40 protein-coding genes and 2 pseudogenes are annotated in these 44,869 nt (G+C 72.2%); 27 read left to right on the top strand and 15 right to left on the bottom strand.

Features of this window, described 5'->3' with window-relative positions; all coding sequences use genetic code 11:
• Positions 1–86 precede the first annotated feature (86 nt).
• From zwf to tkt, 3 genes are all read right to left on the bottom strand, one after another.
• A complete protein-coding gene (zwf, locus tag BLW04_RS10085) occupies positions 87–1,604 on the bottom strand; it encodes a glucose-6-phosphate dehydrogenase (RefSeq protein WP_091539630.1) in 1,518 nt (505 codons plus the stop codon).
• 105 nt (positions 1,605–1,709) lie between these two features.
• On the bottom strand, positions 1,710–2,816 hold the full coding sequence (gene tal, locus BLW04_RS10090; protein WP_091539635.1) for a transaldolase: 1,107 nt from the start codon (positions 2,814–2,816) through the stop codon (positions 1,710–1,712).
• An 89-nt stretch (positions 2,817–2,905) separates the two neighbouring features.
• Positions 2,906–5,131, bottom strand: a complete 2,226-nt coding sequence (gene tkt / locus BLW04_RS10095; RefSeq protein ID WP_091539639.1) for a transketolase — start codon at positions 5,129–5,131, stop codon at positions 2,906–2,908.
• Positions 5,132–5,461: 330 nt separating this feature from the next.
• Between tkt and BLW04_RS10100 the strand changes: the two genes are divergently transcribed.
• Entirely contained in the window at positions 5,462–6,394 is a 933-nt protein-coding gene (locus BLW04_RS10100; RefSeq protein WP_091539643.1) for a heme o synthase, read from the top strand.
• Positions 6,395–6,720: 326 nt separating this feature from the next.
• Here BLW04_RS10100 and BLW04_RS10105 read toward each other — a convergent pair whose 3' ends face one another.
• Positions 6,721–7,650 (bottom strand): COX15/CtaA family protein, encoded by a 930-nt coding sequence (locus BLW04_RS10105; RefSeq protein WP_091539646.1) that lies wholly within the window; start codon positions 7,648–7,650, stop codon positions 6,721–6,723.
• Positions 7,651–7,822: 172 nt separating this feature from the next.
• On the opposite strand from BLW04_RS10105, the gene BLW04_RS10110 reads away from it, so the two are divergent.
• From BLW04_RS10110 to BLW04_RS10155, 10 genes are all read left to right on the top strand, one after another.
• Positions 7,823–10,387 (top strand): ATP-dependent Clp protease ATP-binding subunit, encoded by a 2,565-nt coding sequence (locus BLW04_RS10110; RefSeq protein ID WP_091539650.1) that lies wholly within the window; start codon positions 7,823–7,825, stop codon positions 10,385–10,387.
• 137 nt (positions 10,388–10,524) lie between these two features.
• Positions 10,525–11,274, top strand: a complete 750-nt coding sequence (locus tag BLW04_RS10115; protein ID WP_254781242.1) for a helix-turn-helix transcriptional regulator — start codon at positions 10,525–10,527, stop codon at positions 11,272–11,274.
• Positions 11,271–12,728: a Fe-S cluster assembly protein SufB gene (sufB, locus tag BLW04_RS10120; RefSeq protein ID WP_091539658.1), complete on the top strand. Its 1,458-nt coding sequence runs from the start codon at positions 11,271–11,273 to the stop codon at positions 12,726–12,728. The genes BLW04_RS10115 and sufB overlap by 4 nt, the downstream gene beginning before the upstream one ends.
• Positions 12,728–14,083 carry a Fe-S cluster assembly protein SufD gene (gene sufD / locus BLW04_RS10125; RefSeq protein WP_091539661.1) on the top strand — a complete coding sequence of 452 codons (1,356 nt, stop codon included), beginning with the start codon at positions 12,728–12,730 and terminating at the stop codon, positions 14,081–14,083. Before sufB ends, sufD begins: the two co-directional genes overlap by 1 nt.
• A 3-nt stretch (positions 14,084–14,086) precedes the next feature.
• Positions 14,087–14,431, top strand: coding sequence for a Rieske (2Fe-2S) protein (locus BLW04_RS10130; RefSeq protein ID WP_091539664.1), 345 nt, complete (start codon positions 14,087–14,089; stop codon positions 14,429–14,431).
• A 14-nt stretch (positions 14,432–14,445) separates the two neighbouring features.
• Positions 14,446–15,279, top strand: a complete 834-nt coding sequence (gene sufC, locus BLW04_RS10135) for a Fe-S cluster assembly ATPase SufC (protein ID WP_091539668.1) — start codon at positions 14,446–14,448, stop codon at positions 15,277–15,279.
• Positions 15,276–16,616: a cysteine desulfurase gene (locus tag BLW04_RS10140; protein WP_091539671.1), complete on the top strand. Its 1,341-nt coding sequence runs from the start codon at positions 15,276–15,278 to the stop codon at positions 16,614–16,616. Before sufC ends, BLW04_RS10140 begins: the two co-directional genes overlap by 4 nt.
• Positions 16,616–17,098: a Fe-S cluster assembly sulfur transfer protein SufU gene (gene sufU, locus BLW04_RS10145; RefSeq protein WP_091539675.1), complete on the top strand. Its 483-nt coding sequence runs from the start codon at positions 16,616–16,618 to the stop codon at positions 17,096–17,098. Before BLW04_RS10140 ends, sufU begins: the two co-directional genes overlap by 1 nt.
• Positions 17,095–17,472: a metal-sulfur cluster assembly factor gene (locus BLW04_RS10150; RefSeq protein ID WP_091539679.1), complete on the top strand. Its 378-nt coding sequence runs from the start codon at positions 17,095–17,097 to the stop codon at positions 17,470–17,472. Before sufU ends, BLW04_RS10150 begins: the two co-directional genes overlap by 4 nt.
• 185 nt (positions 17,473–17,657) lie before the next feature.
• Positions 17,658–18,230, top strand: coding sequence for a hypothetical protein (locus BLW04_RS10155; RefSeq protein WP_217630967.1), 573 nt, complete (start codon positions 17,658–17,660; stop codon positions 18,228–18,230).
• 25 nt (positions 18,231–18,255) lie between these two features.
• Here the strand turns inward: BLW04_RS10155 and BLW04_RS10160 are convergent, their stop codons facing one another.
• Positions 18,256–20,085, bottom strand: coding sequence for an SCO7613 C-terminal domain-containing membrane protein (locus BLW04_RS10160; protein WP_091539682.1), 1,830 nt, complete (start codon positions 20,083–20,085; stop codon positions 18,256–18,258).
• Positions 20,086–20,209: 124 nt separating this feature from the next.
• Between BLW04_RS10160 and BLW04_RS10165 the strand changes: the two genes are divergently transcribed.
• The 6 genes from BLW04_RS10165 (at position 20,210) to BLW04_RS29595 (ending at position 25,961) form a co-directional block, all read left to right on the top strand.
• Entirely contained in the window at positions 20,210–21,811 is a 1,602-nt protein-coding gene (locus BLW04_RS10165; protein WP_091539685.1) for an ABC-F family ATP-binding cassette domain-containing protein, read from the top strand.
• Between the two features lie 195 nt (positions 21,812–22,006).
• A complete protein-coding gene (locus tag BLW04_RS10170) occupies positions 22,007–22,237 on the top strand; it encodes a helix-turn-helix domain-containing protein (RefSeq protein WP_091539688.1) in 231 nt (76 codons plus the stop codon).
• Positions 22,234–23,010: an enoyl-CoA hydratase/isomerase family protein gene (locus BLW04_RS10175; protein ID WP_254781243.1), complete on the top strand. Its 777-nt coding sequence runs from the start codon at positions 22,234–22,236 to the stop codon at positions 23,008–23,010. Before BLW04_RS10170 ends, BLW04_RS10175 begins: the two co-directional genes overlap by 4 nt.
• An 88-nt stretch (positions 23,011–23,098) precedes the next feature.
• Positions 23,099–24,994: an ABC transporter ATP-binding protein gene (locus BLW04_RS10180; protein WP_371327785.1), complete on the top strand. Its 1,896-nt coding sequence runs from the start codon at positions 23,099–23,101 to the stop codon at positions 24,992–24,994.
• A gap of 58 nt (positions 24,995–25,052) precedes the next feature.
• Positions 25,053–25,505, top strand: a complete 453-nt coding sequence (locus tag BLW04_RS10185; protein ID WP_091539691.1) for an SgcJ/EcaC family oxidoreductase — start codon at positions 25,053–25,055, stop codon at positions 25,503–25,505.
• A gap of 18 nt (positions 25,506–25,523) precedes the next feature.
• Complete coding sequence (locus BLW04_RS29595) at positions 25,524–25,961, top strand: phosphotransferase-like protein (protein ID WP_091539697.1); 438 nt, start codon at positions 25,524–25,526, stop codon at positions 25,959–25,961.
• 17 nt (positions 25,962–25,978) lie between these two features.
• On the opposite strand, the gene BLW04_RS10195 is transcribed toward BLW04_RS29595, so the two are convergent.
• The 4 genes and pseudogenes from BLW04_RS10195 to BLW04_RS10210 all read right to left on the bottom strand — a co-directional run bounded on the left by BLW04_RS10195 (position 25,979) and on the right by BLW04_RS10210 (position 30,555).
• Positions 25,979–26,467, bottom strand: coding sequence for a hypothetical protein (locus BLW04_RS10195; RefSeq protein WP_091539700.1), 489 nt, complete (start codon positions 26,465–26,467; stop codon positions 25,979–25,981).
• A 115-nt stretch (positions 26,468–26,582) separates the two neighbouring features.
• Complete coding sequence (locus BLW04_RS10200) at positions 26,583–27,368, bottom strand: sirohydrochlorin chelatase (protein WP_254781246.1); 786 nt, start codon at positions 27,366–27,368, stop codon at positions 26,583–26,585.
• Positions 27,369–27,405: 37 nt separating this feature from the next.
• Positions 27,406–27,639 (bottom strand): annotated as a pseudogene (locus tag BLW04_RS10205) (SDR family oxidoreductase); the annotation flags it as partial.
• 57 nt (positions 27,640–27,696) lie between these two features.
• Positions 27,697–30,555: an aconitate hydratase gene (locus BLW04_RS10210; protein ID WP_091539713.1), complete on the bottom strand. Its 2,859-nt coding sequence runs from the start codon at positions 30,553–30,555 to the stop codon at positions 27,697–27,699.
• 200 nt (positions 30,556–30,755) lie between these two features.
• On the opposite strand from BLW04_RS10210, the gene BLW04_RS10215 reads away from it, so the two are divergent.
• The 5 genes and pseudogenes from BLW04_RS10215 to BLW04_RS10235 all read left to right on the top strand — a co-directional run bounded on the left by BLW04_RS10215 (position 30,756) and on the right by BLW04_RS10235 (position 37,366).
• The gene (locus BLW04_RS10215) at positions 30,756–32,282 is read left to right on the top strand and encodes an AMP-binding protein (RefSeq protein WP_091539715.1); all 1,527 of its coding nucleotides are present in this window, start codon (positions 30,756–30,758) and stop codon (positions 32,280–32,282) included.
• Positions 32,283–32,464: 182 nt separating this feature from the next.
• Entirely contained in the window at positions 32,465–33,922 is a 1,458-nt protein-coding gene (locus BLW04_RS10220; RefSeq protein ID WP_254781249.1) for a C40 family peptidase, read from the top strand.
• Between the two features lie 201 nt (positions 33,923–34,123).
• Positions 34,124–35,134 (top strand): annotated as a pseudogene (locus tag BLW04_RS10225) (AAA family ATPase); the annotation flags it as partial.
• Between the two features lie 301 nt (positions 35,135–35,435).
• Positions 35,436–36,413, top strand: a complete 978-nt coding sequence (locus BLW04_RS10230; protein WP_091539718.1) for a DUF58 domain-containing protein — start codon at positions 35,436–35,438, stop codon at positions 36,411–36,413.
• A complete protein-coding gene (locus BLW04_RS10235; protein ID WP_091539721.1) occupies positions 36,410–37,366 on the top strand; it encodes a VWA domain-containing protein in 957 nt (318 codons plus the stop codon). Before BLW04_RS10230 ends, BLW04_RS10235 begins: the two co-directional genes overlap by 4 nt.
• 81 nt (positions 37,367–37,447) lie before the next feature.
• On the opposite strand, the gene BLW04_RS10240 is transcribed toward BLW04_RS10235, so the two are convergent.
• Complete coding sequence (locus tag BLW04_RS10240) at positions 37,448–38,419, bottom strand: quinone oxidoreductase family protein (protein ID WP_091539726.1); 972 nt, start codon at positions 38,417–38,419, stop codon at positions 37,448–37,450.
• A 522-nt stretch (positions 38,420–38,941) separates the two neighbouring features.
• Here BLW04_RS10240 and BLW04_RS10245 point away from each other — a divergent pair.
• From BLW04_RS10245 to BLW04_RS10255, 3 genes are read left to right on the top strand one after another with little or no spacing between them, the layout of a single operon-like run.
• Positions 38,942–39,283, top strand: a complete 342-nt coding sequence (locus BLW04_RS10245) for an ArsR/SmtB family transcription factor (protein ID WP_091539794.1) — start codon at positions 38,942–38,944, stop codon at positions 39,281–39,283.
• Between the two features lie 3 nt (positions 39,284–39,286).
• Entirely contained in the window at positions 39,287–39,793 is a 507-nt protein-coding gene (locus BLW04_RS10250; RefSeq protein WP_091539729.1) for an SRPBCC family protein, read from the top strand.
• On the top strand, positions 39,793–40,458 hold the full coding sequence (locus BLW04_RS10255) for a dihydrofolate reductase family protein (protein ID WP_091539732.1): 666 nt from the start codon (positions 39,793–39,795) through the stop codon (positions 40,456–40,458). The genes BLW04_RS10250 and BLW04_RS10255 overlap by 1 nt, the downstream gene beginning before the upstream one ends.
• A gap of 631 nt (positions 40,459–41,089) precedes the next feature.
• Here BLW04_RS10255 and BLW04_RS10265 read toward each other — a convergent pair.
• Complete coding sequence (locus tag BLW04_RS10265; protein ID WP_091539798.1) at positions 41,090–41,302, bottom strand: ArsR family transcriptional regulator; 213 nt, start codon at positions 41,300–41,302, stop codon at positions 41,090–41,092.
• Between the two features lie 31 nt (positions 41,303–41,333).
• Between BLW04_RS10265 and BLW04_RS10270 the strand changes: the two genes are divergently transcribed.
• The gene (locus BLW04_RS10270; RefSeq protein WP_217630969.1) at positions 41,334–41,693 is read left to right on the top strand and encodes a DUF2254 family protein; all 360 of its coding nucleotides are present in this window, start codon (positions 41,334–41,336) and stop codon (positions 41,691–41,693) included.
• 21 nt (positions 41,694–41,714) lie between these two features.
• A complete protein-coding gene (locus tag BLW04_RS10275) occupies positions 41,715–41,906 on the top strand; it encodes a hypothetical protein (protein ID WP_139306800.1) in 192 nt (63 codons plus the stop codon).
• Positions 41,907–41,917: 11 nt separating this feature from the next.
• On the opposite strand, the gene BLW04_RS26640 is transcribed toward BLW04_RS10275, so the two are convergent.
• The 4 genes from BLW04_RS26640 to BLW04_RS26645 form a co-directional block, all read right to left on the bottom strand.
• Positions 41,918–42,079, bottom strand: coding sequence for a hypothetical protein (locus BLW04_RS26640; protein ID WP_175483986.1), 162 nt, complete (start codon positions 42,077–42,079; stop codon positions 41,918–41,920).
• A 97-nt stretch (positions 42,080–42,176) separates the two neighbouring features.
• Positions 42,177–42,509, bottom strand: a complete 333-nt coding sequence (locus BLW04_RS10280) for a hypothetical protein (protein WP_091539741.1) — start codon at positions 42,507–42,509, stop codon at positions 42,177–42,179.
• 3 nt (positions 42,510–42,512) lie between these two features.
• A complete protein-coding gene (locus tag BLW04_RS10285) occupies positions 42,513–43,718 on the bottom strand; it encodes a cation:proton antiporter domain-containing protein (protein WP_091539745.1) in 1,206 nt (401 codons plus the stop codon).
• A 58-nt stretch (positions 43,719–43,776) separates the two neighbouring features.
• Positions 43,777–44,184, bottom strand: coding sequence for a copper chaperone PCu(A)C domain-containing protein (locus tag BLW04_RS26645; protein WP_175483987.1), 408 nt, complete (start codon positions 44,182–44,184; stop codon positions 43,777–43,779).
• Positions 44,185–44,869 lie beyond the last annotated feature (685 nt).

A 44,869-nucleotide genomic window follows, 5' to 3' on the forward strand; every position in this document is an offset into this window, starting at 1 on the left:
CCGACGGTGCTCTGTTCTCGCGCGACCTCGCAAGCTCGGTCACGAGCGAGCCTTCCTGAGGTTGGCGGGCCGGGCGGCGGGCCGGGTCACGGCCGGCGCCATGCGCGGCCCTCGGCGGCGAGCATGTCCTCGGCCGCACGGGGTCCCCACTCGCCCGCACGGTACGGATACGGCTCGGTGGTGGCCCAGTACTCCTCCAACGGATCGATGACCGCCCAGGAGGCCTCCACCTCGGCGTTGCGCGGGAACAGCGTTGCGTCGCCGAGGAGCACGTCGAGCAGCAGCCGCTCGTAGGCCTCGGGGCTGGCCTCGGTGAACTGCTCGCCGTAGAGGAAGTCCATGGCCACGTCGCGCACCTCCATGACACTGCCGGGCACCTTCGACCCGAACTTCAGCGTCACGCCCTCGTCGGGCTGCACCCGGACCACCAGCTGGTTGTGTCCCAGCTCCTCGGTGTCGGTCTCGGCGAAGGGCAGGTGCGGGGCGCGGCGGAAGGACAGCGCGATCTCGGTGACCCGGCGGGGGAGCCGCTTGCCGGTGCGCAGGTAGAACGGCACGCCGGCCCAGCGGCGGGTCTCCACGCCCAGCCGGACGGCCGCGTAGGTCTCGGTGGTGGAGTCGAGGCTGACGCCCTTCTCCTGCCGGTATCCCTTGGCGCGCTGGCCGGCCAGCCAGCCCTGCTGGTACTGCCCCCGGACGGCGAAGGTCTTCATGTCCGCGGGGATCGAGACCGCGCGCAGCACCTTGAGCTTCTCGGTGCGGATCTCCTCGGCGGAGAACTCGACCGGCTCCTCCATCGCGGTGAGCGCCAGCAGCTGCAGCAGGTGGTTCTGCAGCACGTCGCGCGCGGCGCCGGTCTTCTCGTAGAATCCGGCGCGCCCGCCGATGCCGACGTCCTCGGCCATGGTGATCTGCACCGAGTCGACGTGGTGGCCGTTCCAGATGGGCTCGAACAGCGTGTTGGCGAACCGCAGCGCCAGCAGGTTCTGGACCGTCTCTTTGCCCAGGTAGTGGTCGATCCGGAAGACGTCGTCGGCGGTGAAGACCGAGTCGACCAGCTCGTTCAGCTCGCGGCTGGAGACCAGGTCGGTACCGAACGGCTTTTCCACGACCACCCGGCGCCAACGGTCCGGGGTGCTCTCGGCCATCCCGGTGCGCTGCATCTGCTTGAGCACGGTCGGGAACATGGCCGGCGGGATCGACAGGTAGAAGGCGGCGTTGCCGCCGATGCCGTGGCCGCCCTCCAGCTCGGCGAGGTTGCTGGCCAGCTCGTCGAAGGCGTTGTCGTCGTCGAAGGAGCCCTGGATGAAGCTGACGCTGGTGGCCAGCCGCTCCCAGACCTCCTCGCGCCACGGGGTACGGGCGTGCTCGCGGGCGGCGGAGCGGGCCAGCTCGGCGAACTCCACGTCGCCCCAGTCGCGGCGGGCGAAACCCAGCATCGCGAAGTTGGTCGGCAGCAGGCCCCGGTTGGCGAGGTCGTAGACGGCCGGCAGCAGCTTCTTGCGGGCCAGGTCCCCGGTGATTCCGAAGACGACCAGGGCGCACGGTTCCGGTACGCGCGGGAGCCGCCGGTCCCGCGGGTCACGCAGCGGGTTGGTGGGCATCGATTCCGTCCTTCGGGGGTTGGCAGGGGAGCCCGCCGTCCGGACGGCGAACCGGACGGCGGGCGGTCGTGCGAGGCGTGGCTCAGTCGGCAGCCGGGGATGCCGTCACTTCTTGTCCTCGAGCTGCTCCTTGACCGAGCCGGTCAGCTCGTCCCAGGCGTCGACGAACTTCTGCACGCCCTCCTCCTCGAGGACGCGGAAGACGTCGTCCAGGTCGACACCGGCGTCGCTGACCGACTGCAGGACCTTCTCGGCATCCGCGTAGGTGGACTGCACCGGGGTGCCGGCCCGCCCGTGGTCGGCGTAGGCCTGCATCGTCTTCTCCGGCATCGTGTTCACCGTGTCCGGCGCCGTGAGCTCGGAGATGTAGAGGGTGTCGGAGTACTCCGGGTTCTTGACCCCGGTCGACGCCCACAGCGGGCGCTGCGGCTTGGCGCCGTTCGCCTCCAGCGCCTTCCAGCGGTCGGAGGAGAACTCCTCCTCGTAGGCCTGGTACGCCAGCTGGGCGTTGGCGACGCCGGCCTTGCCCTGGAGCGAGGGGTCGGCCCCGGCGGCATCCAGGCGCTTGTCGATCTCGGTGTCCACCCGGGACACGAAGAACGACGCCACGGACTCGATGCCCTCGAAGGAGGCCGCCGGGTCCTCGGCCTGCCGCTGCTCGAGGCCTGCGATGTAGGCGTCTATGACCGCGCGGTAGCGCTCGAGGCTGAAGATAAGCGTGACGTTGACGCTGATGCCCGCCGCGATCGAACTGGTGATCGCGGGCAGCCCCTCGACGGTGGCCGGGATCTTGATGAACAGGTTCGGCCGGTCGACCAGCCACCACAGGTGCGCGGCCTCGGCGGCGGTGGCGTCGGTGTCGTTGGCCAGGCCGGGGGCCACCTCCAGCGACACCCGACCGTCCCGCCCGGTGCGGGCGGCGACGGGGGCCAGCAGGTCGCAGGCGTCGCGGACGTCGGCCGCGGTGATGGTCCGCAGCGCCTCCTCGACACTCACCCTGCGGACGGCCATGGCGTGCAGCTGGTCGTCGTAGGACTCCGACCCGCTGATCGCCGCGGCGAAGATCGACGGGTTGGTGGTGACCCCGACGACGCTGCGCTCATCGACCAGCGACTGCAGGTTGCCGCTGCGGATGCGGTCGCGGGACAGGTCGTCGAGCCAGACGGCGACCCCGGCCTTCGACAGCTGTGCCAGGTTCTCGTTCTGGGTCATGTCGTGCCCTTCTGTGAGTGGGGGACGGTGGCTCCGCTGTAGGGGCCCGCCGCGAGCTTGCGAGTGGTGGGGGACAGCGGGGTCCTTTCTCATCGGTCGCCGGTCGGGCTGTCCAGCCCGCCGCGGGACACGCCCGCGCCCGACGGTGCAGCGGGGGCCGAGGAGGCGGCCTGGAGGCTCTCCCGGGCGGCGGAGACCACGGCCTCGTCGGTGAGGCCGAACTCCTCGTAGAGCTTCGAGTAGGAAGCGCTGGCACCGAAGTGGTTGAGGCCGACGATCCGCCCGGCGTCGCCGACGAAGTCGCGCCAGCCCATCGGCACGCCGGCCTCGACGCTCACCCGGGCGCGCACGGTGGGCGGCAGGACCTCGTTGCGGTATGCCTCGTCCTGCTCGGTGAACCACTCCCAGCACGGCAGGGAGACCACGCGGGTCGGGACACCGTCGGCCTCCAGCCGCTCGCGGGCGGCGACAGCGATCTGCACCTCCGAGCCGGTGCCCATGAGGATGACCTCGGGAGTCCCGGTGGAGGCCTCGGCGAGGACGTACCCGCCGCGGGCGACGCCCTCGGCCGAGCCCATGACCGAGCGGTCGAAAGTGGGCAGGTTCTGCCGGGACAGCGCGAGGCCGGCCGGCCGGTCGTTGTTCTCCAGAATGGTGCGCCAGGCGACGACCGTTTCGTTGGCGTCGGCCGGGCGGACGAAGTCCAGGCCAGGCATGGCCCGCAGTGCGGCGAAGTGCTCGATCGGCTGGTGGGTCGGGCCGTCCTCGCCGAGGCCGATGGAGTCGTGGGTCCACACGTAGGTCACCGGCAGCTGCATGAGGGCGGCCAGCCGGACGGCGCCCCGCATGTAGTCGGAGAAGATGAGGAAGGTGCCGCCGTAGACGCGGGTGCCGCCGTGCAGCGCGATGCCGTTCATGATCGCGCCCATCGCGTGCTCCCGGACGCCGAAGTGCAGCGTGCGGCCGAAGGGCCCACCGGACCACATCTTGGTCTGCTGGCTGGCCGGCAGGAACGACGGTTCGCCCTTGACCGCGGTGTTGTTGCTCTCCGCCAGGTCGGCCGACCCGCCCCACAGCTCGGGGAGCTCCGGGTAGATCGCCGCGAGCACCTCACCGGACGCCTTGCGGGTGGCCACGCCCTTGGCGTCGGCCGGGAAGCTGGGCAGCGCGTCGGCCCAGCCGGTGGGCAGCTCGCGCACCTTCATCCGCTCCAGCAGAGCGGCCTGCTGGGGGTTGGACTCTTCCCAGGCGGTGAAGCGCTCGGTCCAGGCAGCGTGGTCGGCCCGGCCCCGCTGGACCACCTCCCGGGTGTGCGCGATGACATCGGGCGCCACGTCGAAAGACTTCTCCGGGTCGAAGCCCAGGATTTCCTTGGTGGCCTTCACCTCGTCGTCGCCCAGCGCCGAGCCGTGCGCGGCACCGGTGTTCTGCTTGTTCGGCGCCGGCCACCCGATGATGGTCCGCAGCACGATGATCGAGGGGCGGCTGGTCTCGGTCTTGGCGGCGGCGAACGCGCCGTCCAGGGTGGCGAGGTCCTCCCCGTCGTCCACGTGCTGCACGTGCCAGCCGTAGGCGGCGAAGCGGGCGCCGACGTCCTCGGTGAAGGCGACGTCCGTGTCGTCCTCGATGGAGATCTGGTTGTCGTCGTAGACCAGCACCAGGTTGCCCAGCTGCTGGGTGCCGGCGAGGGACGCGGCCTCGCCGCTGATCCCCTCCTCCATGTCGCCGTCGGAGGCGAAGCACCAGACGGTGTGGTCGAACAGGCTCTCGCCCTCGCCGGCCTCCGGGTCGAGCAGGCCGTGCTCACGACGGGCCGCCATGGCCATCCCGACCGCGTTGCCGACGCCCTGGCCCAGCGGGCCGGTCGTGGTCTCCACGCCGGGGGTGTGGTTGACCTCCGGGTGCCCGGGGGTCAGCGAGCCCCACGTCCGCAGCGCCTCCAGGTCGGCCAGCTCCAGGCCGTAGCCGGCCAGGTAGAGCTGCACGTAGAGGGTCAGGCTCGAGTGCCCCATGGACAGCACGAACCGGTCACGGGCGATCCACTTCGGGTCGCTGGGATCGTGCCGGAGCCACTTCTGGAACAGCAGGTAGGCGACCGGGGCCATGCTCATCGCGGTGCCCGGGTGGCCGTTGCCTACCTTCTGGACGGCGTCCATCGCCAGCACGCGGGCGGTGTCGATGGCCGTACGGTCCAGGTCGCCGAAGCCCTCAGGCAGCGTCGGGTGCGGCTGGCGCGGCGAGCCGGTGGGCGTGTCGCTGGCGGCCTCGGCGGGCGCCTCGGACGCAGTGCTCTGGGTCCCACTGTCAGTGGTCATGTGGCGATCGGTGCTCCCTCGGGGGTCGGTCGGTGCCGAACCCGCCCGGGGGCGCGGTGGACCACCCACCCCGGGCGGGACGACGGTGCGCGTCTCGGTCGCCCGGGGGTCGGGCGGGGCCGGGCGAGCGAGGGGCGCACCGTCGTCGTCGACGTCGGCCCTACCCGCTGCGCGCGCAGCATCAACGTGATCAACCCTAGTGATGCCCGGCCATTCCCGGACGGGGGCGGGGGAGGGCGCCGGGCTACAGTGGGCCGGCAATCCATCCCCGGCAGAGAAGGACCCCGTGGTGCCCCGCTGCCCGCGCGTTCTCGCGCTCCCGGGCCCCCGGTGACGGCGATCGTCGAGCGTCCCTTCGTCCGGGCTCGTGCCGTTCGGGAGCGGACGCTGTCCACCGTGCGGGCCTACGTCGCGCTGACCAAGCCGCGGATCATCGAGCTGCTGCTGGTCACCACGTTGCCGACGATGCTGCTGGCGGCCGGCGGCTGGCCCTCGACGGGGCTGGTCGTGGCCACCCTGGTCGGCGGCACGCTCGCCGCCGGCGCGGCCAACGTCTTCAACTGCTACGTGGACCGCGACATCGATCAGCTGATGCACCGCACCGAGAACCGGCCGTTGCCGACCGGGGCGCTCACCCCGCGCGCGGCGCTGGTCTTCGGCATCGTGCTGACCGTCGTGTCGATCACACTGCTGGCGCTGACCACGACGCCGCTGGCGGCCGCGCTGGCCGCCGCGGCGATCTTCTACTACGCCGTGCTCTACACGATGGTGTTCAAGCGGCGCACCCGGCGCAGCACCGAATTCGGAGGCGTCCCCGGTGCCGCGCCGGTGCTCATCGGGTGGGCCGCGGTGACCGGCTCGCTGGCCTGGCCGGCCGTCGTCTTCTTCGGCGTCGTCTTCTGCTGGCAGATGCCGCACTTCTGGGCGCTGGCGATGCGGTTCCGCGACGACTACGCGCGGGCCGACGTGCCGATGCTGCCGGTGGTCACCAGCGCCCGCAGCGTCGGCCGGCAGTCCGTGGCCTGGGCCTGGGCGACCGTGGCGGTCTCGCTGCTGCTGTGGCCGGTGGCCGCCGACCACGGCATCGGCTGGATCTACACCGTCGCCGCAGTCCTGCTCGGGGGCTGGTTCGCCCTGGAGGCCCACAAGCTGCTGGGCCGGATTCGCCACGAGGCCGAGACCAGGCCGATGCAGCTGTTCCACGTCTCGATCTACTACATGGCGGCGCTGTCGCTGGCGATCGTGGTCGACGTCCTCGTCTGAGGCGTTGGAGCCGACCCCGAGCGGGACCCCGGAGGATCGCCCCTCGCGGTGGCCGTCCCTCATGCAGCGCGAGGACGGGGCGCGCGGTGGGCCGGGCGCCGGGAGGCGACGACAGCGCGGATCCGGGTGGAACTGATCGCCGACCTCACCGCGAGGTGGCCGGGCTCGGGCTACAGCGCGAGGACGGCGACACGGCCGCGAGCCCGGCGATCATGAAGCGGAGACGTTGTCCCGCTGCCGCCACTCCGGTGGGCGGAATGGCGCCTCGGGGGACAACGCTCGCACCAGGGCGCCGGCGATCACCGGGGACGGGCCGCCCCGGGAGATCAGCGGCTGGCGGCGGAGGAGACCGGAGCCGCGGCGTCGACCGGCAGCTCGGAGGCGGGGCCGCGCGTCGCCCACACCAGCCGGGCCGCGTACACGGTGATCAGCACCGCGCCGGCCATGTGTGCCAGCACCAGCAGCGCGGGCAGGTGCGTGAAGTACTGCACGTAACCGATGACGCCCTGGGCCAGCTCCACGACCAGCAGGTCGCGGGCGGCGCGGCGGGCGCGGCCGGGGGAGTCCGTGGCGTGCAGCGCCACCAGCAGCGCTACCGTCAGCCCGACGAGCAGGAAGACGAGGTCGGCGTGCAGTTGGCTCACCAGCTGCGGGTCGAAGCCCGTGCGCCCGGCGCCCGGGTCGCCGCTGTGCGGACCGCTGCCGGTGACCACCGTGCCGAGCACCTCGACGGCGGCCACGGTCGCGGCGATGCCGGTGACCAGCGCGGCCAGCGGACGGCGGACGATCAGCTGCCCCACCCCCGGCTCGCGGGAGCGCAGCCACAGCACCGTGGCCACCGCCACCAGCACCATCGACAGCAGGAAGTGCGCGGCCACGGTCCACGGGTTGAGCCCGGTGAGCACCGTCACCCCGCCGAGCAGCGCCTGCGCGGGGATGCCGAGCAGGCTGAGCACCGCCAGCCGCCGCAGGTCACGGCGCACGGACAGGAACACCGCCGCCACCGTGGCGACCGCCACCCCGACGAGGGCGAAGGTCAGCATCCGGTTGCCGAACTCGATCAGCCCGTGGCCGGCGAGCTCCGGCGTCGGGGTGATGCTGCCGTCGGTGCACCGGGGCCACGTGGGGCAACCCAGGCCCGACCCGGTGAGCCGGACGGCGCCCCCGGTCACCACGATCAGGCCGTTGGCGACGACGTTGAGCAGCGCGATGCGCGCGACGACGGAGGGTCGGACCACCCCGGGAAGAACCGGCACCCCGCCGATGCTACTTACCGCGAGTGCCCCCGCGGCCCGGCGGAGAACCAGCCGGACGGCGACCCACCCGACACGCGCAGACCCGGCGGATCGAACTGCCGCTGACCCGGTGCGCGGCGTCCCGGTGGGTTGGTGAGCACCGGACCCCCGAACAGATGAGGAGCGGCATCCCATGACCAGCGGATTCCCGGGCGAGCCCTACGGGGCCAGCCCGTTCGACGACTTCTTCCAGGCCTTTCTGGGCCCCGGCGCCCGCCGGGGCATGCAGCGGGTGGACATCACCCAGCTGCTCAGCGACCACGCCAAGCAGGTGGTGGCCTCCGCCGCCCAGCAGGCTACCGAGTGGGGCAGCACCGACCTCGACTGCGAGCACCTGCTCTGGGCGCTGGCCGGCCACGAGCCGACCCGCACGCTGCTGGCCCGCGCCGGCGCCGACCCCGACCAGCTCCGCACCCAGCTCGAGGGCGGCCTGCGACGCGGAGCGCCCACCGGGCAGCCGCCGGCGCTGACCCCGGCGGCCAAGCGTGCGCTGCTGGACGCCCACCAGGTGTCCCGGGCCAGTGGCTCCACCTACATCGGCCCCGAGCACCTGCTGTTCGCCCTCTCCCTCAACCCGGAGTCCGGGGCCGGCCGGGCATTGCACGGTGCCCGGGTGACCCCCGAGGCGCTGCAGCGCGCCGCGGCCGGTGGCCCCGCGCCCCGCGGGGCGGCTCCGGGCGGCGGCGGGCCGGCCGGCGGCCAGCCCCCGTCGCCCACGCCGACCCTCGACGAGTTCGGCCGCGACCTGACCCAGCTCGCCCGCGACGGCAAGATCGACCCGGTCATCGGCCGCGCGCAGGAGATCGAGCAGACCATCGAGGTGCTGTCCCGGCGCAACAAGAACAACCCGGTGCTCATCGGCGAGGCCGGCGTCGGCAAGACCGCGATCGTCGAGGGCATCGCCGCGCAGATCGTGGCCGGAGACGTCCCCGAGCAGCTGCGCGGACGGCGGCTGGTCGAGCTGGACCTCACCGGCCTGGTCGCCGGCACCCGCTACCGCGGCGACTTCGAGGAGCGCCTGAAGAAGGTCATCGACGAGATCCGCGAGCACAGCGACTCGGTGCTCGTGTTCATCGACGAGCTGCACACCGTGGTCAACGCCGGTGGCTCGGAGGGCTCGGCAGGGGCGGGCAACATGCTCAAGCCGGCGCTGGCCCGCGGCGAGCTGCACGTCATCGGGGCCACCACGCTCGACGAGTACCGCACCACCATCGAGAAGGACCCGGCGCTGGAACGGCGCTTCCAGCCCATCCTGGTGCCCGAGCCCAGCGTGCTGGACACCATCGAGATCCTGCGCGGGCTGCGCGACCGCTACGAGGCGCACCACCAGGTGCGGTTCACCGACGAGGCCCTGGTCGCGGCGGCGGAGCTGTCCGACCGCTACATCGCCGACCGGCACCTCCCGGACAAGGCGATCGACCTGATCGACCAGGCCGGTGCCCGGGTGCGGCTGCGGGTCAAGACGCCCACGACCGACCTCCGGTCGCTGGAGCAGGAGGTCGATCGGCTGCAGCGGGAGAAGGACCAGGCCGTCGCCGCCGAGCAGTACGAGCGTGCCTCGACGCTGCGCGACGAGCTCACGACCGCCCAGGCCTCGCTGGAGCAGGCCCGGTCCGGGGGGAACGCGGGCATCCCCGAGGTGGGGACGACGGAGATCGCCGAGGTGGTCTCCCGGTCCACCGGCATCCCGGTCGCCCAGCTGACCGAGGAGGAGCGCGACCGGCTGCTGCGGCTGGAGGACGTGCTGCACGCCCGGGTCGTCGGCCAGGAGGAGGCGGTCGAGGTCGTCTCCGAGGCGATCCGCCGCTCGCGGGCCGGACTCGGTGACCCGGACCGGCCGATCGGCAGCTTCCTGTTCCTCGGACCAACCGGCGTCGGCAAGACCGAGCTGGCCCGGGCACTGGCCGAGGCGCTGTTCGGCGACTCCGACCGGATGGTGCGACTGGACATGAGCGAGTTCCAGGAGCGGCACACGGTCAGCCGGCTGGTCGGCTCGCCCCCCGGATACGTCGGCTACGAGGACGCCGGGCAGCTGACCGAGGCGGTACGGCGCAACCCGTACTCCGTGGTGCTGCTCGACGAGATCGAGAAGGCCCACCCGGACGTCCTTAACACGCTGCTGCAGCTGCTGGACGACGGCCGGCTCACCGACTCTCAGGGCCGCACGGTCTCCTTCGCCAACACCGTGGTGGTCATGACCAGCAACCTGGGGTCGGAGGCGATCGTCAACGCCGCCCGGGGCCCGCTCGGCTTCACCGCCAACGGCAACGCCACCGGAGACCTGCGCGACGCGGTGATGCGCCGGCTGCGCGAGGCGTTCCGGCCGGAGTTCCTCAACCGGATCGACGAGATCGTCGTCTTCCGCCAGTTGGAGCCCGAGCAGCTGACGAGGATCACCGACCTGCTGCTGGACGACACCCGCCGCCGGCTGGCCGCCCAGGACATCACCCTGGACTTCAGCCCCGAGGCGGTGGCCTGGCTGGCCGAGCGGGGCCACGAGCCGGCCTTCGGTGCCCGTCCGCTGCGCCGGGCGATCCAGCGCGAGGTGGACAACCCGTTGTCCCGGCTGGTGCTCAGCAGCGGGCTGCACGCCGGCCAGCGGGCCACGGTCAGCGTCGCCGACGGAGCCCTGCGGTTCGACGTCGCGGACGCCGACCCGAACACCGTCGCGGCGGTCCCCGAGCCCGCGGACGTGTGACGCCGGCCTCGGGAGTCCGCAGTAAGGGCGACCTTGCTTGCGGACTTCCCGATTAAGCACACAATCGTGTTGTGGAAACCGTCGAAGCCGCCGTCCGGAGTCCTGCTCCGGTCGATGACGGGCGTACCCGTGACCGGGTGAGCGGCCTGCTCCTCGAGCACGGCGCGCAGACGGCCACCGAACTGGCCGCCCTGCTCGGCGTCTCCCCGGCGGCGGTCCGCCGGCACCTCGACGCCCTCGTCGCCGCCGGCCGGGTCGCCGAGCGGCAGGCGCAGGGTGCGGTCGCCGGCTCCCGCGGCCGCCCGGCCCGCCGCTTCACCCTCACCGACGCCGGGCGCTCGGCCTTTCCGCACGCCTATGACGACCTGGCGCTCACCGCGCTGCGGTTCGTGGCCACCCACGGCGGCCCGGACGCCGTCCGGTCGGTCGCCGAGCAGCAACTGGCCGGTCTCGAGCAGCGCTGCTCGACCGCGGTGGAGGGCGCGCAGGCCGCGGCCGGCTCCCACGGCGAGGCGGTCGACCGGGCGCACGTCCTGGCGCTTGCGCTGACCGCGGAGGGCTACGCGGCCACCGCCTCGGCCATCTCCAGCGGTGGCCAGCTGTGCCAGCATCACTGCCCGGTGGCACACGTCGCGGCCGAGTTCCCGCAGCTGTGCGAGGCTGAGACCGCGGTGATCGGCCGGCTGGTGGGCACGCACGTCCAGCGTCTGGCCACGATCGCCCACGGCGACGGCATCTGCACCACCCACATACCGGGCCGGCTCACCTCTCGCACGGGGAACAAAGCCGTTTCTGCAGGCCCTGTACCTGCTGGTCGCGCAAGGCCGGGAACGGCCGGCGCCAGCACTGCAACCCCCTCGATCGACCGGGAGAGGACCCCCGCATGACCAGCACCCAACAGCCCGTGGCAGCAACGACATTGACGAGCGCGCCGCTGACCCAGGACGAACAGATCGATGCGCTCGGCCGGTACAAGTTCGGCTGGGCGGACGACGACACCGCCGGCGCCTCGGCCACGCGTGGCCTGAGCGAGGCCGTCGTGCGGAACATCTCCGGCCTCAAGAGCGAGCCCGAGTGGATGCTGGAGCGCCGCCTGAAGGCCCTGAAGCTCTTCGGCAAGAAGCCGATGCCGGACTGGGGATCGGACCTGTCGGGCATCGACTTCCAGAACATCAAGTACTTCGTGCGCTCCACCGAGGCCCAGGCCGCCTCGTGGGAAGAGCTGCCCGAGGAGATCCGCAACACCTACGACCGGCTGGGCATCCCGGAGGCCGAGAAGCAGCGGCTGGTCTCCGGCGTCGCGGCGCAGTACGAGTCGGAGGTCGTCTACCACCAGATCCAGAAGGAGCTGGAGGACCAGGGCGTGATCTTCCTGGACACCGACTCCGCGCTCAAGGAGTACCCCGACCTGTTCCGCGAGTACTACGGCTCGGCGATCCCCGCCGGCGACAACAAGTTCGCCGCGTTGAACAGCGCGGTGTGGTCGGGTGGCTCGTTCATCTACGTCCCCAAGGGCGTGCACGTCGAGATCCCGCTGCAGGCCTACTTCCGGATCAACACCGAGAACATGGGCCAGTTCGAGCGGACGCTGATCATCGTCGACGAGGGCGCCTACGTGCACTATGTCGAGGGCTGCACCGCGCCGATTTACAAGAGCGACTCGCTGCACTCCGCGGTCGTCGAGATCATCGTCAAGAAGAACGCGCGCTGCCGGTACACGACCATCCAGAACTGGTCGAACAACGTCTACAACCTGGTTACCAAGCGGGCCATTGCCCACGAGGGCGCGACCATGGAGTGGGTCGACGGCAACATCGGCTCCAAGGTGACGATGAAGTACCCGGCCGTGTGGATGACCGGCGAGCACGCCAAGGGCGAGGTGCTCTCCATCGCCTTCGCCGGTGAGGGCCAGCACCAGGACGCCGGTGCCAAGATGGTGCACGCGGCGCCGCACACCTCCTCGAACATCATCAGCAAGTCGGTGGCCCGCGGCGGAGGCCGCACCAGCTACCGCGGGCTGGTCCAGATCGACGAGGGCGCCTACGGCTCCAAGTCCACGGTGAAGTGCGACGCGCTGCTGGTGGACACCATCAGCCGCTCGGACACCTATCCCTACGTCGACGTCCGCGAGGACGACGTGTCCATGGGCCACGAGGCGACCGTCTCCCGGGTCAGCGAGGACCAGCTCTTCTACCTGATGAGCCGGGGAATGTCCGAGGACGAGGCGATGGCGATGGTCGTGCGCGGCTTCGTCGAGCCGATCGCCCGGGAGCTCCCGATGGAGTACGCCCTCGAGCTCAACCGGCTGATCGAACTGCAGATGGAAGGTGCCGTCGGCTGATGTCGGCCCCACAGAATACAGGTACTGACGACCAGACCACCCTGACCACCGACTCAGCCGCCCTCGCCTCGGAGCTCTTCGCTCCCGGCGTGGGCGCGCAGGCCGGGCCCCCCACCACTCCGGCCGCCGGCACCGGCACCAGCGGCCAGGCGACCCCGGGCGCGCACTCGCACGGCGGCTCTGCTGCCAACGGCGGTGCGCCCACCGGCACGCCGGCGGAGCGGTTCACCTCCACCGACCCCGACGCCTTCGGCGCGCCGACCGGCCGTGAGGAGGAGTGGCGCTTCACGCCGATGCGCCGCATGCGCACGCTGCTGGACGGCGCGCCCTCCGACGTCCACCCGCAGTGGACGGCGGACCTGCCCGATGGTGTCGAGCTGACCTCCGTCGACGCCGACGAGCCGCTGCTCAAGGGGCTTCCCGAGCCCGTTGACCGGCTGGCCGCCCTCACCCGGCAGCGCGCCGGCGGGGCCGCCGTCGTCCGGATCGCCAAGGAGACCGTTCTCGACCGGCCGGTCACCCTGTCGCTGGTCGGCGCCGGCAGCCCCGGCGACGACATGGACGTCGTGTGGGGCCAGCTCGTCGTGGAGGTCGGGCAGAACGCCGCGGCCACCGTCGTGCTGGACCACACCGGCCTGGCCCGCTACTCCGGTGGCGTCGCCGTCCTGCTCGGCGACGGCGCGCAGCTCACCGTCATCTCGGTGCAGGACTGGGCGCCCGGCGCGGTACACGGCGGCCAGTACGACGCCGTCGTCGGCCGCGACGCGACCTTCAAGCAGGTGGTGGTCACCCTGGGGGGTGACCTGGTCCGGCTGGTCAGCAACGTGCAGTACGCCGGCCCCGGCGGACAAGCCGACCTGTTCGGCGTGTACTTCGCCGACGAGAGTCAGCACCAGGAGCACCGGCTCTGGGTCGACCACGGCACGCCCAACTGCCGCAGCAACGTCGTCTACAAGGGCGCGCTGCAGGGGGACAAGGCGCACACGGTGTGGATCGGTGACGTGCGGATCCGCCCGGCGGCCACCGGCACCGACACCTACGAGCTGAACCGGAACCTGGTGCTCACCGACGGCGCCCGTGCCGACTCGGTTCCGAACCTGGAGATCGAGACCGGCGAGATCGTCGGCGCCGGGCACGCCAGCGCGACCGGCCGGTTCGACGACGAGCAGCTGTTCTACCTCTGCTCGCGCGGCATCGACGCCGAGACCGCCCGCCGTCTGGTGGTGCGCGGCTTCTTCGCCGACGTTGTCCAGCACCTCGGGCTGCCTGAGCTGCAGGACCGGCTCATGCGCACCATCGAGGCCCGCCTCGGTGCACTGCCCGAGCTCGACGAGCAGCCCGTCGAGGTGGCCTGAGCCATGGCCTTCGAGCGGATGTGCGCGCTGTCCGAGGTGCCCGAGGACGGGTCGCTGCAGGTGCAACTGCCCGACATCGATGTCGCCGTCGTCCGGTTCGAGGGAGAGCTGTACGCCCTCGAGGACCGCTGCTCGCACGCCGACGTCCCGCTCACCGAGGGCGACGTCGACGAGGTCGACGGCGCCCCCACCATCGAGTGCGCACTGCACGGGTCGTGCTTCGACCTGCGCACCGGCGAGCCCACGAACCTCCCGGCCACCGAGCCGGTCCCCGTCTATCCGGTCCGGGTGGAGGGCGACGACGTCCTGGTCGACGTCGAGGCCCCCATCGCCGTGGCCAGCACCTGAGGAGCGAGAACCCCGTGACCAGCCCCACCGCCACCCCGACCGCCGCCGGTCCCAGCACCGGCAGCGTGCTGGAGATCCGCGACCTGCACGTCACCGTCGGCGAGGGTGATGACGCCAAGGAGATCCTCCGCGGCGTCGACCTGACCGTCCGCGGCGGCGAGACCCACGCGATCATGGGCCCGAACGGGTCCGGCAAGTCGACCCTGGCCTACTCGATCGCCGGCCACCCGAAGTACACGATCACCGGCGGCACCGTGACCCTCGACGGCGAGGACGTCCTCGCGATGACCGTGGACGAGCGCGCCCGGGCCGGCCTGTTCCTGGCCATGCAGTACCCGGTCGAGGTCCCCGGCGTCTCGGTCTCCAACTTCCTGCGCACCGCGGCCACCGCGGTGACCGGCCAGGCGCCGAAGCTGCGCACCTGGGTCAAGGACGTCAAGACCGAGATGGACGCCCTGGAGATGGACTCGGCCTTCGCCGAGCGCAACGTCAACGAGGGCTTCTCCGGCGGTGAGAAGAAGCGCCACGAGATCTTGCAGATGCGGCTGCTCAAGCCGAAGGTCGCCATCCTGGACGAGACCGACTCCGGCCTGGACGTCGACGCGCTGCGGATCGTCTCCGAGGGCGTCAACCGCGCCAAGGCCGACAGCCCGGTCGGCGTCCTGCTGATCACGCACTACACGCGGATCCTGCGCTACATCAAGCCCGACTTCGTGCATGTCTTCGTCGCCGGCCGGATCGTCGAGGAGGGTGGCTCCGAGCTCGCCGACAAGCTGGAGAACGAGGGCTACGCCGCCTACGTGAAGGACTCGGCCGAGCAGGCCGCTGCCGAGGCTGAGACGGCATGACCCAGACCGTCTCGCGTCCCGCTGCATCATCGGGTGAGGCGCGTGAGCCCACGCTCCCGCTGGACGTCGAGGCGATCCGGGCGGACTTCCCGATCCTCACCCGTACCGTCCGGGATGGCAAGCGGCTGGTCTACCTCGACTCCGGCGCGACGTCGCAGAAGCCGCGCAGCGTCCTGGACGCCGAGCGCTGGTTCTACGAGAACGTCAACGCTGCGCCGCACCGGGGGGCCCACCAGCTCGCCGAGGAGGCCACCGGCGCCTACGAGGCCGCGCGCGCCACGATCGGTGCGTTCATCGGAGCCCCGGAGAACGAGATCGTCTTCACCCGCAACAGCACCGAGTCGATCAACCTGGTCGCCTACGCGTTGTCCAACGCGGCGACGGCCAAGGAGCCGGAGTTCCGCCGGTACGCGGTGGGCCAGGGTGACGAGATCGTGGTCACCGAGATGGAGCACCACGCCAACCTGCTGCCCTGGCAGCAGCTGTGCGAGCGCACCGGGGCGACCCTGCGCTGGCTCGGCCTGACCGACGGCGGCCGGCTGGACCTCGCGGACCTGGCGACCGTGGTCAACGAGCGCACCAAGCTGGTCGCGGTCACCCAGCAGTCGAACATCCTGGGCACCATCAACCCGCTGGGCGAGATCATCGCCCGCGCCCACGGGGTCGGCGCCCTGGTGCTGGTCGACGGCGCGCAGTCGGTGCCGCACCAGCCGGTCGACGTGACCGAGCTGGGCGCGGACTTCCTGGTGTTCTCGGGGCACAAGATGCTCGGGCCCACCGGGGTCGGCGTGCTGTGGGGGCGCTACGACGTCCTCGACGCGCTGCCGCCGTTCCTGACCGGCGGCTCGATGATCGAGGTCGTCCGGATGGAGGGCAGCACCTTCGCCGCCCCGCCGCAGCGCTTCGAGGCCGGCGTACCGATGACCGCGCAGGTCATCGGACTGGCCGCCGCCGTCGAGTACCTCCAAGGCCTGGGCATGGACCGGGTCGAGGAGCACGAGAAGGTGCTCACCGGCTACGCGCTGGCGAAGCTGGCCGAGATCCCCGGCGTCACGGTCATCGGGCCGCCGGACACCGTCGCCCGCGGCGGAGCGATCAGCTTCACCGTCGAGGGCATCCACCCGCACGACGTCGGCCAGGTGCTCGACGACCTGGGCATCGCCGTCCGGGTGGGGCACCACTGCGCCTGGCCCGTCGTCCGCCGCTACGGCGTGCCGGCCACCACCCGGGCCACGTTCTACGTGCACACCGGGTACGACGACATCGACGCGCTCGTGGAAGGTGTGCGGGCGGCGCAGCGTTTCTTCGGTGTGACGCCCGAGGAGGCAACCGCCTGATGCAACTGCAGTCGATGTACCAGGACATCATCCTGGACCACTACCGCAACCCGCACGGCCGCGGGTTGCGCGAGCCGTTCGAGGCCGAGGTGCACCACGTCAACCCGACGTGCGGGGACGAGGTGACCCTGCGGGTGCACCTGGACGGCGACACCATCGCCGACGTCTCCTACGAGGGGATGGGTTGCTCGATCAGCCAGGCGTCGGTCTCGGCCATGTACGACCTGGTCATCGGCCAGTCCGTGGAGCAGGCGCTGGAGACCGGCGAGCACTTCATGACCCTGATGCAGAGCAAGGGTGACGCATCGGTGGCCGAGAAGCTCGAGGACGAACTGGAGGACGCGGTCGCCTTCGCCGGCGTCTCGAAGTACCCCGCGCGCGTCAAGTGCGCGCTGATGAGCTGGATGGCCCTCAAGGACGCCAGCGCACGAGCCCTGTCCTCCGCCCACCCCACCGCCCCGACTGGAGGAACGCTGTCATGAGCGAGATCACGGAGCCGACCGCTGAGCCGGCCATCTTCGGCGGCAAGTCCGCCCTGATCGAGGACCTCGAAGAGGCCATGCGCGACGTGGTCGACCCCGAGCTCGGCGTCAACGTCGTCGATCTGGGCCTGGTCTACGGCCTGGACGTCGACACCGAGGCCAACGTCGCGATCATCGACATGACCCTGACGTCGGCGGCCTGCCCGCTGACCGACGTGATCGAGGACCAGGCCCGCCAGGCGCTGACCGGCGGCCCCGGCCCCGGCCTGGTCGACGACATCCGGATCAACTGGGTCTGGATGCCGCCGTGGGGTCCGGACAAGATCACCGACGACGGGCGTGAGCAGCTGCGCGCCCTCGGCTTCCGGGTATGAACGACCGGCCTCTCTGGAGTGGCCCGCGCTGAATTGCGAGGCGCGGGGTGGCACGTGAAGGACTCCCCTGCCCCCACCGCTCGCACGCTCGCGGCGGGTCCCTGCCGGAAGGCCACCTGCTGGCCGGGTTGCTGGACCGGCTGGCCGCCGGGTACGTCCCGCCGGCCGATGCGAGCGTCGTATGCGTGCCCGCGCCCGTTGCTCCTCATGGACGACGGGCGCGGGCACTCGTCGTCGGGGGCAGTGCCTGGCACGTCGTGGCCGCCGACGTCGACCCGGCCTGGGTCGCCGGTCAGGTGGCCGACGACCCGATCGTGGCCCCGCTGAGCGCGCGCTTCCTGACCGCGCTGGCCGACCGGACCGGTGTCGAGCCGGGGGTGCTGGACGCCGTCCTGGTGGCACCGCCGGCACCCCGTGCGCCAGGTCTCGAGCTGCGCGAGGCGTCGTCGGGCGGCCATCCGCGGGTGGTGCGTGCGCTGGCCCACCGCGCGGGCGTGCGGGTGTGGACCACGCCGGACGCGTCCGCCCTGCTGACCCTGGGGCGTGGGGTCTGCGGTCGCTGGGAGGTCAGCCTGGAGGTCGAACCGGCCGCCCGCGGGCGAGGCCTGGGCATGGCGCTCGCCGCCGCCGCACCCGCCCTCGTGCCCGCCGGCGCGCCGGTGTGGGCCCAGGTCGCGCCGGCCAACACCGCCTCGCTGCGCGCTTTCCTCGCCGCCGGCTACCGCCCGGTCTGCGCCGAGGTGCTCTTCGGCTCCTGACTGCAGTAGCTGTAGTGGGACGGCATCAGCGCATGTCAGCGACACGGCCGACCGCATCCACGGCCTGCCGGCGGCGACTCTCGTAGCTCGCGCCCACGGCCAGCAAGAGCGCGCCGGCTACAGCCACGGCAACGAGTCCGGACCGCGGCAGCGCCTCGACCACCCGGCCCACGGCCACCACGACCAGCGCGCCGGCGCCCACCACGAACGGCGCCTGCACGCCCCAGTTGGTTGCTGCGGTCGTCGTGAGTGTCGCGGCTGCCACCACCAGGAGCAGCCGGACCGTCCCCGGCTCGGTTCCCGCGAGCGCCACGGACGGCACGAAGCCGGTGAGCAGCGCCGGGCCCCACGCCGGCCAGGACGGCGCGTCGACCAGCCGGCGCCCGGAGAACAGCAGCAGCCCGGCCGCCGCCGGCAGCGACCAGCCTTCCACCACGTGAGGGCCGGCAGAGGCCACGGCCAGCCAGGCAGCGGCCACCAGCGCCGCGCAGCCGGCTGCGCGGACACCGCGCCGGCCGGCGCGCGCGGCATATCCGGTGAGCGCTGCGCCAAGCACCGCCAGCGGCGCGGCGGCAGTCGACCAGTCGCTCGGGACGAGCAGCCCCAGCCCGCCGACGACCGTGCCCGCCGTGGCCAGCGGCAGCTCGGGGTGCTGGCCGCGCAGCAGCGTGGTGACGCCGAGCGATGCGACGGCCAGCGCGACGAGCAGCCAGCCGGTCTGCCCGGGCGTCACGACCTGACCCGCGTCGGCGAGCAGGGTCGCGCCGGCCAGGCAGCCGACCGCCACGGGGAGCGCACCGGAACGGTCCGCCGGCTGCCGGGCCGCGACCAGCAGCGCCGGCAGCGCGGCGACGAACAGCAGCAGCGCCAGCGCCGGCCAGCGGCCGCCCGCCAGCAGTTGACCTACGGCCAGCCCGGTCAGCGTGCCCGCCGCGGTCAGCCCGGCCGGTCGCAGCACGGAGTTCCGGCCCGGTGCAGCCAGCTCAGCCACCCCGGCGGCGAGCGCCAGGCCCAGGTAGCCGCTGGCCGGGACGCCGAGCGGGTCTGCCGCGGAGAGCGCGCCCGCCACCCCGGCGCCGGCCGCCAGGCCGGACAGCAGCGGCGCCGCCGGTCGCGGCCCCAGCAGCGGACGCAGCGACGCGCGGCGGCGGGTCGCCAGCAGCCCGGCCGCGACCCCGACCAGCAGGGCGGCGGCGCCGGCGCGGGGAAGCGCGTCGAGGGCATCGGACCACACCAGGCGCTGCCCCTCGGCCACGCCGATCACCCACCAGGGGGCGGTGCTCACCAGGGTGGCGACGGCGACCGGTGGCCGCGCTACGAGAACCACCACCAGCCCGGCCAGCGCGGTGCCCAGCACCGCCCCGGCGTGCACGACCGGGGCCAGACCGAGGCCGGGCAGCGCGACGAGGACGGCGAGCTGGGCAGCAGCCCAGGCGGCCACCGGCCAGCCGGCCGCTGTGCGCCCCACCCGCCCGACAGCCAGGAACGCGACTGCCAGCCCGGCCAGCACCGGGGACCGCGGGGCCTGGTCGGGCGAGCAGGCCGCGACCAGCGCCAGCACCGCGGCGGTGGCCGCCAGCACCTCCTCGGTGGTCCGCAGCCCGCGGCGTCCGGTGCGCAGTGAGACCGCCGCGGCTGCGACAGCCAGCGCGGCCACTCCGAGCCGGCCTGCTCCGCCCCCGCCGGCGGTCAGCGAGGCCGCTCCGGCGGCGACCACCGCCACCGCGCCGGCACCGAGGAGCACGCTCTGCGGACTGACCCGCCCGGGCCCGGTCCCGGCTTCCGGCGGCGCCGGAGGCGGGGGCAGCGGGCGGTCCAGCGGCGGGGGATAGGCGACGTGGGGGTCGTGACCCACCGTGCATCACCCCCGCGTCGTCGCCGGTCGGAGCGTCCTTCCGGCGAACGGTACGGGCCGGATGCCGTCCACATCACCGGAAAGGCGGTCGGAAGTCGGCCCGGGAGCGCCTACCCTGGGGTCAGTGATCACGACGACCGGACTCGAGCTGCGCGCCGGCGCCCGCATCCTCATCAGCGACGCCAATCTGCGGGTGCAGCCCGGTGACCGGATCGGGCTGGTCGGCCGCAATGGCGCCGGCAAGACGACGACCCTCACCACGCTGGCCGGGGAGCGCGTGCCGCACGCCGGCCACGTCGACATCACCGGCGAGCTCGGATACCTCCCGCAGGATCCCCGCAGCGGTGACCTCGACATCAGCGCCAGCGACCGGGTGCTGTCCGGCCGCGGGCTCGACGTCCTCAAGACGCAGCTGACCAAGGCCCAGGTGGCCATGGCCGAGCCCGCCGACGACGCCGACCGCGACCGCGCCGTCCGCCGCTACGGTCGGCTGGAGGACCAGTTCGCCGCCATGGGCGGCTACGCCGCAGAGAGCGACGCCGCCCGGATCTGCACCAACCTGGGCCTGCCCGACCGCGTGCTGGAACAGCCGCTGCGCACCCTCTCCGGTGGCCAGCGCCGCCGGGTCGAGCTGGCCCGGATCCTGTTCTCCGACGCCGACACCCTGCTGCTCGACGAGCCGACGAACCACCTGGACGCCGACTCGATCGTCTGGCTCCGGGGGTTCCTCGGCAGCCACCGCAGCGGGCTGGTGGTCATCAGCCACGACGTCGAGCTGCTGGGGGCCGTCGTCAACAAGGTGTGGCACCTGGACGCCAACCGGGCCACCGTCGACGTCTACAACCTCGGCTGGAAGCGCTACCTGGACGCCCGGGAGACCGACGAGCGCCGCCGAAAGTCCGAGCGCGCCAACGCGGAGAAGAAGATCGACGCGCTGACCGCGCAGGCGGACAAGATGCGCGCCAAGGCCACCAAGGCCAAGGCCGCGCAGAGCATGGACAAGCGCGCGCAGCGGTTGGCCGCCGGGCTGGCCGACGTCCGGGTGCAGGACAAGGTCGCCAAGCTCCGCTTCCCGACCCCGGCGCCCTGCGGCAGGACCCCGCTGACGGCCGAGCACCTGAGCAAGAGCTACGGCTCCCTGGAGATTTTCACCGGCGTGGACCTGGCGATCGACCGCGGCACCCGGGTCGTCGTCCTCGGCTTCAACGGCGCGGGCAAGACCACCCTGCTGCGCATGCTGGCCGGCACGGAGACCCCCGACACCGGTGAGGTGAAGGCCGGGCACGGGCTCCGCATCGGCTACTACGCCCAGGAGCACGAGACGATCGACATGGACCGCTCGCTGCTGGAGGTGATGCGGTCGGCGGCCCCGGACTCCACCGACACCGAGCTGCGCCGCATCCTCGGCGCGTTCCTGTTCTCCGGGGAAACCGTCGACCAGCGCGCCGGCACCCTGTCCGGTGGCGAGCGGACCCGGCTGGCGATGGCCGCGTTGGTCTGCTCGGCGGCCAACGTGCTGCTGCTGGACGAGCCGACGAACAACCTCGACCCGGCCAGCCGGGAGCAGGTGCTCGAGGCGCTGCGCACCTACGCCGGCGCCATCGTGCTCGTCACCCACGACGAGGGCGCGGTGCACGCGCTCAACCCCGACAAGGTGATCATCCTGCCCGACGGCACCGAGGACACCTGGAGCGCGGACTTCGCCGACCTGGTGTCGCTGGCCTGAAAGAGGACCCCGCTGCCCCCCACGCCTCGCGCGCTCGGCGCGGGCCCCTGCAGCGGGGCCGGTTGCGGTGGCCGACCTCGGGCCGCCGGGTGATCATGGCTCCTGGGATGCCGACGTCACCGGGACTGCGGCGCCAGGCGACCATCGGGCGCCATCCGGCAGCAGCCGGTGCGCCCGCTGGCACGGAGGGGAGTCATGGCCGACTCGAGCACTGCGGACCTGGGCAAGGGCAAGCGCATTACCGGTGGTAACCGGACGTCGCTGGCAGGGGAGCTGCGCCAGCGCTACGACGACGGGGAGAGCATCCGCTCCCTCGCCACCTCGACCAACCGTTCCTACGGCTTCGTGCACCGGTTGCTGTCCGAGTCCGGAGCGACGCTCCGCGGCCGGGGCGGCGCCAACCGGAACGCCAAGAAGTCTGCGTGAGCGAACGGCCGGACGACGGCTGGGTGCGAACGGCGCGCGAGGGCGCCGTCCTCACCGTCACACTCGACCGCGCCGACCAACTGAACGCCCAGACACCGGCCACCTGGGCAGCGTTGCGCGAGGTCGGTGAGAGCCTGGGCGACGACGTCCGCGTGGTCGTGGTGACCGGCGCCGGCCGCTCGTTCTCCGCCGGCCTGGACCGCAGCCTGTTCAGCTCGGCACCGGGGATGGCCGGCGGGCTGGGGGAACTCGGTGCGCTGCCGCCGGAGCCGGCGGCCGAGCGCATCCGCGGATACCAGGCTGCCTTCCGCTGGCTACGCTCCCCGGGCATCGTTTCGATCGCGGCGGTGCAGGGGCACGCCATCGGGGCCGGCGCCCAACTGGCCCTGGCCTGCGATCTGCGCGTGGTCGCGGAGGACGCCCAGCTGCGGCTGCCGGAGGCGACGCTGGGCCTGGTGCCCGACCTCACCGGCACCAGCACGCTGGTCGGGCTGGTCGGGTACAGCCGCGCGGTCGAGATCTGCCTGACCGGCCGCGCGGTGGGTGCGGCCGAGGCGGTCGCGATGGGGCTGGCGAACGTCGCCGTCCCGGTCGACCAGATGGCCGCCACCGTCCGCGACCTGACCGCGGCATTGCTGGCCGTGGACACCGGCGCGAGCCGGGAGACCCTCGCCCTGCTACGCAGCGCCGTCCGCAACGACGCGGAGACCCAGGACGCCGCCGAGCGGGCCGCGCAGCTGCGCCGGCTGAGGGTGCTCGCCGTCAGCCGCTGACCGGGAACAGCCGCCCGCTCACCACGGTTCCACCGATCGATTACGCCGTTACGCGAACGGCGGCCCCGGCTGGTGGAGGATGGTCGCCGTGGACAGCCCGATGACCTCGATGGCGGCCATGCGGTCGTTCCGACGCGACCCGTCGGTGACCGAGCGGTCGATCCCCGAGGGGACCACGCAGCGGATCCTCGGGATCGCCCGGCCGTACCGCCGCGAGCTGATCTCCTTCCTGGCGCTCGTCGTCCTCTCCGCGCTGATCGGCGTGCTGACCCCACTGCTCGCCGGCAGCATCATCAACCGGATCGCCCAGCTGTCCGGCACGGCCGGCGACATCGTGCGGATCGCGCTGTTCATCGCCGGCCTGGCCCTGGTCGACGCCGGGAGCTCGCTGGCCCAGCGCTGGTACTCCTCCCGGATCGGGGAGGGCGTCATCTACGACCTGCGCAGCCGGGTGTTCGAGCACGTGCTGCGGATGCCGGTGGCCTTCTTCACCCGCACCCAGACCGGCGCGCTGGTCAGCCGGCTGAACAACGACGTCATCGGCGCGCAGCAGGCGTTCACCTCGACCCTGTCCGGCGTGGTGTCCAACGCCATCGGGCTGGTGCTCACAGCCGGGGTCATGTTCAGCCTGTCCTGGCAGATCACCGGGTTGTCGATCGTGCTGGTGCCGCTGTTCGTCGTGCCGGCCAAGCGGATCGGCAAGCGGCTGCAGGAGATCACCCGGGAGTCCTACGGGCTCAACGCGTCGATGAACGCGACCATGACCGAGCGGTTCAACGTCGCCGGAGCGCTGCTGGTCAAGCTGTTCGGCCGGCCCTCGGCCGAGGCGGAGGCGTTCCGCAGTCGGGCCGGGCGGGTCCGCGACATCGGGGTGCTGTCGGCCATGTACGGCCGGACCTTCTTCACCGCGCTGACCCTGGTCGCGGCGCTGGCCACCGCGCTGGTCTACGGCCTGGGCGGCACGCTGGCCTTCAACGGGCAGCTCAGCGCCGGGGACGTCGTCGCGCTGGCGTTGCTGCTGTCCCGGCTCTACGGGCCGCTGACGGCGCTGTCCAATGTCCGGGTCGACGTGATGAGCGCGCTGGTCAGCTTCGACCGCGTCTTCGAGGTGCTGGACCTGGCCCCGATGATCACCGAGGCGCCGGACGCCGTCGACGTCCCGGCCGGCGACCGGTCGGTCGAGTTCGAGCACGTGTCGTTCAGCTATCCCGCCGCCGCGGACGTCTCTCTCGCCTCGCTGGAGGACGTCGCCATCCCCGAGCACGGCGGCGCCACCCCGGTGCTGCGCGACGTGTCCTTCCGCGCCGAGCCGGGGCAGCTGGTGGCGCTGGTCGGCCACTCGGGGGCCGGCAAGTCGACCATCGCCAATCTGGTGCCGCGGCTGTACGACGCGACCAGCGGCACCGTCCGCGTGGGTGGGCTGGACGTCCGGCAGGCCACCAGCGACTCGCTGCGGGCCTCGATCGGCGTGGTCAGCCAGGACGCGCACCTCTTCCACGACACCATCGCCGCCAACCTCCGCTACGCCCGCCCCGAGGCCACCGACGACGAGCTGTGGGCCGCGCTCACCGGCGCCCGGATCGCGGCACTGGTGGCCTCGCTGCCCGACGGGCTGGACACCGTGGTCGGCGACCGCGGCTACCGGATGTCCGGCGGGGAGAAGCAGCGGCTGGCCATCGCCCGCGTGTTGCTCAAGGGTCCGGGTGTCGTCATCCTGGACGAGGCCACCGCGCACCTGGACAGCGAGTCCGAGGTCGCCGTCCAGCACGCTCTGGACACCGCGCTGGCCGGCCGGACGTCGCTGGTGATCGCCCACCGGCTCTCCACCATCCGCAACGCCGACCAGATCCTGGTCGTCGAGGGCGGGCAGATCGTGGAGACCGGCACGCACGCCGAGCTGATGGCCCTGGGCGGGTACTACGCCGATCTGTACCGCACCCAGTTCGCCCAGGGGGCGGGGGAGCGGACCGTCGAGGTCGGCTGAACCCGGGGGCACTACCGTTCTCCAGGTCCCACCCGCACCCCGTGCCAGGAGCGATCAGTTGAGCGCAGGCCATCCACACGACACGCAGATCCGCGCGTTGTACGCGCGGTACCTGGCAGGCTGGAACCAGCGCAGCGGCGTCACGGTGTCCTCCGTCTTTGCCGACGACGGTGAGCTGATCGACCTCGACGGCACCGTGCGCAGCGGTCGGCTGACGATCGCCGCGGACATGCGACGCATGTTCACCGAGCACGCCACCCCGACCTTCGTCGGCATCGTCCGTTCGGTGCGCCGGCTGACCGAGGGTGTCGCCGTGCTGCACGCCGTGGCCGGCATGGTGCCCCCCGGAGCCGAGGAGCTGGACCCGGCGTTCCACACCGTGCATGCGCTGGTCGCCGTGGAGGATGCCGGACGCTGGAAGATCGCCCTCCTGCAGAGCACGCCCGCCCGCTACGGCGGTCGCGCCGAGGCGCTGGCGGCGCTGACCGTGGAGTTGCAGGCCGCCCGCTGACCAGGTGGCCACAGGCGTGTGCCGCTGACTGCAGCCGCTGTAACCCGGCCCGGGGCCTCGTTCCGCGGCGCTGCCTTCCGGCGGGTCGAGAGTGCGTGGGTGGCTGGTGTGGCCGCAATGGCCCGCGCAGGCGTCGGCGCGATCATCGACGACGCGTTTCCTGGGCGGCGCTGCTTCTCAGCGCCGCCTCCGGTCAGGGCTGGACGGTCTGGAAGTGCTCTGGGTGGGTGTGTGCTGCGACCCCGCCGGGCGGCCACCCGTGAGGCGGGGCGGGCGGATCGAGTAGCCGGGATGGCGGCGTCCCGAGCGGAGATGGTCCATCGGGGCGTGGTGTACGACCTGGAGGTGGACACGTCCGGTACCGCGACGTGGATTGCGCGCGGAGGGTGCTCGCTTCGGTCGCCCAGCAGTGACTCGTCCTCGGTTGCTCCAGGACGCGGCGGGGACGGTGGGTGATCCGAGCGGTCGGCGAGTCAGCTGAAGGGTGCGTAGTGGACGTCCCGGCTCTCGTAGCGGCGGCGGGTGAAGCGCCCGGGGACCCGGCCGTCCGATCGACGTGGCAGCCACCGACCGCCTTCCTCCAGCTGCACCCAGGCCTCGTGACCGATGAGCTCGGACTGTCCTCGGGCGTACCAGAACCGCTGCCGTGCCCGGCCGGCGGCGATGGCCTCGACCATCGCCATGATCTCGTCGACCGACTCGGGCACCCGCTGCGGCTCGGTGACGATCTCGACGCGGGCGCGCTGACCGAACTCGAGCCAGGTCGTGTACGCGTCCTCCGGGAAGACGGTGACCGGTGTCGCTCCTGGGGCTGTCGGTTCCAGAACGAGGGTGGTGCCGGGCCAGTACCACCCCTCGGCGTTGTTCGTCTCGCGCGTCTGGGCACCGTGGTCGCTGGCGAGGGCGGAGAGTCGCGACCGCAGCTGGGCCAGCAGCTGGGCGTACGCCTCTTCGTCGGTCACGCGGGGATGATGCCGCGGGAACGCCCCGGTGTGGCGCTTCCCGGTCGTGGGTCGTGCGGTCGTGCAACCGATGCAGGAGCGCACCCGACGGCGGAGGAGCCGGCGCCGCCAGGGGTCAGGCCGGGGTGGCGGCGAGAGCCGCGTCGTAGCGGTCCAGCAGGACGGCGGCGATCCGCTCATCGGGGAGCAATGGTGCCGTGACGCAATCCGCGCCGGCTCCCTGGAGCTTGTCGTGGAAGTGCCCGGGGGCGAGCAGGTACGCAGCAACGACCACCCGCCCGGCGCCGGCGCGCCGGGCGGCGGCGATGGCGTCGGGGACGGTCGGGCGCGCGGCCGAGCCGTAGCCCGTGGTCACCGGGCCGGTCCAGTCGCGCTGCAGCAGAGCGGCGGTGGCCTGGACGTCGCCGATCGACCGTGCATCGGAGGACCCGGCGGCGGCGACCACCACCGCGGTGTCCGGGTCCTGGGGGTCCTCGCCGGCCGACCGCAGCCGGTCCAGCAGCACGGCGGCCAGCCGCGGGTCCGGGCCCAGGGGCCGCGCGGCCAGCGCCCCGTCGTGGGCGGCCACCGCGCCGGCGATATCGACGTGCACGTGGTACCCGCCGGACAGCAGCAGCGGGACGACGACCGCCGGGGTGCCTGCCTCGGCCAGCCCCCGGACGACGTCCACCACCGTCGGCGGCTGGACGTCGACGAACGCCGCGGTGGTCTGCAGGCCCGGGCGCAACGTGCGGGCGGCCAGCGCGAGCTCGGCGATCAGCCGGCGCCCGGCGGGGTTGCGGGTGCCGTGCGCGCAGGCGACGAGCACCGGATCCGCCGGGGCCCCGGTCACCCGGCCGCCGGGCATCCCGCCCGGTGCTGGGGGATTCCACCCGGTGTACGGCGGCGGATCCCCCCACACCGCGTGGAGACCTGCCGGTCCGGGCCGGCGGCGCTGATCACAGCCCGCGGGAGATGCCGCCGTCCACGGGCAGCATCACCCCGGTCAGGTAGGAGGCGGCGGGGGAGAGGGTGAAGGCGGCCACCCGGCCGAACTCCGCCGGCTCGCCCACCCGGCGCAGTGGGATCTCCTTGGTGCGGGCCCGGGCCGCGGCCGGGTCGCCGGAGGCGGCCGCGATCTCGGTGATCCGGTCGGTGGCGATCGTGCCGGGCAGCAGCCCGAACACCCGGACGCTGCGCGGCCCCCGGGGAGCGGACCAGCACCCGCGCGCCGTCGTCGACCTGGTCCATCAGACCGGAACGGTCCCGCGCAGCGAGCGCAGCACGTACTGCATGATCCCGCCGTTGCGGTAGTAGTTCGCCTCACTGGGCGTGTCGATCCGGACCCGGGCGTCGAACTCGACCTTCCCGGCGCGCACCTTGACGGTGCGCGGGATCGTGCCGTCGTTCAGCGCGGTGACGCCGGTGATCGAGAACTCCTCGTCGCCGGTGAGGCCCAGCGACTGCGCCGACTCGCCGTCGGGGAACTGCAGCGGCAGCACGCCCATGCCGATCAGGTTCGACCGGTGGATGCGCTCGTAGCTCTCGGCGATGACTGCCTCCACGCCGAGTAGCGCCGTCCCCTTCGCAGCCCAGTCGCGCGACGAACCGGAGCCGTACTCCTTGCCGGCCAGCACCACCAGCGGGACGCCGGCCTCGGCGTAGGCGACCGAGGCGTCGTAGATCGAGGTCGTCCCGCCGGTCAGGTGGTTCTTGGTGACCCCGCCCTCGGTGCCGGGGACCAGCTGGTTGCGCAGCCGGATGTTGGCGAACGTGCCGCGGATCATGACCTCGTGGTTGCCGCGGCGGGAGCCGTAGGAGTTGAAGTCGCGACGGCCGATGCCGTGCTCCTGCAGGTACTTGCCGGCGGGGGAGTCGGCCTTGATGGAGCCGGCCGGCGAGATGTGGTCGGTGGTCACCGAGTCACCGAGCACCGCCAGCGTGCGGGCGCCGGTGATGTCCTGCACCGGCGCCGGCTCGGCAGGCATGCCGTCGAAGTACGGGGGCTTCCGGACGTAGGTGCTCTCGGGGTCCCAGGCGAACGTGTCGCCCTCGGGGGTCGGCAGCGACTGCCACTGCTCGGTGCCGGCGAAGACGTCGGCGTAGTCGTTGGTGAACATCTCGGCGGTGACGGCCTGGTCGATGACCTGCTGCACCTCGTGCGGCGAGGGCCAGATGTCGTGCAGGAACACGTCCTGCCCGTCACTGCCCTGACCCAGCGGCTCGGTGGTGAGATCCATGTCCATCGACCCGGCGAGCGCGTAGGCGATCACCAGTGGCGGGCTGGCCAGGTAGTTCATCTTGACGTCGGGGTTGATCCGGCCCTCGAAGTTGCGGTTCCCCGACAGCACCGAGACCACCGCGAGGTCGGCCTCGTTGACCGCCTTGCTGACCGGCTCGGGGAGCGGGCCGGAGTTGCCGATGCAGGTGGTGCAGCCGTAGCCGACCAGGTAGAAGCCGAGCTTCTCCAGGTAGGGGGTGAGCTGGGCCCTCTCGTAGTAGTCCATGACGACCTTGGACCCCGGGGCCAGCGTCGTCTTCACCCACGGCTTGGAGGTCAGCCCGGCCTCGACGGCCTTCTTGGCCAGCAACGCCGCACCGATCATCACGGTCGGGTTGGACGTGTTGGTGCAGGAGGTGATCGCGGCGATGACCACGTGGCCGTGGTCGACGGACGTCTCGATGCCGTCCTCCATGACTACCGGGGTGGGCCTGGAGGTGCGGCCGGTGCCCGAGCTGGTGACGGCGGTGTGCGGCTTGCCGGCCTCACCGTTGCCTTGCGCGAACGGGCTGACCGGGTCCGACGCCGGGAAGGACTCCGCGGAGGCCTCGTCGGCCTCCGACTCGACGCCGTAGGGCCGTTCCTGCTGGGGGACGCCTGGCTTGCGGTCGTCGCCGCCGGTCTGGTCGTCCTCGATGTAGTTGCCGAGCGCCTCGCGGAACGCCTCCTTGGCGTCGGTCATCGCGACCCGGTCCTGGGGGCGCTTCGGGCCGGCGATCGAGGGGACGACGGTGGCGAGGTCCAGCTCGATGTACTCGGAGAAGGCCGGCTCGCGGTCGTCGTCGTGCCAGAGGCCCTGCTCCTTGGCGTAGGCCTCGACCAGCGCCACCTGCTCGGGAGAGCGGCCGGTGAGCTCAAGGTAGCGGATCGTCTCGCCGTCGATGGGGAAGATCGCCGCGGTGGAGCCGAACTCCGGGCTCATGTTGCCGATGGTGGCGCGGTTGGCCAGCGGGACCGCGGAGACGCCCGCGCCGTAGAACTCCACGAACTTCCCGACCACGCCGAGCTTGCGCAGCATCTCGGTGATGGTCAGGACCAGGTCGGTGGCGGTGGCGCCGTCGGGCAGCTCGCCGGTCAGCTTGAAGCCGACGACGCGGGGGATGAGCATCGAGACCGGCTGGCCGAGCATCGCGGCCTCGGCCTCGATACCGCCGACGCCCCAGCCCAGGACACCTAGGCCGTTGACCATCGTGGTGTGGCTGTCGGTGCCCACGCAGGTGTCGGGGTAGGCCAGCGTGCGGTCGCCCTCCTGGCGCGGGAAGACCACGCGGGCCAGGTGCTCGATGTTGACCTGGTGGACGATGCCGGTGCCCGGGGGGACGACCTTGAAGTCGTCGAAGGCGCCCTGGCCCCAGCGCAGGAACTGGTAGCGCTCGCCGTTGCGCTCGTACTCGATCTCGACGTTGCGGCCGAAGGACTCCGGCGTGCCGAACACGTCGGCGATCACGGAGTGGTCGATGACCAGCTCGGCCGGTGCCAGCGGATTGATCTTCTGCGGGTCGCCGCCGAGATCGGCCATCGCCTCCCGCATGGTGGCGAGGTCGACGATGCACGGGACGCCGGTGAAGTCCTGCATGACCACGCGGGCCGGGGTGAACTGGATCTCCTGGTCCGGCTCCGCGTTCGGGTCCCAGTTCGCCAGGGCGCGGATGTGGTCGGCGGTGATGTCCGCGCCGTCCTCCGTGCGCAGCAGGTTCTCCAGGAGGATCTTCAGGCTGAAGGGCAGCTTGTCCGCGCCCTCCACCGCATCGAGCCGGAAGATGTCGTAGTCGGTCCCGTCGACACTGAGTGTCGATCGTGCTCCGAAACTGTCCTTGCTGGCTGCCACCGCTTGCGCCTCACCCTCGCTGGTCCTACGGGCACTGTTCCCGCACCCGATTGCCACCCTGGATCATCCCAGCTCACCGCGCGGTCTGCGGAGCAAGGCTGCCCTTACTCGTGGCACCGGCACCCCCACCGACAGCGGCACCGTCCGTGGCGCCGGTTAACGTGACGGCGACCACGTCGACCGAGCGCCCGGGAGCCGGCATGCGCGTGCCCTTGACCACTCGTGACTTTATCGACCGCGCCGAGCTGGTCTACGGCGACCGGGTCGGCATCGTCGACGAACCGATGCAGCCGGCCGACCCGCTGGGCGAGCTGACCTATCGCGAGGTGGCCCGCCGAGCCCGGGCGATCGCCGCCGGGCTGGACGCACTGGGGGTCGGCGAGGGCGAGCGGGTGGCCGTCGTCAGCCACAACTCCGCCCGGCTGCTCGAGCTGCTCTACGCCGTCCCGTCCTACGGCCGGGTGCTGGTGCCGGTGAACTTCCGGCTCTCCGCCGCGGAGTTCGACTACATCGTCGAGCACTGCGGGGCCAGCGTGCTGCTCATCGACCCGGAGATCGAGCCGCAGCTGTCCGGGATCACCGCTCCGCACCGCTTCCTGCTGGGCGAGGAGTACGAGTCCGGCCTGCTCCGCTTCGACGCCGAACCGCGGCCGTGGTCGGCGCCGGACGAGGACTCCACCGCGACGATCAACTACACCAGTGGGACGACGGCGCGACCCAAGGGCGTGCAGATGACCCACCGCAACGAGTGGGTCAACGCCACCACCTTCGGGATGCACATGCAGGTCAGCGACCGCGATGTGTACATGCACACGCTCCCGATGTTCCACTGCAACGGCTGGGGGCTGCCGTACACGAGCGCGGCGCTCGGGGTGAAGCAGGTGCCGATCCGCAAGATCGACGGCGCGGAGATCCTCCGCCGGGTACAGCAGCACGGCGTGACGCTCATGGCCGGGGCGCCGGCGGTGTGGAACGCCGTCCTGGACGCCGCCGCCGAATGGGACGGCGAGGTGCCCGGCCGCGGTCAGGTGCGGATCGTCGTCGCCGGTGCCGCGCCGCCCTCGCGCACCATCGCCCGGGTCGAGGAGGAGCTGGGCTGGGAGTTCAACCAGATCTACGGCCTCACCGAGACCGCGCCCCTCCTGACGGTGAACCGCCCGCGCGCCGAGTACGACGACCTGTCCCCGCTGGACCGCGCCAAGGCGCTGTCCCGGGCCGGCGTCCCGGCGCTGGGGACGCAGTTGTCGACCAATGAGTCCGGCGAGGTGCTGGCCCGGGGCAACACGGTGCTCGCCGGGTACTGGGAGAACCCCGAGGCCTCCGCGGAGGCCCTGGACGGCGGCTGGTTCCACACCGGGGACGGCGGCAGCGTCGACGAAGGCGGCTACCTGACCATCTCCGACCGCAAGAAGGACGTGATCATCACCGGCGGAGAGAACGTGTCCTCGATCGAGGTGGAGGACGTCGTGTTCAGCCACCCGTCGGTCGCCGAGGTGGCGGTCATCGGCGTGCCCGACGAGAAGTGGGGCGAGATGGTCACCGCGCTGGTCGTGCTCGCCGAAGGAGCCTCGGCCACCGAGGCCGAGATCATCGCCCACTGCCGGACCCGGATCGCCGGCTACAAGGCGCCCAAACGGGTGGAGTTCCGCGATGCCATCCCGCGCACGGCGACCGGGAAGATCCAGAAGTTCAAGCTCCGGGAGTCCTTCGCGCCTCCCGCGGACTGACCCCACCGGCCCGGGTCGCCCGCACGGGGCCTCTCCCTCCATGGGGGGAGACGCCCCGCGCAGCGCTCCGGTCGTTCCCCGATCCGGTCGATCTGGACCTCAACGCACCCCTGAACGGGTGGAGGACAGGTCGAGACCGGCCCCGCCGGAAGGCGGCGCCGGGCAACGGAGGAGTCGGGTTCGTGGACGATCGGGTCGGTACGCAGGTCGGCAGGCAGCAGGGGGCGGGTGGCCGCTGGGTCCGCCGTGCGATCGGGGTCGGTGCGGTCGCCGTCGTGTGCCTGGTGTCCGTGCCCGGGGTGGCCGCCGCGGCCCCGACGAACCCGAGTGACTCCCAGATCGGCGCGGCGCAGCAGGCCAAGCAGGCTGCCGCCGTTCGGGTCGGGGCGATCACCGCGCAGCTGGCGTCCGCCCAGGCCGGCGCGGACGCCGCGCACCAGGCGGCGCAAATCGCATTGCAGGACTACGAGGACCGGCAGGCCGCCTTCGAAACGGCCCGGGACGCTGCAGACGCCGCTGCCGCCGCGGCGGAGAAGGCGCGGACGGAGCTGTCGAAGGGGCGCGACGACGTCGCCGCGTTCGCCCGGGCCAGCTACATGCAGGGCACCACCGCGCCGGGCATGACCGCGCTGCTGACTTCCGGTGGCCCCGGTCAGCTGATCGAGCGTGCCGCGCTGCTCGACGCCGCCGGCGTGCACCACACCGACGTCGTCGCCGAGCTGACCGGGCTCGAGGACCACGCCCAGACGGCGGACGCCGTCGCCCAGCAGACCGTCACCGAGGCGGCCACGCTGCAGACGCAGGCCGCGGACTCGTTGGCCGGCGCGCAGGTGCAGGAGCAGTCGGCGCGCAGCCAGGCCGACGCCCTCAGCGATCAGCAGGAGAGCCTGCAAGCCGAGCTGCAGCAGGCGCAGCAGGTGGTCTACGGCCTGGAGGGCGCGCGTCAGGCGGCCCAGGCCTACGCCGCTCAGCAGGCTGCTGCCGCGGCCGCCGTGCCGGCCCGCACGCCGGTCCGGGTCGTCACCCCGCCGGCCGCGCCGTCGTCCACGGGTTCGTCCACGGGTTCGTCCTCCGGTTCCTCCTCGGGCTCCTCGTCGGGGTCGTCGTCCGGTGGCTCGTCGTCCGGTGGGTCGTCGTCCGGTGGGTCGTCGTCCGGTGGGTCGTCGTCCGGTGGGTCGTCGTCCGGTGGGTCGTCCACCGGTGCGACCGCGGGCGACCCCTCGGTCTCGGCCGCACAAACCGCGATCGCCGCGGCGAAGACCCAGCTCGGCGTCCTCTATTCCTGGGGCGGAGGCGGCAGCAACGGCCCCAGCTACGGCATCTCGCCCGACACCAGCGTCTACGGCTTCGACTGCTCGGGCCTGACCCAGTACGCCTACGCGAGGGCCGGCATCGCCATCGGCGGGACCAGCCGCGACCAGTGGTGGAACAACCGCAACAAGCAGGTGGACGCCAGCGACCTGCAGCCCGGCGACCTGATGTTCTGGGCCTCGGGCGACGCGTACATGTCGATCTACCACGTGTCGATCTACATCGGCGGCAACCAGATGATCGAGGCACCGGACCGGGGGCTCACGGTCATGACGTCGAAGGTGCGCTACGGCAACGACTACTTCGGGGCGGTCCGGCCGAGCGCCTGAAGGACCCACTCCTGGGCCCCTCGCAGGCTCGGGAACGCCAGGGAGGGGGCCGAAGAGCACCGGGGCAAGAGGGCGTCGGGCAGCCACGGGGGGAGCTGCCCGACGCAGTCGCCAGGCTAGCAGTCCGGGGTGCGCGGGGGCAGGCTCTCGACGCTCCCTGTGGGTCGCCTGTCGGACCGGCCGCGTCCGGCCGCCCGCGACCTGCGGTGTAGGACACTGGCGGACGTGACCGCCGTCAGCAGCCCGTCCGCACCCGACCAGCCCACCCCACCGTCGGTGAACGCCGCCCGGCTGGAACGGGCGCTGTTCGAGATCAAGCGGGTCATCGTCGGTCAGGACCGGCTGGTCGAGCGGATGCTGGTCGGCCTGCTCGCCCGCGGCCACGTGCTGCTCGAGGGTGTGCCCGGCGTGGCCAAGACCCTGGCGGTCGAGACGCTGGCCACCGTCGTCGGCGGCAGCTTCGCCCGCCTGCAGTTCACCCCCGACCTGGTGCCGGCCGACATCATCGGCACCCGCATCTACAAGGCCGGGCAGGACGCCTTCGACACCGAGCTCGGCCCGGTGTTCGCCAACTTCGTACTCACCGACGAGATCAACCGCGCCCCGGCGAAGGTGCAGTCGGCGCTGCTGGAGGTGATGGCCGAGCGGCAGGTCTCCATCGGCGGGGTGACCCACCCGCTGCCGGACCCCTTCCTGGTGCTGGCCACCCAGAACCCGATCGAGTCCGAGGGCGTGTACGCGCTGCCCGAGGCCCAGCGGGACCGGTTCCTGCTCAAGGTGCTCGTCGACTACCCGACCCCGGAGGAGGAGCGCGAGATCATCTACCGGATGGGCGCCACGCCTCCGCGGGCGCAGACCGTGCTCGGCCCGGACGACGTCCGCCGGTTGCAGCGCACCGCGCAGGAGGTGTTCGTGCACCATGCGCTCGTCGACTACGTCGTCCGGCTGGTGGTCGCCACCCGCGCCCCGCGGGAGCACGGCATGGACGACGTCGCCGGCTGGGTGACCTACGGCGCCAGCCCGCGCGCCTCGCTCGGGCTGGTCGCCGCCAGCCGGGCACTCGCGCTGATCCGCGGGCGCGACTACGTGCTGCCGCAGGACGTCCTGGACGTTACCGCCGACGTGCTGCGCCACCGGCTGGTGCTCTCCTACGACGCGCTGGCCGACGGCGTGCCGGCCGACCACGTGATCAAGCGGATCGTGCAGAGCGTGCCGCTGCCGCAGGTGACCCCACGCCAGCGGGCCGGTGGCTACAGTCCGGGCAACCCGGGCGGTCCGGTGGTGCCGGGCTTCGGCGGTCCGGGTGCGCCGGGCCAGCCCTCCTTCGGCGTCCCGGGCGGCCCCGGCCAGCCCTCCTTCGGCCAGCACTCCTTCGGCCCGCCCCCGGGCGCGCCGCAGTCCGGACCGCAGGGCGGGTACCCGGGCCCGCACCCCGCGTGACCGAGCTCGCGAGGTCACCGGGAGGCGCAGCACCGTCGGTCACGGCTCCGACGAGCGCTAGCGAGGAGGCGGCGTGACCGAGGCCCAGTCGCCTGCGAGGGCGGACTCGGCGCCGCCCCGCTTCGGGGGCGCTCCCGACGCCGCCTCCGTCGCGGTCCTGCTGCGCAGGCTGGAGCTGACCGTGCGCCGCCGGCTGGACGGGCTGCTGCAGGGCGACCACCTCGGGCTGGTCCCGGGGTCGGGCAGCGAGGCCGGCGACGCGCGGGCGTACCACCCCGGCGACGACGTCCGGCGGATGGACTGGCCGGTCACCGCGCGCACCCAGGCCCCGCACGTCCGGGAGACCATCGCCGACCGCGAGCTGGAGACCTGGGTCGTGCTGGACCTGTCGGCCAGCCTCGACTTCGGCACCGCCCAGTGCGAGAAGCGCGATCTGGCGATCGCCGGCCTGGCCGCCGTCAGCCACCTCACCGTGCGCGGCGGCAACCGGCTGGGCGCCGTGGTCACCACCGGCGAGCGGGTCGACCGGTACCCCGCGCTCTCCGGCCGACTGCCCGCCGACCGGCTCATGCGCTCCGTCGTCGCGACGCCACGCGCCGACGGCGGGCGCCGCGGCGACCTGGCGGCCGCCCTGGAGTTGCTCCGGCGGCCACCCCGCCGGCGCGGGCTGGTCGTGGTGATCTCGGACTTCCTGGGCTCCGACGCGCGTGGCCCCGCAGACTGGGAACGCCCGCTGCGCGGCCTGGGCGCCCGGCACGAGCTGCTGGCGATCGAGGTGGTCGACCCGCGGGAGCTGGAGCTCGCCGATGTCGGGCTGCTGACCGTGGTCGACCCGGAGAGCGGCCAGACCCTCGAGGTGCCCACCGGCAACGCTGCCTTCCGGCAGCGGTTCGCCGAGGGCGCCGCAGCCCAGCGCGCGGATATCGCCGCGGGTCTGCGCCGGGCCGGGGCAGCGCACCTGCAGCTGCGGACCGACCGCGACTGGCTGGCCGACGTGGTCCGTTTCGTCGCCGAACGCCGGCGCGCCGGCAGTGGAGGAGCTGCCCGATGACCTTCCAGGCCCCCTGGTGGCTGTTGGCCCTGCTCGCGGTGCTCGCCGTCGTCGCGCTCTACGTGGTGCTGCAGCTGCGCCGGGCCCGGTACGCCGCCCGGTTCACCAACGTGGCGCTGCTCGGTTCCCTCCTGCCCAAGCGGGCCGGTTGGCGCCGGCACGTGGCGTTCGGGGCGCTGGCGCTGGGGCTGGCCGCGCTGGTGGCGTCCCTGGCCGTGCCCAGCACCGAGGTGCGGGTGCCGCGGGAGCGGGCGACGGTGGTGATGGCGGTGGACGTGTCGCTGTCCATGCGGGCCACCGACATCGAGCCCGACCGGTTCTCCGCGATGCAGACCGCGGCCAAGGAGTTCGTGAAGGTTCTGCCGGCCCGGATCAACCTGGGGCTGGTGTCCTTCGCCGGGTCGGCGACGACCGTGGTCTCGCCCACCACCGACCGCGCCTCGGTCACCACCGCGATCGACAACCTGCAGCTGGCCGAGTCCACCGCGATCGGCGATGCAATCTTCACCTCGTTGACCGCCATCCAGAACTTCCAGTCCTCGCTGGACGCCCCGGTCGAGGACCTCCCGCCGGCCCGCATCGTGCTGCTGTCCGACGGCTACAGCACGGTGGGCCGGGAGGCGACGCAGGCGGTCGACGCGGCCAACGGCGTCCAGGTGCCGGTGTCCACGATCGCCTTCGGCACCGACTACGGCACCCTCGACCTGGACGGGGAGACGGTGCCGGTGCCGGTCGACCGTGCCACCTTGAAGCAGATCGCCGACGACACCGGCGGCAGCTACAGCGAGGCGGCCAGTGCTGCGGAGCTGAGTCAGGTCTACGAGGACCTCGGCAGCCAGATCGGCTACACGACCGAGCCGAAGGACATCAGCCCCTGGTTCGTCCGCGGCGGGCTGCTGTTCGCCTTCCTCGGCGTCGTCGCCTCGCTGCTCTGGACCAACCGGCTGCTCTGAGCCGCGCCCCGTGAGGGCATAGGAAGCTTTACACCCGCTTTCGCGGCCAAGACCGGGTGGAGAGCTTCCTATGCCTGGGGGTCAGCGGCGGGGGTGGAGGACGAGCTTGCCGGTGGTGCGGCGGGCCAGCAGGTCCTGGTGCGCCTCGCGGACGGCGGTCATCGGGTAGCGGCCACCGGAGACCGGCTTCAGTGCGCCCTCGGCGACCAGCGGGAGCAGGTCGCCCATCGCGTCGTCCAGCATGGCCGGGCGGCTGAAGCAGTGCGCCAGCCAGAAGCCGATGACGGCGCGGCTGGTACCCATCAGGGAGGGCGGCTGGACGGGCTTCGGCGGGACCCGGCCGGCCATGCCGTAGACGGCGAGCCGGCCGAAGGGCGCCAACGCCGAGAGAGCGCCGTCGAACACGTTGCCGCCGGTCATCTCCAGGACGACGTCGACCTTGTGGCCGCCGTTGGCCTCACGCAGTGCCGCGGTGAAAGTTTTGGGATCGTCCTCGGCCAGGGTGGGGTCGACGGTGGCGTCGGCGCCGAGCTGCTCGCACAGTGCGCGCTTGTCGGCGCTGGAGGCGGTGGCGATGACCCGGCCGGCGCCCCAGCGCTTGGCCAGCTGCACGGCGAGCGAGCCGACGCCGCCGGCGCCGGCGATGACCACCACGGACTCGCCGGGGGAGAAGTGCACGGAGGTCTTCAACAGGTGCCAGGCGGTCGCGCCCTGTAGGACGACGGCCAGCGCCTGCTCGTCGGTGACCCCGTCGGGTACCGGCCACGTGAGCCGGGGGTGCGCGGCGACCCGCTGCGCGTAACCGCCGCCGGGCAGCAGGCCGACCACCCGCGGACCGCCGTCCGCCGGGGTGCCGACGAACTCCGCGCCCGGCACCAGTGGCAGCTCCTGTGGCGCGAGGTAGGAGTCCTCGATCTGGTGGGTGTCTGCAAAGTTGACTCCTGCGGAGCTCACCTCGTAGAGCACCTCGCCGTCGCCCGGGACGGGGTCGGGCAGGTCGACGACGTCCATGACCTCGGGGCCGCCGAAGCGGGTGATCTGCACAGCACGCATGAAGGGGACGCTAGGGGATCACTCGATCACGCCGGTATGTGGTCGACCTAGGTGTCTGGGTCGGGCGTTCAGTGGTCCGCAGGGCTCAGGTCGCGGCTGGCCTCTGGGAAGCCGCTTCGGGCGTGCGAGCTTCGTCGCCCTGCTCGTGCGAGTCAGCTCTCTTGCTCCTCCGCAAGCTCGGCGCCCCCGTCGTCGACAGCGACATGCCCGAGCGAGTTGGGGAACCGATCTACGAGGGCGGCGATACGGAGCCGCATTCTCGGCGTTGGGGCACGGACGCGCTCGCGACGAGGCGCCGGATGTGGCGGCCCGACATCGGGTCGGCGATGACGCCGACCGTGGCGTCGGCCACCAGCCGGTGGCGTGCTGCTCGCCCATCGCCCTCCCCGGCGCCGTCGCCCGTGCAATCTCCGGGATACGCGTTCCCCGCAGCCGCTGACAAGGGTTGCGATCGTCATCCGACAAGACCCGGTTGATTCCTCTTGGCCTGACGCATGCCGATATGGGTATATGATGGCTGGCATGGCACGAGCAGCGACGACGTCGGACGTCTTCAACGCGATCGCCGAGCCGCAGCGCCGGGAGATCCTGGTGCTGTTGCGGGCGGGTGAGCGGCCGGTGACCGAGTTGGCCCAGGAGCTGGGGATGCCGCAGCCGGGGGCGTCCAAACACCTTCGGGTGCTCCGGGAGGTCGGGCTGGTGCGGGACCGCAAGGCAGGCAAGCAGCGCCTGTACGGCCTTGACGCCCGTGGGCTGCGACCGGTTCACGAGTGGACCGGCGGGTTCGAGCAGTTCTGGAGCGAGAGCTTCGACCGGCTGGACGCGTACGTGCAGGACCTCAAGCAGGCAAGGCAGGAGGAGTAGCTGATGAGCGCGACGGGACGAGGAGCGCCGGCGCATTGCGCGACGGCCGACCGCGAGATCGTGATCTCCCGGGTCATCAGTGCCCCACGGGAGCTGGTGTTCGAGGCGTTCACCGAGGTGCGGCACCTGTCGCGGTGGTGGGGGCCGGAGGGGTTCACCACCACCACGCGGTCCTTCGAGTTCCGCGTCGGAGGGGAGTGGAACTTCGTGATGCACGGGCCGGACGGAACGGACTACCAGGAGTGGATCTCCTGGACCGCGATCGTCCCGCCCGAGGGGATAGCGCTGCTGCACGGTGAGTCCCGCGGCGACCCGAACGCCTTCGAGTCGGTCCTCACGTTCGCGCCCGACGGGGCGGCGACCCGGATCGAGATGTGCACGGTGTTCCCCACCAAGGAGCTGCGCGACGAGGCGGTCGAGAAGTACCACGCGATCGAGGGCGGCCAGCAGACCCTGAGCAACCTGGCTGCCTACGTCACCGAGACCGTTCGGAGGGGAGCTGAGGGCTGATGGCCGGGAAGGTGTTCTTCAGCGTGTCGATGTCGCTGGACGGGTTCATCGCGCCCGAGTCCGTGCCCGTTGAGGACTTCTCCGCGCCCGAGAAGCAGGACGACCCGCAGGTCCAGCGCTGGATGGCGCAGTGGATGGAACTGCAGCAGTGGATCTTCCCGCAGCGGTTCTTCCGGGAGAACCTGAAGCTCGGCGAGGGCGGCGAGGAAGGGCGCGACAACGACATCGCGCGGGATACGTTCGAGCGCACCGGCGCGAGCGTCATGGGCAAGCGCATGTTCGACCTCGGCGAGCAGGCATGGCCGGAGGAGGCGCCGTTCCACACGCCGGTCTTCGTCGTGACGAACGAGAAGCGTGACCCCTGGGAGCGGCCGGGCGGGACCACCTTCCACTTCGTCAACGACGGCATCGAGCCCGCGCTCGACCAGGCCCGCGAGGCCGCCGGCGACCGAGACGTCCGCATCGCGGGCGGCGGCGCAACGATCCTGGAGTACGTGAACGCCGGCCTGATCGACGAGTTCTCGATCGCGCTCTCACCCGTGCTGTTCGGCTCCGGAATCCGCCTGTTCGAGGGCGTGGACGCGGGCCGCGTGGTCCTGGAGCCGGTCCGCGCGGAGCCGACGCAGCGGGTGACCCACCTGACCTACGCAGTCCGGGAGCGGTAGGCGCACGGCGGACGACACACGGCCGACGGCGGACGCGAAGGAACACCCACGCGGTTTGGCACGCCGACGGTTCTCCTGCCGGGATGACCAGCCCACCTGCTGGATGGCCGGGAAGGAGCCTGGAGGATCCGGTGGCACCGGGCCGCTCGGCGCCCATGAGAGACGATTCGCCAGGTGGAATGGCCAGGAACGGGCCCCGGATCGGGGGCCGAGTCAGGGATCAACTGACGAGGTGCGCACCAGCCTGGGCCGAGTCAGGTATCTGGAGACATAAGGCCGACCGCGAGCATCTACCGGCGAACGGCGGTGCCGCATCACAAGCGGATTGGCGAGCACTCACCATCTACGCGGCTTGACGGCACCTCCTTCCGAGACGAGCACGCGTCACACGCGCCTCCTACCGGTGGTGGGTGTCGGCAAAATTGACGCCGCTGGACGAGATGTCGAAGAGCTGCTCGCCCTCGCCGGGCACGGGGTCGGGCAGGTCGACGATGTCCATGACCTCAGGGCCCGCCGAAGCGGGTGATCTGCACAGCCCGCATGCTGGACAGGCTAGCGCCGGCCGTCGCCGCGGACAGAGGCAGCCACGATGGCCGACGGGGAGTCCGTGCCCGGCCGCTGAGGCTGGTGGTCAGTAGGAGGTTGACAGGCCGTCCGTGGACCCGGATGCGGTGCCGGCGGTGCTGAGCACTGCGGACAGTGGGTCCAGGGCGCCGGGAACGAGGGCGAAGTAGGCCCACACCCCGCGCTTGTCCCGGCTCAGCAGTCCGGCCTCGACGAGGACCTGGAGGTGGCGGGACACCGTCGGCTGAGACCGTCCCAGCAGACCGGTGCGATCACACACGGGGCTTCGCCGAGCTCATCGACGCTGCCGAGTGGCCCACGCCTGGGCGCGAGGCTCGGCAGGGGTCGCCGACACCGACGCGCTGGAGCAGGCGCTGGACGACGCGGTGGGGCTGCACTATGAGCGCTCGGCCAGCCGGGACGTCGCCTACGGCCTGCGCAAGATCATCGACATCGCGGTGCGCGCCTTGTCCCCGGGGATCAACGACCCGACCACGGCAGTGCACGCGTTGTCGCACGCGTCGGCGTTGCTGGGCGAACTGGCGGTGCGGCCCGCGGAGGACCGCAGGATCCGCGACGAGGACGGCGCCGTCCGGGTGGTCCTGCCGGGGTGGGAACTGGCGGCGCTGGTGGAGCTGGTGGTGGAGGAGCCGCTCCAGTTCGCCGAGTGACAACCCGCGGTGTTGCGGCGGATGGCCGGTCTGCTGCGCGAGTTCGCCTGGCGAGCTCGCGGCCGCGGTGCCGACGACCTGGTCCGCAGGTACACCGACCTGGTCGCGGAGACGGCTTTGCGTGCCAGCGAGGTCTCGGCGGAGGAGGCGCAGGCGTGGCGGGAGCAAGTGGCACAGGCGCTTGCCGGGGAGTGGCCGGCGGAGCGGCCCTGAGACCTCGAGCGTCAGGCGGACGTCTCGTGCCCGTGTGCCGTCGCATACGCCGCGAAGACTTCGGAGGTGTCGCCGCCCGCGTGGAGGAACTGGTCGTCGAGCAACCGGGCGAGGTCGGTCAGAGCCGCGGCCAGTGTGTCGGCGGCCACGCGCAGCTCCGCGTGCTCGGACACCCCGCCTCGCCCCGCGAGGTCCTGCGCGACCCAGATGGTCGCGGCCAGCGACGAGGCGGCTCCGGCGTCGCGAAGTAGTAGGTCACGGCGTACTGGGTCAGGTCGACCGTGGTCTGGGAGATGCCGGCGGCGAGGTCGAGCAACAGCGTCGCACCCGCAGCCGGGTGCGGGCGCGGGAGCTGCTCTGGGGCGTGGGCGCGGCGCAGCTGGTCAGCACCACCCAGCTCAGGACGACCAGCAGCAGCGACAGCGGCCCGGTGCGCGTCGACCGGCCACCGCTCCCACCGCCGCGTCCGGACAGCCGCCAGACGGCGCGCGGGACCCACTGGTCGAACCGGCCGCGGCCGCGGGGGTGCCAGAGGGTGTGGAACAGCTCGCGGAGGACCAGTGCCACCAGCACCGCTCCGGTGACGGAGACCAGCCACCCCATGGATCAGCTTCCCGCTGCTCGTCGGTACAGCCAGCGGCCGGGTGCTGCGGTGACGCCGTGTGCCACCGTGCTGGCTACGACGACGAGGCTCCCGGCAGCCCACAACCGGGGGTCGGACACCCCCTCGTCCTCGCTGAACGTCAGGTAGAACAGCGCGCTGACGCCGATCGGGCCGAACCAGCCCAGGAAGACCGCGTCCCGCAACCGGAGGTGGAGAGGCCGGGCGAGCGCCAGCAGTACCGGGGGTCGCCGCAGCAGCAGCACGGCGACGGGGAAGGCGAGCGCCGCCCAGCCGAGGTGGGCCCACTGCGTCCAGGGCAGTTCGATGCCCAGCAGCAGGAACAGCGGGAGGACGACGTAGCGGTTGACTGCCTCGTCGATCGTGTTCTGCGGGCCCACCTCGTTCTCGGCCACGGCGAAGTTGTAGGCCAGTCCGGCGACGAAGACCGACAGCACGCCGTCGGCGTTCAGCAGCCGGGCGACACCGAGGACCGCCACCGCCAGCACGAGCGTGAAGACGAACGAGGAGCCCTGGGAGACGTCGGAGTGCTGGAGCGCGAAGCTGACCGCCCGGCCGGCCAGCAGACCGATGATCACGCCGACCGCTACGCCAACGGCCAGCTGGTAGAGACTGTCCAGCACGGCGGAGCCCACGGACTCCCGCACGACCAGGGCGATGCCGACCAGCACGAGGGGCAGCGCGAGGCCGTCGTTGCTGCCGGATTCGGCGGAGATGAGCTGTCGGGTGCGGGCCGGCAGGTGCTCCTCGGCCGGCTTCCCGGTGACGACGCTGGAAGCCAGCACCGGGTCGGTCGGGGTGATGCAGGCGCCGATGAGCACGGCCAGCGCCACCGGCACCCCGAGCACCAGCCACGCGAGTGCCGCCGACAGCGCGGCCATGCCCACCATGCCGACGGTCAGGAGCACGGTGGTGGGACGTGCGATCGGTCGTAGCCGACGCACTGGATAGCGCAGCGACACGCCGATCAACGAGATGGCCAGCAGGATGCGCGCCACCTCGAGCAGCAGGGTCGACCGTTCGTCCTCCGGGACCTCGATCAGGCCGAGCACCCGCGGCCCGGCGAGCACCCCCAACAGCAGGGCCAGCAGTGGCTCGCTCAACGGCAGGTTCCGGATCTTCCCCGACATCGCAGCCAGCACGACGGCAAGGCCACCGACCAGGGCGTACCCGAGATGAAGTTGTTCCACGAGCTGTGCTCCAGGGGACGACGGGGACGTTGGGGACGGGCGGCGGCAGGGGCGCCGGTCAGCCGTCCTCGGGCGAGGGGTCCTCGGCCGGGTCGGGGAAATCGTAGGTCGGTACCGGGTCCTGACCTTCGGCCGCGACCATCGCGTCGATGGTCACCTCACCGGCCTCTGCGAAGGTGAACGTCACTGGGATCGACTCCGACGAGCGCAGTTCGGTCTGCAGGTCCTCCAACACGATCACCGGCATGCCCTCCGCACCCACGTACAGATTGTCATTCGCCTCGACCGTGAGCGCCAAGTCGCCGCCGCCAGGGACGGTGGCGTCCGCGAAGTCCGGCCCGCTCACTTCGGTGAGCGTGTCCGCCGTCGTCCCGGTGTTGGCGAGGCCCAGGACGAGACGCGCTTCCTCGCCGACCTGGTCGACCCCGTCGAGCGGGTACTCCAGCTGGACCTGGCGCAGCTTCACGTCCTCGCCGACCGGTGCGTCCGGTCCGATGGCCCCGCCCTGCACCTCTTCCCCGGGAGTGTTCGAGGGACGTCCTCGCCGCAGCCGCTGATCCCGAGCGTCAGCAGTGCCGCGGTGGCCGCCATCAGCCAGCGTCGTGCCGGCACAGTCGGGTACGAGCTGGTTGTAGCGCCATCGCATATCAGGAGGCGAGGCGCCAACGGAACGGCGCGTTCTCAACGCTCGCGATAAGAGGTTCCGCCGATAGGTGCGTGTCGGTGACAAGGGGCAGGCACGAGTCCCTTCGATCACGGCTCGGCTTCCGTCGGAGTGATCGGAAGGAGCCGACGGTGCGGTATCCCCAAACGGCCGCCCTAGCCTCGATCTTCCGTGATCTTGATGCGGAGCATGATCATCGGCTTCTGGTCCCGTGTGGGCGTCAGGATGGCATTGGGGTGTGACGGATCGGCCGATGTCGCTCGGGTGGGCGCCGGTTCCACAGGCCGGTGGGTGTCCTTCGGGTCGTCGGGTCAGGTCGCCGGGGGTCAGCCGGAGGCGGCTGCCGGGGCGGCGAGCACCGCGGTGGCGTCGCGGAGTCGTGCAAGCCCGTCGCGGACCAGCGCGGCCCAGGGGTGGTGTTCGGCCAGGTGCAGGATCCGTCGGCGTCCGGTGCGGGCCAGCGTCGCCGGGGTGGTGAACAGGCGGG

Source organism: Modestobacter sp. DSM 44400 (genome assembly GCF_900107175.1).
Classification (GTDB): Bacteria; Actinomycetota; Actinomycetes; order Mycobacteriales; family Geodermatophilaceae; genus Modestobacter.

Coding starts and splice junctions, on each gene's coding strand:
- zwf (WP_091539630.1), bottom strand. CDS start 1,604: ATGCCCACCAACCCGCTGCGTGACCCGCGGGACCGGCGGCTCCCGCGC.
- tal (WP_091539635.1), bottom strand. CDS start 2,816: ATGACCCAGAACGAGAACCTGGCACAGCTGTCGAAGGCCGGGGTCGCC.
- tkt (WP_091539639.1), bottom strand. CDS start 5,131: ATGACCACTGACAGTGGGACCCAGAGCACTGCGTCCGAGGCGCCCGCC.
- BLW04_RS10110 (WP_091539650.1), top strand. CDS start 7,823: ATGACCAGCGGATTCCCGGGCGAGCCCTACGGGGCCAGCCCGTTCGAC.
- sufB (WP_091539658.1), top strand. CDS start 11,271: ATGACCAGCACCCAACAGCCCGTGGCAGCAACGACATTGACGAGCGCG.
- sufD (WP_091539661.1), top strand. CDS start 12,728: ATGTCGGCCCCACAGAATACAGGTACTGACGACCAGACCACCCTGACC.
- BLW04_RS10130 (WP_091539664.1), top strand. CDS start 14,087: ATGGCCTTCGAGCGGATGTGCGCGCTGTCCGAGGTGCCCGAGGACGGG.
- BLW04_RS10140 (WP_091539671.1), top strand. CDS start 15,276: ATGACCCAGACCGTCTCGCGTCCCGCTGCATCATCGGGTGAGGCGCGT.
- sufU (WP_091539675.1), top strand. CDS start 16,616: ATGCAACTGCAGTCGATGTACCAGGACATCATCCTGGACCACTACCGC.
- BLW04_RS10150 (WP_091539679.1), top strand. CDS start 17,095: ATGAGCGAGATCACGGAGCCGACCGCTGAGCCGGCCATCTTCGGCGGC.
- BLW04_RS10170 (WP_091539688.1), top strand. CDS start 22,007: ATGGCCGACTCGAGCACTGCGGACCTGGGCAAGGGCAAGCGCATTACC.
- BLW04_RS10215 (WP_091539715.1), top strand. CDS start 30,756: ATGCGCGTGCCCTTGACCACTCGTGACTTTATCGACCGCGCCGAGCTG.
- BLW04_RS10235 (WP_091539721.1), top strand. CDS start 36,410: ATGACCTTCCAGGCCCCCTGGTGGCTGTTGGCCCTGCTCGCGGTGCTC.
- BLW04_RS10240 (WP_091539726.1), bottom strand. CDS start 38,419: ATGCGTGCTGTGCAGATCACCCGCTTCGGCGGCCCCGAGGTCATGGAC.
- BLW04_RS10245 (WP_091539794.1), top strand. CDS start 38,942: ATGGCACGAGCAGCGACGACGTCGGACGTCTTCAACGCGATCGCCGAG.
- BLW04_RS10250 (WP_091539729.1), top strand. CDS start 39,287: ATGAGCGCGACGGGACGAGGAGCGCCGGCGCATTGCGCGACGGCCGAC.
- BLW04_RS10255 (WP_091539732.1), top strand. CDS start 39,793: ATGGCCGGGAAGGTGTTCTTCAGCGTGTCGATGTCGCTGGACGGGTTC.
- BLW04_RS10275 (WP_139306800.1), top strand. CDS start 41,715: ATGGCCGGTCTGCTGCGCGAGTTCGCCTGGCGAGCTCGCGGCCGCGGT.
- BLW04_RS10280 (WP_091539741.1), bottom strand. CDS start 42,509: ATGGGGTGGCTGGTCTCCGTCACCGGAGCGGTGCTGGTGGCACTGGTC.